Origin of the sequence: Streptomyces sp. NPDC058000 (assembly GCF_042886435.1) — a bacterium.
In the GTDB taxonomy this organism is placed as follows: Bacteria; Actinomycetota; Actinomycetes; order Streptomycetales; family Streptomycetaceae; genus Streptomyces.
In genome coordinates this window covers 1-47,458 of record NZ_JBHVQS010000064.1, presented here as the reverse complement: position 1 = coordinate 47,458, position 47,458 = coordinate 1, and the positions used below count along the sequence as shown (strand labels likewise).

At 69.8% G+C, this 47,458-nt stretch carries 42 protein-coding genes and 1 pseudogene; 28 read left to right on the top strand and 15 right to left on the bottom strand.

What is annotated here, in order from left to right; genetic code table 11:
- From ACFVT2_RS36900 to ACFVT2_RS36840, 13 genes are all read left to right on the top strand, one after another.
- On the top strand, window positions 1-665 hold a 665-nt coding region (locus tag ACFVT2_RS36900), incomplete at its 5' end, for a phosphopantetheine-binding protein (protein WP_390025318.1).
- A complete protein-coding gene (locus ACFVT2_RS36895; protein WP_390025316.1) occupies window positions 662-3,682 on the top strand; it encodes a beta-ketoacyl synthase N-terminal-like domain-containing protein in 3,021 nt (1,006 codons plus the stop codon). The genes ACFVT2_RS36900 and ACFVT2_RS36895, both read left to right, overlap by 4 nt.
- Entirely contained in the window at window positions 3,679-4,839 is a 1,161-nt protein-coding gene (locus ACFVT2_RS36890; RefSeq protein ID WP_390025314.1) for a MupA/Atu3671 family FMN-dependent luciferase-like monooxygenase, read from the top strand. Before ACFVT2_RS36895 ends, ACFVT2_RS36890 begins: the two co-directional genes overlap by 4 nt.
- Window positions 4,836-7,904 carry a condensation domain-containing protein gene (locus ACFVT2_RS36885; protein ID WP_390025312.1) on the top strand — a complete coding sequence of 1,023 codons (3,069 nt, stop codon included), beginning with the start codon at window positions 4,836-4,838 and terminating at the stop codon, window positions 7,902-7,904. The genes ACFVT2_RS36890 and ACFVT2_RS36885 overlap by 4 nt, the downstream gene beginning before the upstream one ends.
- Window positions 7,901-9,178: an MFS transporter gene (locus ACFVT2_RS36880; protein WP_390025310.1), complete on the top strand. Its 1,278-nt coding sequence runs from the start codon at window positions 7,901-7,903 to the stop codon at window positions 9,176-9,178. Before ACFVT2_RS36885 ends, ACFVT2_RS36880 begins: the two co-directional genes overlap by 4 nt.
- A complete protein-coding gene (locus ACFVT2_RS36875; RefSeq protein WP_390025308.1) occupies window positions 9,171-10,022 on the top strand; it encodes an SDR family oxidoreductase in 852 nt (283 codons plus the stop codon). Before ACFVT2_RS36880 ends, ACFVT2_RS36875 begins: the two co-directional genes overlap by 8 nt.
- Window positions 10,022-11,275 (top strand): condensation domain-containing protein, encoded by a 1,254-nt coding sequence (locus tag ACFVT2_RS36870; RefSeq protein WP_390025306.1) that lies wholly within the window; start codon window positions 10,022-10,024, stop codon window positions 11,273-11,275. The genes ACFVT2_RS36875 and ACFVT2_RS36870 overlap by 1 nt, the downstream gene beginning before the upstream one ends.
- 37 nt (window positions 11,276-11,312) lie before the next feature.
- Window positions 11,313-12,002, top strand: coding sequence for a thioesterase II family protein (locus ACFVT2_RS36865; RefSeq protein ID WP_390025304.1), 690 nt, complete (start codon window positions 11,313-11,315; stop codon window positions 12,000-12,002).
- Window positions 11,999-13,426, top strand: a complete 1,428-nt coding sequence (gene glyA / locus ACFVT2_RS36860) for a serine hydroxymethyltransferase (protein ID WP_390025302.1) — start codon at window positions 11,999-12,001, stop codon at window positions 13,424-13,426. The genes ACFVT2_RS36865 and glyA overlap by 4 nt, the downstream gene beginning before the upstream one ends.
- Window positions 13,423-15,816: an amino acid adenylation domain-containing protein gene (locus tag ACFVT2_RS36855; protein ID WP_390025300.1), complete on the top strand. Its 2,394-nt coding sequence runs from the start codon at window positions 13,423-13,425 to the stop codon at window positions 15,814-15,816. The genes glyA and ACFVT2_RS36855 overlap by 4 nt, the downstream gene beginning before the upstream one ends.
- Window positions 15,817-15,865: 49 nt before the next feature.
- On the top strand, window positions 15,866-16,903 hold the full coding sequence (locus ACFVT2_RS36850; RefSeq protein ID WP_390025298.1) for a ketoacyl-ACP synthase III family protein: 1,038 nt from the start codon (window positions 15,866-15,868) through the stop codon (window positions 16,901-16,903).
- 44 nt (window positions 16,904-16,947) lie between these two features.
- Complete coding sequence (locus ACFVT2_RS36845) at window positions 16,948-18,474, top strand: amino acid adenylation domain-containing protein (protein ID WP_390025296.1); 1,527 nt, start codon at window positions 16,948-16,950, stop codon at window positions 18,472-18,474.
- 100 nt (window positions 18,475-18,574) lie between these two features.
- Window positions 18,575-20,326 carry a 2-isopropylmalate synthase gene (locus tag ACFVT2_RS36840; protein ID WP_390025294.1) on the top strand — a complete coding sequence of 584 codons (1,752 nt, stop codon included), beginning with the start codon at window positions 18,575-18,577 and terminating at the stop codon, window positions 20,324-20,326.
- Window positions 20,327-20,667: 341 nt separating this feature from the next.
- Here the strand turns inward: ACFVT2_RS36840 and ACFVT2_RS36835 are convergent, their stop codons facing one another.
- Together ACFVT2_RS36835 and ACFVT2_RS36830 are read right to left on the bottom strand one after the other, a co-directional pair.
- Window positions 20,668-21,072 (bottom strand): hypothetical protein, encoded by a 405-nt coding sequence (locus ACFVT2_RS36835; RefSeq protein WP_390025292.1) that lies wholly within the window; start codon window positions 21,070-21,072, stop codon window positions 20,668-20,670.
- A gap of 225 nt (window positions 21,073-21,297) precedes the next feature.
- Complete coding sequence (locus tag ACFVT2_RS36830) at window positions 21,298-21,597, bottom strand: hypothetical protein (protein WP_390025290.1); 300 nt, start codon at window positions 21,595-21,597, stop codon at window positions 21,298-21,300.
- Here ACFVT2_RS36830 and ACFVT2_RS36825 point away from each other — a divergent pair.
- A complete protein-coding gene (locus ACFVT2_RS36825; protein WP_390025288.1) occupies window positions 21,596-21,985 on the top strand; it encodes a hypothetical protein in 390 nt (129 codons plus the stop codon). The two genes, ACFVT2_RS36830 and ACFVT2_RS36825, sit on opposite strands and share 2 nt — an antisense overlap.
- Before the next feature lie 214 nt (window positions 21,986-22,199).
- Here ACFVT2_RS36825 and ACFVT2_RS36820 read toward each other — a convergent pair whose 3' ends face one another.
- Window positions 22,200-22,637, bottom strand: a complete 438-nt coding sequence (locus tag ACFVT2_RS36820) for a hypothetical protein (protein WP_390025287.1) — start codon at window positions 22,635-22,637, stop codon at window positions 22,200-22,202.
- Window positions 22,638-22,787: 150 nt separating this feature from the next.
- Here ACFVT2_RS36820 and ACFVT2_RS36815 point away from each other — a divergent pair, with 150 nt between their 5' ends.
- Entirely contained in the window at window positions 22,788-22,994 is a 207-nt protein-coding gene (locus tag ACFVT2_RS36815) for a hypothetical protein (RefSeq protein ID WP_390025285.1), read from the top strand.
- Window positions 22,995-23,061: 67 nt separating this feature from the next.
- Here the strand turns inward: ACFVT2_RS36815 and ACFVT2_RS36810 are convergent, their stop codons facing one another.
- Window positions 23,062-23,322 (bottom strand): hypothetical protein, encoded by a 261-nt coding sequence (locus ACFVT2_RS36810; protein WP_390025283.1) that lies wholly within the window; start codon window positions 23,320-23,322, stop codon window positions 23,062-23,064.
- Between the two features lie 532 nt (window positions 23,323-23,854).
- Here ACFVT2_RS36810 and ACFVT2_RS36805 point away from each other — a divergent pair.
- The 3 genes from ACFVT2_RS36805 to ACFVT2_RS36795 all read left to right on the top strand — a co-directional run bounded on the left by ACFVT2_RS36805 (window position 23,855) and on the right by ACFVT2_RS36795 (window position 26,112).
- The gene (locus tag ACFVT2_RS36805; RefSeq protein WP_390025282.1) at window positions 23,855-24,664 is read left to right on the top strand and encodes a hypothetical protein; all 810 of its coding nucleotides are present in this window, start codon (window positions 23,855-23,857) and stop codon (window positions 24,662-24,664) included.
- 448 nt (window positions 24,665-25,112) lie between these two features.
- The gene (locus tag ACFVT2_RS36800; RefSeq protein WP_390025280.1) at window positions 25,113-25,808 is read left to right on the top strand and encodes a hypothetical protein; all 696 of its coding nucleotides are present in this window, start codon (window positions 25,113-25,115) and stop codon (window positions 25,806-25,808) included.
- A gap of 181 nt (window positions 25,809-25,989) precedes the next feature.
- A complete protein-coding gene (locus ACFVT2_RS36795; RefSeq protein WP_390025279.1) occupies window positions 25,990-26,112 on the top strand; it encodes a hypothetical protein in 123 nt (40 codons plus the stop codon).
- Between the two features lie 16 nt (window positions 26,113-26,128).
- On the opposite strand, the gene mauJ is transcribed toward ACFVT2_RS36795, so the two are convergent.
- Window positions 26,129-26,623: a methylamine utilization protein MauJ gene (mauJ, locus tag ACFVT2_RS36790; RefSeq protein WP_390025277.1), complete on the bottom strand. Its 495-nt coding sequence runs from the start codon at window positions 26,621-26,623 to the stop codon at window positions 26,129-26,131.
- A gap of 49 nt (window positions 26,624-26,672) precedes the next feature.
- The gene (locus ACFVT2_RS36785; protein WP_390025275.1) at window positions 26,673-27,005 is read right to left on the bottom strand and encodes a hypothetical protein; all 333 of its coding nucleotides are present in this window, start codon (window positions 27,003-27,005) and stop codon (window positions 26,673-26,675) included.
- Window positions 27,006-27,442: 437 nt separating this feature from the next.
- Here ACFVT2_RS36785 and ACFVT2_RS36780 point away from each other — a divergent pair, with 437 nt between their 5' ends.
- The 4 genes from ACFVT2_RS36780 to ACFVT2_RS36765 all read left to right on the top strand — a co-directional run bounded on the left by ACFVT2_RS36780 (window position 27,443) and on the right by ACFVT2_RS36765 (window position 30,584).
- Complete coding sequence (locus ACFVT2_RS36780) at window positions 27,443-28,702, top strand: helix-turn-helix domain-containing protein (RefSeq protein WP_390025273.1); 1,260 nt, start codon at window positions 27,443-27,445, stop codon at window positions 28,700-28,702.
- A gap of 102 nt (window positions 28,703-28,804) precedes the next feature.
- Window positions 28,805-29,665 carry a nucleotidyltransferase domain-containing protein gene (locus tag ACFVT2_RS36775; protein WP_390025271.1) on the top strand — a complete coding sequence of 287 codons (861 nt, stop codon included), beginning with the start codon at window positions 28,805-28,807 and terminating at the stop codon, window positions 29,663-29,665.
- Between the two features lie 87 nt (window positions 29,666-29,752).
- Window positions 29,753-29,950 carry a hypothetical protein gene (locus ACFVT2_RS36770; RefSeq protein WP_390025269.1) on the top strand — a complete coding sequence of 66 codons (198 nt, stop codon included), beginning with the start codon at window positions 29,753-29,755 and terminating at the stop codon, window positions 29,948-29,950.
- A gap of 100 nt (window positions 29,951-30,050) precedes the next feature.
- Window positions 30,051-30,584, top strand: a complete 534-nt coding sequence (locus tag ACFVT2_RS36765; protein ID WP_390025267.1) for a DUF6262 family protein — start codon at window positions 30,051-30,053, stop codon at window positions 30,582-30,584.
- A 247-nt stretch (window positions 30,585-30,831) separates the two neighbouring features.
- On the opposite strand, the gene ACFVT2_RS36760 is transcribed toward ACFVT2_RS36765, so the two are convergent.
- Window positions 30,832-32,322 carry a carboxylesterase/lipase family protein gene (locus ACFVT2_RS36760; protein ID WP_390025265.1) on the bottom strand — a complete coding sequence of 497 codons (1,491 nt, stop codon included), beginning with the start codon at window positions 32,320-32,322 and terminating at the stop codon, window positions 30,832-30,834.
- 97 nt (window positions 32,323-32,419) lie between these two features.
- Here ACFVT2_RS36760 and ACFVT2_RS36755 point away from each other — a divergent pair, with 97 nt between their 5' ends.
- From ACFVT2_RS36755 to ACFVT2_RS36745, 3 genes and pseudogenes are all read left to right on the top strand, one after another.
- Window positions 32,420-33,019: a TetR/AcrR family transcriptional regulator gene (locus ACFVT2_RS36755; RefSeq protein WP_390025263.1), complete on the top strand. Its 600-nt coding sequence runs from the start codon at window positions 32,420-32,422 to the stop codon at window positions 33,017-33,019.
- Window positions 33,020-33,061: 42 nt separating this feature from the next.
- A pseudogene (locus ACFVT2_RS36750) lies at window positions 33,062-33,271 on the top strand (ATP-binding protein); the annotation flags it as partial.
- An 864-nt stretch (window positions 33,272-34,135) separates the two neighbouring features.
- Window positions 34,136-35,530, top strand: a complete 1,395-nt coding sequence (locus tag ACFVT2_RS36745) for a 2,3-diphosphoglycerate synthetase (protein ID WP_390025261.1) — start codon at window positions 34,136-34,138, stop codon at window positions 35,528-35,530.
- Here ACFVT2_RS36745 and ACFVT2_RS36740 read toward each other — a convergent pair.
- Window positions 35,466-36,827, bottom strand: a complete 1,362-nt coding sequence (locus ACFVT2_RS36740; RefSeq protein WP_390025260.1) for a CoA transferase — start codon at window positions 36,825-36,827, stop codon at window positions 35,466-35,468. The genes ACFVT2_RS36745 and ACFVT2_RS36740 overlap by 65 nt on opposite strands.
- 371 nt (window positions 36,828-37,198) lie before the next feature.
- Here ACFVT2_RS36740 and ACFVT2_RS36735 point away from each other — a divergent pair, with 371 nt between their 5' ends.
- On the top strand, window positions 37,199-37,840 hold the full coding sequence (locus ACFVT2_RS36735; protein WP_390025259.1) for a DUF402 domain-containing protein: 642 nt from the start codon (window positions 37,199-37,201) through the stop codon (window positions 37,838-37,840).
- Between the two features lie 455 nt (window positions 37,841-38,295).
- Here the strand turns inward: ACFVT2_RS36735 and ACFVT2_RS36730 are convergent, their stop codons facing one another.
- The gene (locus ACFVT2_RS36730) at window positions 38,296-39,126 is read right to left on the bottom strand and encodes a helix-turn-helix transcriptional regulator (RefSeq protein WP_390025258.1); all 831 of its coding nucleotides are present in this window, start codon (window positions 39,124-39,126) and stop codon (window positions 38,296-38,298) included.
- A 101-nt stretch (window positions 39,127-39,227) separates the two neighbouring features.
- Between ACFVT2_RS36730 and ACFVT2_RS36725 the strand changes: the two genes are divergently transcribed.
- Window positions 39,228-39,935: an SDR family NAD(P)-dependent oxidoreductase gene (locus tag ACFVT2_RS36725; RefSeq protein ID WP_390025256.1), complete on the top strand. Its 708-nt coding sequence runs from the start codon at window positions 39,228-39,230 to the stop codon at window positions 39,933-39,935.
- Window positions 39,936-40,022: 87 nt separating this feature from the next.
- On the opposite strand, the gene ACFVT2_RS36720 is transcribed toward ACFVT2_RS36725, so the two are convergent.
- The 6 genes from ACFVT2_RS36720 to ACFVT2_RS36695 all read right to left on the bottom strand — a co-directional run bounded on the left by ACFVT2_RS36720 (window position 40,023) and on the right by ACFVT2_RS36695 (window position 45,806).
- On the bottom strand, window positions 40,023-40,433 hold the full coding sequence (locus ACFVT2_RS36720) for a lasso peptide biosynthesis B2 protein (protein ID WP_390025254.1): 411 nt from the start codon (window positions 40,431-40,433) through the stop codon (window positions 40,023-40,025).
- Window positions 40,430-40,690 carry a lasso peptide biosynthesis PqqD family chaperone gene (locus ACFVT2_RS36715; protein WP_390025252.1) on the bottom strand — a complete coding sequence of 87 codons (261 nt, stop codon included), beginning with the start codon at window positions 40,688-40,690 and terminating at the stop codon, window positions 40,430-40,432. The genes ACFVT2_RS36720 and ACFVT2_RS36715 overlap by 4 nt, the downstream gene beginning before the upstream one ends.
- A gap of 4 nt (window positions 40,691-40,694) precedes the next feature.
- A complete protein-coding gene (locus ACFVT2_RS36710) occupies window positions 40,695-42,392 on the bottom strand; it encodes an asparagine synthase-related protein (protein ID WP_390025250.1) in 1,698 nt (565 codons plus the stop codon).
- 350 nt (window positions 42,393-42,742) lie between these two features.
- Window positions 42,743-42,880 carry a lasso RiPP family leader peptide-containing protein gene (locus tag ACFVT2_RS36705; protein ID WP_390025248.1) on the bottom strand — a complete coding sequence of 46 codons (138 nt, stop codon included), beginning with the start codon at window positions 42,878-42,880 and terminating at the stop codon, window positions 42,743-42,745.
- A 161-nt stretch (window positions 42,881-43,041) separates the two neighbouring features.
- Window positions 43,042-43,332 carry a helix-turn-helix transcriptional regulator gene (locus tag ACFVT2_RS36700; protein WP_390025246.1) on the bottom strand — a complete coding sequence of 97 codons (291 nt, stop codon included), beginning with the start codon at window positions 43,330-43,332 and terminating at the stop codon, window positions 43,042-43,044.
- Between the two features lie 407 nt (window positions 43,333-43,739).
- The gene (locus ACFVT2_RS36695; protein ID WP_390025244.1) at window positions 43,740-45,806 is read right to left on the bottom strand and encodes a phosphocholine-specific phospholipase C; all 2,067 of its coding nucleotides are present in this window, start codon (window positions 45,804-45,806) and stop codon (window positions 43,740-43,742) included.
- A gap of 426 nt (window positions 45,807-46,232) precedes the next feature.
- Between ACFVT2_RS36695 and ACFVT2_RS36690 the strand changes: the two genes are divergently transcribed.
- Window positions 46,233-47,408, top strand: coding sequence for an alkaline phosphatase family protein (locus ACFVT2_RS36690; protein WP_390025242.1), 1,176 nt, complete (start codon window positions 46,233-46,235; stop codon window positions 47,406-47,408).
- Window positions 47,409-47,458: the final 50 nt, after the last annotated feature.

Below are 47,458 nucleotides of genomic sequence, written 5' to 3'. Positions count from 1 at the left end.
TCCTCGAACACCTCGGCCGCCTGGATGACCAGGTCAAAATCCGCGGCCACCGCATCGAACTCGGCGAAATCCGCACCACCCTCCTCGAAGACTCGCGCGTCAGCGCGGCGGCTGCGCTCGTCCGGACGCCAGATGGGCCCGCCACCGCGCGGGTGGATGCGTACGTAGTCGTCGCGGACCCCGAGGAACTCCCGAACATCCGGCAGGTGTTGGCTCAGCGGCTGCCCGCGTATCTGGTCCCGGCGACCCTCACCGCCGTGCCCGAGCTCCCCCTCACCCCGAACGGCAAGCTCGATGCCGTCCGGCTTCCGGATCCCGTCATACCGTTCCCTGCCGATGCCGATGCCGATGCCGATGCCGATGCCGATGCCGATGCATCCCCCGACCCGGAACCCGGGGGCGAAGACACCTGCCCGGTCGCCCTCGCCGCCATCTGGCAGCAGGTCATCGGTGTCCCCGTCGGTCCCGACGACAACTTCTTCGACCTCGGCGGAAACTCCCTGCTGGCCGTCCAGCTCAACGCGGCGCTCCGCAAGAGCGGCTTCCCCGAAGTGCGACTGCGGGACATCTTCCGTCACTCCACCCCGCGCCGCCTGGCGGAGGCCATCGAGTCCCGTGGCGGCGCGGTTCAGAACGCAAGCAAGCCTGGAGGAAAATCGGCATGACCGACGTGGACAACGCGGTGGCGGTCGTGGGCCTTGCCCTGCGGGTGCCGGGCGCCGCGGACCCGGAGACCTTCTGGTCGGGCCTCGCCGACGGCCAGGTCAGCCTGCCCGCGGCGCGGTCTGTGGGGGAGGCCGGCGGCCCTCTCCTCGCAGGCCAGATCGACCGGTTCGCCGAGTTCGACGCGGAGCTGTTCGGCATGTCCCCGGCCCAGGCCGCGGTGACGGACCCGCAGCACCGGGTCCTCACCGAGCTGGTGTGGCAGGCTCTCGAGGATGCCGGGATTGACCCGGGGGCCAGCACTGGCCGGGTGGGTGTGTTCGCCGGGTGCGGCCCGGACGCGTATCTGCACGCGAATGTGCTCGGGGACGAGCAGCTGGTGCGGGTGCAGGGGCAGGAGCAGATCCAGCTCGGCAACTCCCGTGACTTCCTCGCCACCGCTGTCTCCTACCGGCTCGGCCTGACCGGGCCGAGCATGACCGTGCAGACCGCCTGCTCGACGTCGCTGGTCGCGGTGCACCAGGCCGTGCGGAGCCTGCTCACCTACGAGTGCGACATCGCGGTGGCGGGCGGCGTCACGATCCACCCGGTGGAGCAGCCGACATACGAGTTCACCGAGGGCGGCATCGTCTCCCCGGATGGCCGCTGCCGCGCCTTCACCGAGGGAAGCCTGGGCACCGTGCCGGCGAGCGGTGCCGGAGTCGTGGTGCTGCGCCGCGCGGCCGACCTCGATGAGCACGGTGCGAGCGGTGTCCACGCGCACATCGTCGGCAGCGCGGTCAACAACGACGGCGCCGACCGCATGAGCCTGGTGTCCCCAAGTCCCCGTGGCCAGGCGGACGTTATCCGCGAGGCGCTCGAATCGGCGGGACTCTCGGCCGCCGACGTGGGCTACATCGAGACCCACGGCACCGGCACCGTCCTCGGCGACCAGATCGAACTCGCCGCCCTCGCCGAGGCGTACGGCGCCGAGTACGGCCAAGCCCCGTGCGCGCTCGGCGCGGTGAAGCCGAACATCGGCCACTGCGACACGGCGGCCGGTGTGGTCGGCCTCATCAAGACGGTGCTCGCGGTGCGGGAGCGCACCGTGCCGCCGACCCCGGCGCAGTCGGGCGACGGCCCCGATGTGGCGCTCGGCTCGCCCCGCTTCTTCATCCCGCGCAAGGCCGAGCCCTGGGGTGACGAGCTTCCCCAGCACGCGGCGGTGAGCTCCTTCGGCCTTGGCGGTACGAACGCCCACGTCATCGTGGCACCCGCGCGCACGCCGCAGCCGGAGGAGCCGCCTGTTGTACGGAACCTCGGCACCGCCGTCCTCTCCGCCGCGACCGACAATGCGCTTCGGGACAGGGCCCGTTCACTCGCCCACTGGCTCCAGGGCCCGGGCACGGACACCCCGCTCACCGACATCCTCGGGACCCTGAAGCACAACCGGCGCCCCCTCGGCCGGCGCTGGGCGGCCGCCCTGCCCGCCGACGAGACCGCGGCCCGCGAGCGACTGAGCGACGAGCTGACCACGCTAGCTGGAGGGGGCGGCCGGACCCAGGGCGTCGTCGCCCAGCCGACCGTGGCCGCCCTGCTGCCGGGCCAAGGCGTGTCCCTGGCCGGAGTCGGAACCTCGTACGCGGCCGTGGACGACGCATTCCGCGCGGATATCGGCACACTGACCGCGAAGGTGGCCGCCGCCGGTGGCCCCGATCTGAGCACCTTCGGGGAGTGGGCCGCCGACGACCCGCGCTTGGCGGACACCGCCGTCGTCCAGCCCGTGCTGTTCGTTCTGGGCACGGCGGCGCTGCGGCTCCTGGAGCGCCGTGGCATCAGGCCCGTGCTCCTTCTCGGGCACAGCATCGGCGAGTTGACGGCCGCGACCCACGCCGGAGTCTTCACCGTCGGCGAGGCCGCCGCCGCCGTCGTCGAGCGCGGCAGGCTGATGGCGGGCGCCCCACAGGGCGCGATGACGGCCGTGCGCGCGGACGAGAGCACCGCTCTCGGACTCGCCGAAGGCCTCCCGGTGGACGTGTGTGGACTCAACGCGCCCGACAACACCGTCCTCGGCGGCGCTCCCGACGCCGTGAGCGAGCTGGAGCACCGGTGCCGTGACCGGGGTATCGCCGTGACCCGCCTCGCCACCAGCCGGGCATTCCACTCCCGGACGATGACGGAGGCGGCGGATGAATTCGCCCGGTTCCTGGGACAGTTCACGCTGCGTACGCCGTCGCAGGACCTGACCATCCTCTCCAACCTCACCGGCGCGCCCCTGACCGCCGAGCAGGCCACCGACCCCGGCTACTGGGCGCGGCAACTGCGCTCCACCGTGCGCCTCGACGACGCGCTGCAAAGCCTCCTGAACGCGGTACCCGAGGTCGTACTCGGCCTCCACCGCGGCAAGACGATGACCAACCTCGCCCGGCAGGAGGCGCGACGGCAGGGCCATTCCCCACTGATCACCGACCTCTTCGGAACCAAGGAAGGCGACGAGCCGCTGGCGGTGCAGGACGCCTTCGCACAGCTGTGGACGGCCGGTTGCGCACCGGATCTCGACATCCCGCACCCCGGCCGCACGGTCCGGCTGCCCGCCTATCCCTTCGCCGACACCAAGCACTGGGTGGACGCGGTACCCACGCCTGAGCGCCGGGCGTCCGCAGGCAACGTACAAGAGACGGTCGAGCTCCCGCCGCAAGCCGAAGACGGGCCCGAATCAGCCCCGGCAGACGGTGAGAGCGACGGCACCGCCGCCGTCATCGCCTCCCTCTGGCAGAGCGCCTTCGGCGGCGCCCCCCTCCGTCCCGAGGACAACTTCTTCTCGCTCGGCGGGACGTCACTGCAGGCAGCCCAGCTCATCACGGTCGTCAACAACGAACTGCTCCTGAACATGCGGCTCCAGGATCTGTACGAGAACTCGTCACTCGGCGATTTCGCGGCGCGCGCCGATGCGCTGGTCGCCGAGCGTGACGACGACGAACTGCTCCGGCTGCTCGAGGAGATCGAGAACGGCGGCGGCGCCCTGGAGGGAGAGGCATGACCGAGTTGTCCCAGCGCCTGCAGGCGCTCACGCCCGAGCAGCGCAAGCGCCTGAACGAGAACCTGCGCCGCCGTGACGCGCGCGCGGCGGCCCCCGCGGCCGTGGCCGGCCCGGCCCTGCTTCCAGACCGGCAGAGCCTGTACTTCTTCGCAAGTGCCGACGCCCACGAGGCCCGCGACTACTACCCGCTGGTGCTTCAGGCCGCCGCCCTCGCGGACCGGGCCGGACTCCACGCCATCTGGCTCCCGGAACGGCACTTCGTGGACTTCGGCGGATTCTCACCGAACCCGGCCGTCCTCGGCGCCGCCGTGGCCGCCACCACCACCCGCCTGGGCATCCGCGCGGGCAGCGTGGCCGCACCGCTCCAGCACCCGGCCCGGATCAGCGAGGACTGGGCCCTGGTGGACAACCTGTCCGGCGGCCGGGTCGGCATCTCCTTCGCCAGCGGCTGGCACCCGGACGACTTCATCCTCGCCCGGGAGGACTTCGCCGGCCGGCGTGAGGTGACCGCCCGCACGATGGAGCAGGTCCGCGCCCACTGGCGCGGCGAGGCCGTGCGCTACCCCACCACGGCGGGCGGCGAGGCTGAGGTGCGGACCCAACCCCGGCCGGTCCAAGCCGAGTTGCCGGTCTGGCTCACCGCCGCGGGCAACCCGGCGACCTTCGAATCCGCAGGCCGCGCGGGCTACGGCATCATGACTGCCCTCCTTGGCCAGACGCTCAAGGGGCTGCGCGAGAACATCGCCCGCTACCGCGCCGCCTGGCGCGAGGCAGGCCACGCGGGCGACGGTGACGTGGTCGTCATGGTCCACGCGCACGTCAGCGAACGCCCGGACCTCGAAGAGTTCCTGCGGCCCGCGATGCACTCCTACCTCCGGTCCTTCCGCAGCCAGACCACGGCCGCAGACCAGGACGAGGAGGTCCTCCTGGAGAGCGCCTACCTCGACTTCCTGCACGGGCCCTCGCTCCTTGGCACACCGGCCAAGGCCCGGGCCGTCCTCGCCGAACTGCGCGAGGCGGGCGTCGACGAGGTCGGCCACCTCATCGACTTCGGCCTGCCCGCCGCCGATGTCGTGGCAGCTCTGCCCCAGTTGCTCGCCCTCTCCGACTCCAAGGACCAGGACGGCGCCGAAGCCCCGCAAGGAGCGCGCATATGACCCCCGACCGCTCGGCCGCCGCCCGCTTGGCCCGCCTCGACCCCGCCCAGCGCGCCGCCCTCGCCGCCCGCCTCGTCGCCGCCCGGTCGGGCCCGCCGCTGCGCACCCGGCCAGGACCCCGCGACCGCTTCCCGCTCGGCATGGACCAGGAACGCCTCTGGATCCTCGACCAGTTGGACCCCGGCACCACCACCTACACCCTCGGCTTCGGCCTCCGCTTCCACGGCGCCTTCGACCTGGATGTCTTCACCCGGGCCGCACACGCCGTGGCCCGCCGCCACGAGCTGCTGCGCTCCGGCGTTGAGACCGAGGACGGAAAGCCCTACCTCAAGGTCCACGAGGACCGGGGCGCCGACGTCACCTTCACCGACGTCTCCGAAGGACCCGCCGACCACGAGCACGTCGAGGAGCGCCGGGCCGCGTTCGTCGCCGAGCAGGTGCGCCGCCCCTTCGACCTGCGCGACGACCCCGTGCTCAGGCTCGCGGTCGGTCGCGTCGCGGACGGCGACCACCAAGTGGTCCAGACGATGCCCCACTCGTTCACCGACCAGTGGTCCTATGTCCGCCTCAACCACGAGCTGATCGGGCACTACCGCGCCTACCTCGAAGGCGCCGACCCTGAAGTCCCGGACCTCCCGGTCCAGTTCGGCGACTATGCTCAGTGGCAGCGCGACTACTTCGCCAGCCCGAAGGGTGAGGAGCACCGCGCCTTCTGGCGTACGTATCTCGACGGTGCCCCCATGCGTCTTCCGCTGCCCTACGACGCCACGCCCGACACCTCTGACCACGCGGGCGAGCAGTACAACTTCATCCTGAACGAGGACGTGGCCGCCGCCTTCACCGCCCGTGCGGGCGAGGCGCGCACCACCATGGCCACCGCGATGACCGCCGCGTACGTCGCGCTCCTGCACGAGGAGACCGGCGCCCGCGACATCATCGTCGGTGTGCCGAGCGTCACCAGGGGCGAGGACGCAGTCCAGGACCTCATCGGCTTCCTGCTCACCAATGTGCCGATCCGCGTGCGCCTACCGGAGAACCCCACGCCCGCCCAGATACTCGCCGCCACGGTCGAGGGCTCCATGGCGGTTGCCGACCACCGCGAGGTGCCGTTCGGCGAGATCGTCGAGGCGGTCGCGCCGAACCGCGCGGTGACTCAGTACCCACTGCTGCAGACGATGCTGGTCCAGCTCAACCTCGGCGACTCGGTCCTGTTCAAGGTGCCCGGCGCCGACGTCTACGCCAACGCCGTGCCCGAGGGCATCTCCTCGATGGACATGACCGTAGCGTGGTGGCAGGTCAACGGCCTCATGTACGGGCGCATTGAGTACCGCACCGCCCTCTTCCTGCCGTCCACCATCGAGCGTATGGCGCGCCGCCTGCTCCAGCTCGTGGAGCTCTTCGCGACCTCGCCCGACACGCCGCTGCGCACCCGGTCCGTGCCTCCAGTCTCGCCCGTGGCGTCGGTCCTGTCCGCACCCGCCGAGCACGGCAGCGCGCCCGTCGAGGGCCTCGACCGCGTCGAGCGGGCCTGGCGCGAGGCCCTCGGTGTGTCCGAAGCCGGCCCCGGGGATGTGTTCTTCGAGGTGGGCGGGACCTCCCTGCTCGCCGTGCGCCTGACGCACCTGCTCAAGGCCGAGGGGTTCACGCTCACGCTCCGGGACGTCTTCAGCAACCCCACGCTCGGCGCGCTCGCCCAGGTGCTGCTCACCCGGGACCGCCAAGTGGCGGGCGAGGACGGAGCGTTGCCGCTCGGCCCGCTCGGTCCCGAGCAGCAGCTCTTGTACCAGGCTGGGCTCGACCGGGTCGAGTCCTTCGCGCACACCTTCGTCCTGAAGGCCGAGGAGCCTTTGGACGCCGCCCGGTTGGAAGCCGCCGTCAAGGCGGTGGTCGCCGCCCACCCCGGACTGTCCACGGAGTTCCGCACGAGCCCCGAGGGGCTCCGTGCCCGCGTCGGCAGCCGCTGGTCGTGGAGCACCGAGGCCTCGGGGAGTGAGTCCCGTCAGGTCGCGGCCGCCCAGCGCGCGGCGTTCGACGCGGAGAGCGGGGCGCTCTTCGCCGTCAGTCTGATCCCGGGCGCAAGCACCCTGGACCAGGGCGTCGAAAGCGCTCCGGACCAGGTCGTCATCAGCGCCAACCACCTGGTGATCGACGGCATGTCCTGGGGCATCGTCGTCGCCGACCTGGCCCGCGCCTACCGCGACCGGGCCCTCATCGCCGAACCGGCCGGAGCGCTGGAGTACGCCGCCGCGCTGCATGCCGTCGACCCCGCCGCGCAGGCCGATTTCTGGATCGGGCACCTCGCCGCCGTCCGTCCCCTGGACTGGGGCATGCCCGAAGTGGCCGAAGGAGTACGGCAGTTCGAGGTCAGCGTGCCGCTCGCCGGACAGCACGGATCGCTCCAGGCTGAGGCGTTCACCGCCGTCGCCCGGGCCCTGCGTCCGCACACCGAAGAGGTCGTGGTCTCCACAATCGGACTCGGCCGTGAGCCGCTGGCCGCGCTGCGGACCTGGGACCCCACCCGCGCCGTCGGCTACTACTCCTGCCCCTACCCCCTGCACCTGCCGCTCACCGGCGGCACAGCCCAGGACGACCTCGTGGCTGTCGACACCGCTCTGTGCCACATCCCCGACGGCGGCAAGGCCTACGGCCTGCTGCGCGCCTCCGCCGACACCGAACTCCGGGCCCGCTTCAAGGGGCTGCCCACGCCGCGCGTCGTCGTCAACTACCTTGGCGCCCTCGCCGATCCGGCCGACGGGAGCGAAGGCCTGTTCACCGGCGGAGGCGAGTTCGCCGCCGACGCGTACGAGCGGGCGGGACGTGACGTGGACCTGGACGTGGCCTTCGGGATCCGGGGAGGCGAGGCGGTCTTCCGCTGGCTCTTCGACCCGGCCCGCGTCGCCGAGACCACCGTCCGCGAGGCCGCGGCCCGCGCCGCCGCCGACCTCACGGCGCTCCTTCAGGCGCACGGCGAGCCCGACGACGTACCCGGCATCACCGGGGTGTCGGAGGAGCGGATGAATCAACTCTTCGCCGAACTCAGCGACGTACGCCTGGAGCAGCCGTGAACGACACGCCCACCGAGTCCCGGCGGCGCGGGCCGCTCTCCGTCCTGCTGATCGCGCAGTATCTGTCCGCCTTCGGCAACGCGGTCACCATCGTGACCGTCCCGCTCTACGTCCTCGGCGCCACCGGCAGCTCGATCGCCACCGGCCTCGCCGGATTCGCCAACGCCCTGCCGCTGATCTTCGCGGGCGCGATCGGCGGGGTCTTCATCGACCGGATCGGCGGACGGCGCATGAGCGTCCTGTCCGATCTGTTCGCCGGAGTCCTCATCGGCCTCGTCCCGCTGCTCGACCGGACCATCGGCCTTCCGCTGCCCCTCCTGATGGCGCTGCTCTTCGGCCGGACCGTCGTCGCGACACCCGCGCAGGCGGCCCGCCTGAGCCTGATCAAACCGCTCGCCGAGACGGCCGGCGTCCGCCTGGCGAGTGCCAACTCCTGGTTCCAGGCGGCCCCGCGCCTCGGCCTGGTGGTCGGCGCGCCGCTCGCCGGGCTCCTCGTCGCGGTGTCGGGTTCCGTCGTCGGCATGTACGTCGACTCGGCGACGTTCCTGATCGCCTCGGCCCTCGTGGGCTTCGCCGTGCCGCGCGCCCGTCCGGCCGCCTCGTCGGGCGAGAAGCTCGGATTCGTACGCCAGCTGACCGAGGGCATGGCAGTCGTCAGGACGATCCCGGTGATCGGCGCGATGACCGCTTTCGTCTTCGTCACCAACTTCCTCGACGACGCCTTCACCCCGCTGATGCTGCCGGTGTACGCCAAGGAGATCCTCGGTAACGGCGAATACCTGGGCTGGCTCCTTGCCGCCTCCGGGGTCGGGGCCATCGCGGGCACCTTCCTCTACCCGCCGCTCAGCCGCCGCTTCCTGGCCAGCCGCCGCTACACGCTGCTCGGCTGCTTCGCGGTCATCGCCGCGCTCCGGCTGCTGATGGTGGCGCACCCGGGTCTGGTCCTCATGGTCGCCCTCACCTTCGCCAGCGGACTCGCGGCAGGCCCCCTCAACCCGGTCCTGAGCACCGTGATGCTGGAGCGCGTGCCCGAGGAGCTGCGCGGCCGGGTATTCGGACTCTCCGGTGCCGTCGCGATGGCGGCAGCCCCCCTCGGGATCCTCTCCGCCGGATGGGCCGTCGACGGCGCGGGCCTGACCTGGGCGCTCGCCTGCTTCGGCACGGCGTACTTCGTACTGATCCTCGTTTCCCTGCGCAGCCGCGCCCTGCGCGACATGGACGCGGCCCCCGCAGCAGAGGCCGGGGAGAAGGAGAAGGAGCCCGCCCATGACTAGGACCGACGTGAACAGGGCGGGACGGCTCGAAGGCAAGGTCGCCGTCATCACCGGCGCGGGGCGTGGCGTCGGCCGCAGCTGTGCCACCGCCTTCGCCGCCGAGGGCGCCGACCTGGTCCTGGTGGACGTTCCCGCCGACATCCCCGAGGTGCCTTATCCGCTGGCCGGCGAGAGCCAGCTGCACCACACGGCCGAGGAGTGCCGCAAGCACGGCGTCGAGGTCCTCACCGTCCCCGCCGACGTGCGGGATCTGGACGCGCTGACGGTCGTGCGGGAGCGGGCCGTCGACCGCTTCGGACAGGTCGACGCGCTCGTCAACAACGCGGGCGTGGTGGCCCCTTCGGGCCGCCCCGTGCACGAGACCAGCGAGGAGGAGTGGCAGCTGCTCCTCGACATCGACCTCAGCGGGGCCTGGCGGATGACGAAGCTGTTCGCGCCGCTCCTGACCGAGCGCCGTGCGGGATCCATCGTGAACATCGCGTCCACCGCCGGGCTCGTCGGCTACCGGAACTTCGCGGGATACGTCGCCGCCAAGCACGGCCTCATCGGCCTCACCAGGGCCTCCGCGCTGGACTACGCGCCCTTCAAGGTCCGCGTGAACGCCGTGTGCCCCGGCAACATCCGCGACGAACCCGCCGCCGAGGGACGCATGCTCTCCGAGGTCGCCCGCGCCCTGGACATCCCGCTCGCCGGGCACGAGGCGCTCTTCACCGAACAGCAGCCCATGAACACCCTGGTGGACCCCGCCGACGTGGCCGAGGCCGCGCTCTGGCTCTCCTGCGACGCCACGCGCCACGTCACGGGCTCCACCGTGACCGTCGACGCGGGATACACGGTGCGCTGATGGCCAACTCCCAGATTGTGCACGTTGCTTCGGCCTCCGAGAGGCAATTCTGGTTCGGCGAGCAGGTCGCCCGCGGGTCGGCCGCGAACATCGCCCTGGGGCAGATCCGCATCGAGGGCACCCTCGATCTCCCGGCTCTCACACGGGCACTGGATGCCGTCGTGCGCGGACACGAGGCGCTGCACACGGCGTTCGTCCTCGAAGGACAGCAGCTCGTACGCAAGGTCGTTGAGCCGGTGCCCGCGCGGACGCCCGTGCCGCTCGCGGAGGGCACTGGCTTCGACGCCGTCGCGGCGCGGCTGGACGAGACCGGCTTCGATCTCGCCGCCGGTGTCCTGCACTGGGCCGCCGTGGCGCCGGACGCGGACGGCGCGATGCTCTACATCGCGGTGCACCACATCGCCTTCGACGGCCTCTCCCACGAAATCCTCACCGCCGACCTTGCCCACGCCTATGGGCAGTCCCTGACGGGTGCCGCCCCAGAGCTGTCGCCAAGGCCCCGTGCGGCCGTCACCCCCCTGGGCGCCGCCCAGCGCGAGGAGCTCGCCGCGCACTGGCGTACCGCCCTCGCAGGCGTCGCCGATCTGCCAGGCGAAGGCGCCGAGTTGAGCCAGCGCGACCTGGCACGGGCCCCTCTCGTCGAGCACCGCACCACATGTGCGGCGGGGCGGGCGGGGGAGTTGCGGGAGCGGGCGCGTGAGGGCGCCAAGACGCCGTACGCGTTGTTGCTGACCGCCTACGGGCGTGCCCTCGCCGACCTCACCGGAGCCGCCGCCGACTTCTGCGTCGGCACCCCGATCGCCACCCGGGGCCCGAACCAGGAGCACGAGGTGGGCTGCCTGCTCAACACCGTGCCCATCCGCATGCGCGTCCTCGGCGAACCCGAAGCGGCCGACCAGGTCTGGAAGTCCGTCGTCGACGCGGTGCTCCACCTGGACCTGCCCTGCGACCAGATCGTGGCGGAGTGCCGGACCGGGCGGGGCCGCCGGATGCCGCTGTTCCAGGCGCTGTTCGCTTACCAGAGCTGGACGCGGACCGTCCACCAGGCCGGGAGTGCCCGGCTGTGGACGGTGCCGGTCCGGCCGGTGGGCGCGCAAGCGGAGGTGCAGATGCAGGTGCACGAGGTCGACGGGGGCGCCTTCGACATCCTCGTCCAGGCCCCCGTGGACGGCTCGTGGGACGGCCGACTCCCCGATCTCATCGCCGCGTTCGACAGCCACCTCGAGCGGCTCGCCACCGTGCCCACGCACTGAGCGCGCTCACGTACTGAAGGAACCAGGAACCACGCGAATGACCAAGCTGATCTGTCTGCCGTACGCGGGTGCGGGCGCCGGCGTCTACCGGCCCTGGCGAGGTATGTCCACACCCCGGCTGCAGGCCGTGCCGATCCAGCTTCCGGGCCGGGAGGAGGAGTACGGCGCACCGTTCTACGCGACGATCGCCGAGGCCGCCGAGGACATCGCCGGACGCCTCCGCGCGGCCGTCGGCACCGAGCCGTACTCCCTCTTCGGGCACAGCTTCGGCTCGATCCTCGCCTACGAGACGACCCAGCAACTGATCGAGCACGGCGGCCCGCTGCCCGAGCAGATCGTCGTCAGCGGCTCGGTCAGCCCACGGCACCGCGAGCGCCGCCTCATCTCGGCGGACGACGACGAGCAGGCCGTCGCCGACCTGCGCGACTTGGTGGGCCAGGACATCGAGTCACTCAACCACCCTGATCTGCGCGCCCTGTTGCTGCCCGTGCTGCGCGCCGACGTCAAGCTCCTGAGCGACTACGAGCCCGCCGCCGGCCAGGCCCCGCTGCCCATCCCGCTCACCGCGATCCGCGGCGACGCCGACGTGATGGTCCCGGTGCCGGAGTGGCGGGACTGGTCGGCGTTCACCTCGGCCGCCTTCCGGGAGCTGCAGATGCCCGGCGGCCACATGTACCTCGCCGACGACTGGGCGCTGGTGTGGAAGACCATCGAGGAGTTGCTGTGACGCCGACGGTTTCCGGGCGGGACGAAGAGGCCATGGTTTCCAGGCGCGCCCAGGAGCCCGGCCAGGCACGGCTGTTGAGGCACGGCGCGGACCTCCTGAGCCGCACTGACCCCGCCCTCGCCGCCCTCCTGGACGCGGAGGTCGGCCACCAGGCGGGTACCCTCGCCATGGTCGCCTCGGCCAGCGCCGCCGACCCCTCGGTCCTCGCCGCGGGCGGCGCCGCCCTGTCGAACGTGACGGCGGAGGGATACCCGGGCGCCCGCTACCACCCCGGCGCGGTGCACTTCGACGGGGTCGAGCGGCTCGCGGTGGAGCGCGCCAAGGCGGCGTTCCTTGCGCAGTACGCCAACGTCCAGCCGCACTCGTGCTCCTCGGCCAACTTCAGCGTGCTCTCCAGTCTGATCCCGGTGGGCGGCGTGCTGCTCGGCCTCGACCTGGACGCGGGTGGACACCTCACGCACGGCTCGCCCGCCTCGGTGACGGGACGCCACTTCCAGTCCGTGCACTACGGCTTGGACGCGCACGGGCTCATCGACTACGCGTCCGTGGCGGAACTCGCCCGCGCACACCGCCCCGCCGTCATCGTCGCGGGGGCCAGCGCCTACCCGAGGACCATCGACTTCGTACGCTTTCGGGAGATCGCGGACTCGGTCGGGGCGTATCTGCTCGCCGACATCTCCCACATCGCGGGCCTGGTCGTCACCGGCGAACACCCGAGCCCCATCGACGTCGCCCACATCACCACCACCAGCACCTACAAGCAGCTCGGCGGCCCGCGCGGCGGCCTGATCCTCATCGGCCGCGAGCACCGCACGCTCGCCCCCGACGGCCGCACCACCCTGGCCCGGCTCATGCAGCAGGCGGTCTTCCCGCGCTCCCAGGGCACCCCGAACCCGGCCGCGATCGCCGCCAAGGCGCGCGCCCTCGACCTGGTCACCAAGCCGGAGTTCAAGGAGACCACCCGGCGGATCGTCGAGAACGCCCAGGTCCTCGCCGCCGCCTTCACCGCCGCGAGCCACCGCGTCCTGACCGGCGGCACCGACAACCACATGGTGCTCCTCGACGTCCTGCACCGGGGCCTGACCGGCGTGGTCGCCGAACGAGCCCTGGAGGAGTGCGGCATCCTCGCCAACCGCAACCGCATCCCCGGCGACACCAAGCCGCCCCTGGTCGCGGGCGGACTGCGCCTGGGCACCAACCTCCTCGCCCAGCGCGGCATGGGCCCGGCTGAGATGGCCGACTGCGCCCGCCTCCTCGACACCGTCCTCGGCGCCACGACGCCGCTCGACGACACCACGTACGCACTCGACCCCCAGGTCCGCGAAGACGTACGCGGCGAAGTGGCCCGGCTGTGCGCCCGCTTCCCGCTGCCCTTCGGTACCGCTGTGCCCTTCGCCGCCGACGAGACAGGAGCAAGGCCTTGAACCGGACCACGAACGAGGACGCGAGCCAGGACGGCGTGCCCGGTCCCCTGCTCCTGCCGACCGACCGCCCGCGCCGCCGAACCGACCCTGGCCTCACGGCGGTTGAGCGACTGCGGCTCTCGGACTCCGGCGCGCTCGATGCTTTCGCGGCCGCCTCGGGGGTTACGGACGACGTCGTGCTCCTCGCCTGCTTCGCGGCGCTCGGCCACCGCTACACGGGACAGACGTCCTTCGCGGTGTCCGTCGCGCCCGGGCGATCGGTGAGCGTCACCGTCGAGGCGGTGGACTCCCTGTCCACTCTGACCAAGGCGAGTGGCGCTGCCGCTGAGGGAGCCTCACCAGTCGCCTTCGGTACCGGAGCCAGCGACAGCGGGCCTCATGAACTGCTGCTCCGTGTCCACCGCGACTCCGGCCGTCTCGACGCCGAACTCCACTACGACAAAGGCCTCTTCGACGCGGAGACGGCCCGGCACCTCCTCGGCCACTACGCCACCCTCCTGGACGCCGCACTCGCCGACCCCTCCCGCGAAGTGAGCACGCTCCCGCTGCTCACCGACGCGGAGCAGACGAAGATCCTCGTTGACTGGAACGCCACCGGCGCCGACCTCTCGTACGACACCTGTCTGCACCACCGCTTTGAAGAGCGCGCCGCCCGGACCCCCGAGGCGACCGCGCTCCTCCACGGCACCGAACACTGGACCTTCGCCCGCGTCGACGCGATGGCCAACCAACTCGCCCACCACCTCCGCGACGTGGGTGTCGGCCCGGACACTCGCGTCGGGCTCTGCCTCGACCGTTCCGCCGACCTGCTGGTCTCCCTGCTCGCCGTCCTCAAGGCCGGTGGCGCCTATGTCCCGCTCGACCCCGACTACCCCGCCCAGCGGCTCGCGACCATGGTGGACGGCGCCGGATGCGTGGCGATGGTCAGCCGCGGCGACCTGAGCGCCAACCTCGGCGCCGCGAGGGAGACGCCGCTGGTGCTCCTCGACCGGGACGAGCCGCTCATCGCCGACCGCCCCACCCAGTGCCCCGACGTCGCCGTGACCCCCGACGACCTCTGCTACGTCATCTTCACCTCCGGCTCCACCGGACGCCCCAAGCCCATCGCGCTGCGCCACCGCGGGGTCCTCAACAACCTCGCCGATCTCAACACCCGCTTCGGTGTGGGCGCGGGCGACAAGGTTCTCGCGCTGTCGTCACCCAGCTTCGACATGTCCGTGTACGAGATGGTGGGGATGACCCTCGCGGGCGGCACCGTCGTTCTTCCCGACCGGGAGCGGATCAAGGACCCGGCGCACTGGGTCGGACTCCTCACCGAGCACGGCGTCACGGTGTGGAACTCCGCTCCCGCGCTGCTCGACCTCCTGGTCTCCCAGGCGGAGCAGGCCGGTTCGGCCTTGCCGGCGCTGCGGCTCGCGATGCTCGGCGGCGACTGGATCCCGGTGACCCTGCCGGACCGTGTCCGCCGCATCGCCCCCGACCTCCGCTTCATCGCCCTCGGCGGGGCCACCGAGTCCTCGATCCACTCGACGATCTACGAGGTCACCCGCACCGACCCGGCCTGGGTGAGCATCCCCTACGGGCGCCCGATGGCCAATCAGCGCACCTACATCCTCGACCCCGCAGGCCAGCCCGTTCCCGTCGGTGTACCCGGCGATCTGCACCTCGCCGGAATCGGCCTGGCCCAGGGCTACTTGAACCAGCCCGAGCGCACAGCCGAGCGCTTCCTCACCTGGTCCCACGGCCCGGTGACCGGCGAACGCCTCTACCGCACCGGCGACTTGGCCCGCTACCGCGCCGACGGGCAGATCGAGCTGCTCGGCCGCATGGACTTCCAGGTGAAGGTCAACGGACTGCGCATCGAGCTCGGCGAGGTCGAGTCGCTGCTGCGGGACCACCCCGAGGTCAAGGATGCGGTGGTCGCCGCGCACCCCGACGCCGTGGGGGACCGGCAGCTGATCGGCTACGTCGTGCTGCGCGACCCCGCCGCACAGGACGCCTCGGCGCTCCGCGACCACCTGGCCGAGGCCCTGCCCGCGTACATGGTCCCCGCCGCGATGATGGTCCTCGACGCCCTGCCGCTGAGTGCCAACGGAAAGCTGGACCGCAAGGCCCTGCCCGCACCGGGCCCCGGCGCGGAGGATGCCGACGGCGACGCCCCGCGCGGCCACTGGGAGCAGCGGATCGCCGACGTGTGGCAGGAGGCGCTCGGCATCGAACGCGTGCGCCGCGACGCCGACTTCTTCACCCTCGGCGGCGACTCGATGAAGGCGGTCCGCAGCATCGCGAAGATCGGTGCCCCGCTGAAGTGGGCCGACCTCTACCGCCATCCCGTACTCAAGGACCTCGCCGCCCACATGGAGCGGCTCACCGCAGAGGTCGTGAAGTAGGCCCGGGCCTCGCGGCCATGCCAGGTATGTGAAAGGGGGCCGCAAGGCCATGCGCTGGAACGAGATGTACATCGCCGGAACCGGCTCCTGCTTCCCGCAGAGCGACTACTGCGCCCAGGCCGTCGCCGAAGGCCGGTACGACGCCCAGGAACACGAGAAGAACGGCTACCGGTCCATCAGCATCGCGGGCGAGATGTCCGCCGCAGATCTGGCTGTGTCCGCTGCCCGCCCGGCCCTGGCCCGATCCGGGCACGCCGGCGACGACATTGGCCTTGTCCTGCACGCGAGCCTGCACCACCAGGGGCAGGACCACTGGACCGCGGCCTCCTACATCCAGGAGCGCACCGCCGGCGGCCGGGCCCCCGCCCTGGAGATCAAGCAGGGCTCGAACGGCGGCCTGGCCGGGCTCGTCCTCGCCCTCTCCTACCTGTCCGCCCACCAAGGGCAGGACGCCGCGCTCGTCACCACCGCCGACAAGTTCTGCCCGCCGGTCTACGACCGCTACAACAGCGACAAGTGGATGGTGCTCGGCGACGGCGGATCGGCCGCCGTCCTCTCCCGGCGCGGCGGCTTCGCCCGCGTGCTCGCCACTGCGATGGACTCCGATCCGGGCTTGGAGGAGATGTACCGGGGCGACGGCTTCAGCGACGCTCCCTTCGCGGGGGGCCTGCCGCTCGACCTGCGCGAGCGCAAGCGCGAGTACATGGACCGCGTCGGCCTGCCGGAGGTCGCCCTGCGCTGCACGGCGGGACTGCAGAACGTGGTCAAGGAAGCCCTTGGCGACGCGGGCACGGACATCGACGGCATTGCCCGGTTCGTCTTCCCCAACGTCGGCAAGTCCCTGGTCCAGTGGGACTACCTGGACACCTTCGGCATCGACGAGGACCGCACCACCTGGGCGTGGGGGAGCGGCATCGGGCACGCGGGCGCGGGCGACCAGTTCGGCGGCCTGAACCACCTCGCCGAGACCGGCGCGCTCGCCCCCGGAGACCGGGTCGTCCTCGCGGGCAGCGGCATCGGCTTCAGCTGGGCCTGCGCCGTCCTGGAGATTGTCGAGGCACCCGAGTGGGAGCCGAGCGACGCGTAACTCCCGCTGCCCCAGCCCTACTTGCACCCTTAAGGAAGCACGAGATGACCACTCTCTACGAGCTGTTCGCGGACAGTGCGGCCCACCACCCCGACCGCACGGCCCTCGAGGTCCAGGGCGACCGGCTCACCTACGCCGGGCTGGAAGGCGCCGCCGCCCGCCTCGCCGCCCGCATGACCGAGGAGCTCGGGAGCGTCCCGGCCCGGGTCGGCATCCTGGCCGCCCGCAGCCTGCCCACGTACGTCGCCTATGTGGCCGCCCTGCGCCTCGGCGCGACCGCCGTCCCGATGAACCCGACCTTCCCGGCCGCCCGGAACCTGGAGATCGCCACCTCGGCCGACGTCGACCTGATCGTCCTGGATCGCGCGGGCACCAAGCAGCTCGACCAACTGGCGACGGAACACCGGGCGTTGCTGATGCCGCTCACCGCCGAAGCCCTGCTGGGAGCGGACGGGCCGGGCGCTGAGCCGATCGCCGCCCCGGCGGACTCCGTCGCGTACATCCTGCACACCTCCGGCTCCACCGGGCATCCGCGCGGCGTGCCCATCCGGCACCGTAATGTCGTCCCCCTCATCAACTGGATGATCAAGGGTTACGGCTTCGGCCCCGAGGACCGTACCTCGCAGAATGTCGAACTCACCTTTGACGTGGCGGTCTACGAGCTCTTCGTGACCTGGGGCTGCGGCGCCGCCCTCGTGGTGCCGCGCGTCGACGACGTCGTACGGGCCTCCGCCTTCGTCAACGACAAGCAGATCACGCACTGGTTCTGCGTGCCCTCGGTCGGCGACATGGCGGCCCGCGTCGGCGCGCTCGCCCCCGGCTCGATGCCCTCGCTGCGCCTGCTCGTGTTCGGCGGCGAGCGCCTCATCGCCGCGCAGGCCGAACAGTGGGCGGGGGCCGCGCCCCACGCCGAACTCCACAACCTCTACGGCCCCACTGAAGTGTCGATCATCTGCACCGGCCAGCGCCTCGGCGAGCGGGGCGAGCTGCGCGGCCCCGGCTCTAACGGCACGATGCCCATCGGCCAGGTCCTGCCGCACCTGGAGTACGTACTCCTCTCCGAGGACGGCCACCCCGCCGACCCCGGTGAACTGTGCGTGCGCGGCAACCAGCGCTTCGACGGCTATCTCGACCCCGCGGGCGACGCGGGCCGCTTCCTGACCTGGGAACCGGGTACAACAGCCCGCGTCCACACGGGAGATGAGCCCGTCACCGCACGCCACTGGTACCGCACCGGCGACCGCGTCCGCACCGAGGACGGCTCCCTCGTCTTCCTCGGCCGCGTCGACGACCAGGTCAAGGTGCGCGGCCACCGCATCGAGGTCGGCGAGATCGAGGCCGCTCTCACCCGCCACCCGCACATCCGCGAGGCCGTGGCCGTGGCCCGCGAGAGCGACCTGGGCGGCACGCTCGTCGCCTTCTACACCGGAACCGAGATCCCGGCGGCGGAGCTGACCGCCTTCCTGCGGGAGCAGTTCCCCGTCTACATGATCCCCGGCCGCTTCGTCCACCAAGAGGCCTTCCCGCTCAACGCGAACGGAAAGGTCGACCGCAAGGCGCTCGCGGGCTGAGCGGGTCCCTCACGGGGCGAGCGGAACTCTCGCTGGGTGAGCGGAACCCTCGCTGGGTGAGCGCGAGAACAGCCGGAAGACCTTTGAGGAAGGAATGTCCATGTCGTCGCAGGAACAGCCCTGGTGGAACCCGCAGCGCGCCTCCGCGATGCCCGTCGCCCGCTACCGTCGCGCCGAACCGCGCCTCGCCGTGGACCCCGCCGACCGCCAGTGGCCGGCCCGCACCATCGACTGCGCGCCGCTGTGGTCCTCCGTGGACCTGCGCGACGGCAACCAGGCGCTCGCCCACCCCATGGGCATGCGGCGCAAGAACGCCATGTTCGACCTCCTCGTCCGCATGGGTTTCAAGGACATCGAGGTCGGCTACCCCTCGGCCAGTCAGGCCGACTTCGACTTCGTACGCCACCTGGTCACCGCAGACCGCATCCCCGACGACGTCACGATCTCCGTCTTCACCCCGGCACGGCCCGAACTCATCGACCGCACCTTCGAGGCGATCCGGGGCGCGGAGCGAGCCATGGTGCACCTGTGCAACGCGACGGCGCCCGTCTGGCGCGACGTGGTCTTCCAGATGTCCCCGGCGGAGATACGGAGCCTGTCCACCACGGCGGCCGAACACGTCCTGCGACGAGCCGACGAGGCGGCGGGCTCCCATCTCCGCTTCGAGTACTCCCCGGAGGCTTTCAACCTCACCGAAGCAGACTTTGTCCTCGATGTCTGCAACGAGGTCACGGCGATCTGGGCCGCGAGCCCCGACCGCCCAGTGACGGTCAATCTACCGACGACGGTGGAGGCCGACTCACCCAACGTCTTCGCGGACCAGGTCGAGTGGATGCACCGCCGCCTGGACAACCGCGAGAACCTGATCCTCTCCGTCCACCCGCACAACGACCGCGGCACGGGCGTCGCCTCTGCCGAACTCGCCCTCCTTGCAGGGGCGGACCGCATCGAGGGCACGCTCTTCGGCAACGGCGAGCGCACGGGAAACGTGTGCCTGGTGACCCTGGCGCTCAACCTCTTCAGCAGAGGGATCGACTCGCAACTGGACCTCGGCGACATCGACGCCATCCGCGAGACGGTCGAGGACTGTAACCAACTCCCCGTACACCACCGCCACCCATACGGAGGCGGCCTCGTCTACACGGCCTTCTCCGGCACCCACCAAGACGCCATCAAGAAGGGCCTCGCGGCACTCGACGAGCGCGCCCGGGGGTGCGGCACGGCGACGGCGGACATCCCCTGGAACGTCCCCTACCTCCCCATCGACCCCAAGGACGTGGGCCGCTCCTACGAGTCGGTCATCCGCGTCAACAGCCAGTCGGGCAAGGGCGGAGTCTCGTACATCATCGAGGCCCACTACGGCCTGAGCCTCCCGCGCCCGCTCCAGGTCGAACTGGCCAAACTGGTGCAGGGCGTCGCCGACCAGGGAGACGGCGAAGAGCACCTTGAGGAGACCGAGCTCAGCGCGGAGCAACTCTGGGAGATCTTCCGCGCCGCATATCTGTCCCGCCAAACCCCCTTTGCGCTCAAGGAGTTCACGCTGTCGGACGAAGGCGCGGACGCTGTCCGTGTCGAAGCGCTCCTGCTCCATGAGGACGGAACGGAACTCCGCTGCAAGGGAGGTGGCCCGGACGCAGGGGCCGCCTTCGCGGCCGCACTCACCTCCGCAGGCCACGAGGTGCGGCTCCGGACGAGCCTCGACCACCCGGTGGCGGGCAACGCGGGCACAGGGGTGGCCTCGTACGCCGAAGTGACCACGTCCGGAGGGGAGGTCTGGGGGGTGGGTCTGAGGGAGTCCGCGACGGCGGCGACCTTGGAGGCCGTGCTGTCGGCGGTCAACCGCTCGCTGTAGATCTCCGGCCGGGCGAGCACACCGTCCCGCCGTTCTCGCGTACGAGATGGAGTACGGTGCTGGGGTTGACACCCAGCGCGCCCGCGACGGCCTCCGCCGACTGGCCGGTCTCGTACAGGGCGAGGGCGCGTGCCGCCAGTTCCCCGCGTTGCAGAGCACAGGAGTTGGAGGGCCGGACGGTGGCGCTCTCGTCCGGGAACCTCGGCGGCCTCTGCGCGTACCAGCTGCCACAGGGGGCAACAGGGAGGCGTCGAAGGTCTCCGTATGCCCGCTGTCGTCGGGCGTGACGAAGGCGGTCAGTCCCCGGGCGTGGATCTGGCGCAGCACGGTCTGCTCCACGATCATGGCGGCGGTTCCGGTGACGAAGTCCGCGCGGTCCATGAGGGTCCAGCCGTGCCAGGCGAAGCGGCGACACGGTCGTAAGACGTGGCGGAGACCCGGATCCCGGTGATGCCGACCTTGACCACCGCGCGGGCGGGGTGGTGCAGGACATGCACCATGGTCGGAGCGTCCGAGGCGAGCCCGAAGTAGGCGCAGTACTTGCAGGCCCCAACCCTACCGCGCACGCTGTGCAGTTGTGGATGAATCACGCTCTGGCACTTGAGGCAGCGACTCTTCCACGGCTTGGCGATCCCGATGTAGTCCACGGGCGGCTCGGCATCGGCGGCCCGCATGTCGGCAGCGGCCTCGGCGGCGGTGACCTTGCCGTTGCCCGCGCAGAACGCGCAGTGCACACCGCGCCGCACGGTGTCGAGACTCGGAGCGGACTCCTTGCCGCAGGCCCAGACGGTTGGTGGCCCCGGCACGTAATGCCGGGCGCGATCACTCCAACGGCTGATGGCCGCCCAGGTCACGCACCCCGGGACCCGAACGCTACTCGACATGTGCCGCACGACGGCCTGCACACCCCTCAATGGAGCTTTGGGAGGAAGGCTTCGCTGCCGGTCAAGTGGGGTGCGCTGGTCGGCGTTTCAACGGGCCAGCCGCGCGCACGAAACGGCTTGGCGCACGAACAACGCCAGCACGTGCGTGGCATCGGTGAGCTGACGGCCCCCGGCCTTCAGCAGTCCGGCTTCCACCAGACGCTCCAGCATCGCCCGCAGCAGTCGGTCGGCGGCCAACAATGCTTCGGCCGGGGCCTGTCCCTGACCGAGCAAGTTCGGCGAGGGCCAGCTGCGCGAGTGGTACCGGCCGCTCGATCTTCTGTCCGGCGGCATCGAGAGCGTCATTGCAGCCGACAGCGCTCTGCAGGACACGGTCGATCGCATCATGCGCGACACCGGCCTGGCCGGTCTTTCGGCCCTGGAGCACCGACCACCACCAGCTCGGGCACAGCCTGACCTGCAACGGCAACAGACGTCGTCACCCCAGGTGCAGGAAGCTCCGGACGTCGTCATAGCCGTCCTGGGCCCGACCGTCCACATCCGACGGGTCCGCTTCGGATCGCGCCGCCAGCGACTGCGCCAGTGCGAGGGCTCCATGGCTGAGACGACCGAAACGTCGAGCGGTATGTCCCAGGTACAGGCCCGCCAGCCCGAGCAGCGGACTACCCGGCACAGCCCGCGTCCCGACCTGCACGCACCAGTGCTCTACGAACTCCGCATCATCGCCGTTCAACGCGGTCCCGACCAGGACTCCCGCCGCCGCACCCTCTGCTGAGCGGTCACGCAGAGCCTGTTCCAACGTCTCGACCACCACCTCGTGAGGCAGCGCGGGAGGGTTCTCGAAGCTCAGATGAGAATGCACCCCGCGAGACTACGCGGACCGCATCCAACAGCTACCTGCCGCCGATCAGTCCGGCAAGACAGGGCGGCGGCGTCATCCAAGGCAGACGGTCCCGGGAGACAGACCCACCGGCCAGAGCTGCGTGACCTCAAATGGGGAGTGCGATCAGTCCCCATTGGCGTCGTTGGGCTTCTCCGACCACTTCAGCCCAGCCGGACAACAGCTCGGTGAACTCCTCGAAGTCCGCGATCCACCGACCCGGGCATGCTGCGTGGCGTGCGTACGGTTCGCGCAGTTGCGGCAGGGCGGGGGCAGCCTCCCGCCAGCAACGGTGCAGACCAGCCACTGTCTGGGGTCCGCGGGCGATGAGCGGCCCCGGCCGCCAGAGGCCGTCGGTGGAAGGGAAGACGCCGGCGTCTACGTGCTCAGCATCGGTCTCGACCTCAGGCTCCCACCAGATCAGAGCTTTCAGGAAGTCGTCCAGAGCCGTCCGCAGTGCCGTCCCGGCCTCGCCCTGGACGTCCTGCCATGCCTGTGCGGTCCAAAAGTGCGGCTTGTACGAGCCGAGGGTGCTGTGAGTTCTCATTCTTGTTGCGGTGGAGAGAGCGCTTTGAACTGCAAGGATGCAGGTAGCTGAGAGATATCTTGGTGTGCTTCTTCCGCGCCTAGGAGTGCTGTGACCTGCAGTGCCGCATGCTGGATGAGAATCCCGCAGATCTATTGAGAATTCTGGTGGGTGGCCAGGTCTGTCTGCGTGCTGGTGGGCCTGCTGCAGAATCTCCACGAGGCCGCGCGTGTCCACGAGACCGAGGTGGGTCTCACGCCCGTGGCGGTCCAGGCGTACTGGGACGGCCTCCGCCTTCACGAGGGGGCTGGACGTGCCGCTTTTTTGAAGGCGCAGGCCGACCGTGGCCAGCCGCTCAAGCAGCTGGCTCTGGCCTGAGGAGCCCGCGTGGGTATCGGACTGGGGTGCTTGCCCTGTGCAGGATCCTCCGCCAGCACCGGTGGCGTCAGGTGCTCACCCTGAAGTGGCGGAACATGTCCGGAAGGAACTGCCGTAGCAGGGCTTGGGCGTCATCAAAAAGCCTGAGCTCGTCGTGGCCGAAGCGGAATACCTCGTACGCCCTGAGCTTGAGCTCTCTGTCAGCGGCGACCATGCCCGCGTACTTGGATGTATCCGGCGTACGACCGCGGTCGCGGGTGTAGTGCTGTGACCCGTCGATTTCCAGGACGACGCGCTGTCCGTGAGGCAGCAGCAGGAGAAAATCCATGCGGGAGCGCAGCAGCGCCTCCGGGCCGCGCTCTTGAACGGTCCTGTGACAAATCCGTTAGTGATCACTAGATGAGTGATGTGCTGGCTTGGGGGTCTAGTGATCGTTTCAGGATCTATTGCTGTGGTGTGGTTCGTCTCTGGGCTGGGGTTTCCGTGGAGGTTCGGAAGCTGGAGAGGCTCTGAGGTGCAAATTCAGTGATCGTCTTGGAGTGTAGTGATCGGCACGGGATTTCTCTTTTGCTGCGTGGTTCAGGTGGATTGGTCTGTGCTGGGCAGGGGGTTGGCGGGTCGTGTCTGGGTGGTGGCGGCAGGGCCAGCAGGCGGCCTTCCGGGGCGCTGGCCAGGGCTGGCCGAGCTGTGTCGGCTTGCGACGAGGAAGCCGTTCTCTGACGTATCGATGACGCGGGTCGATCCTGGGCGAGAGGCGGGATTGCGAAGGGGCTCAGCCCAATTGGGGCCGACTCACGTCCGCGGTCTCGTTCGTGCCGTTTCCCAGTGGGATGTCAGTACCCGCTCCTAGTCTTTCCGTCATGACATCAGCGACGCCCAAACGGCCGGTCAGTGAACTGCCGGGCGATCCCGCCCGTCTTCACCTCCACTACGGCCACGGACATCCCGCAGTGTCGTACGACTACGAGGACACCCTCGAACCCTGGCACGTCGTGGTCACTTACGGGACGGCGGGCGACGAGGAGTGGGAGGACGAAGAAGACGGGGGCAGTCACGCTCCGGCCGCGGGCTCCGAGATCGGGCACCTCATCCTGTGGAGGCTGCGTGACTACACCGGTGACAACCGGTGGGAGGCGGCGGACGCCGAGTCCGGTGATCTAGAGGTCATAGCCTCTGCGGTCCTTGGCCGGTCCGGACGTGACGGCTACAGCGCCGCATTCGAGAAGGCGGTCACCCACCCCGTTGGTGACCTGCTGCTTCTCGACCGCGTCAGCCTCGACAAGGAGTGGAGGGGTTTCGGACTGGGCCCGGCCCTGGCGGCTGAAGCGATCCGTCGCCTGTCCGGGGGCTGCTGCGCGGTCGCGGTCTATCCAGCCATGGGCGAGTACCCCGAAGACCGTGAACAGGTCACTGAGGCCTACCGCCGGCATGCGAAGAAGAAGATTGCTGCCCTGTGGCAGAGCATCGGTTTCCAGTCGTTCCGTCGGGGCGTCTGGCTCCTGGACACTGCCCTGCGCCATCCCGAGGAGCTCCTCCGAGCTCGTCGTGCCGAACTGCACGCGCTCAGCGCAGCCTTCCAGCGACCTGGCCCGGCAGAGAGCAACTCGACAGGGGACATGACTGCCACAGAGAGCGGCATCCAGACGCCGACAAGTCCCGGCCCGGGCTGACGCTTCCACAACGGTTCCCGCAGGCGCCGCAACGCGATGGCTACAGATTCAGCCCATGAGAGCCTCCAACGGGCGATCACCTGGATCCCCTCGTCTTCGCCAAATGCGCATCCGTGATGCGAACAGGTCGGCATCTACGATCTCTTCTCCGGTCCCGCACCGGCGACCAGAGCGCAAACCCCAACGCTGTTGACCCCGGGTGGCATACTGGAGCCTGCGCCTGTGGGCGCACACCACCCCTTAGGGCCACCGCCTCGGGTGAACCCGGCCGCCGCCGGGACCGCAGTGATCTTCCTTGGCTCCGCTCTGGCTCTTTGTGCTTCCAGCGGCCTGCCGGAGACATCGTTGCGGTGGGATGTGTCCGATGCGTAGGCCCGAGGGGAACACAATGTCTGCCGGCCGTACGCACCGCACCCGCCTGGCTCGCGCTTTCGCCCAGGCGCAGTCCATGCCCTACCAAAAAGCCCTGGCTCATGTGATCGTCTGCAGTGAGGCCGGACTGCTTCCGCCCCGGCTCGACCAAGAGGGCATGGAACAGGCTCTGGTCATTCTGCGCCGGCACCTTGGCGTGCCGACCGCCACCGAGCCCGAGGCCGCGCCGACCGAGCCGAAGACCACCCCGGTATCGCCCCTTCCAACGGCCAAGCGGCCCTCGCTGACCACAGACCCGCGGTGTATTGCCTTGTCCGAGGCTTTGGTACCCGTACTGCGGGCTACGAGCCCGGCTGGGGCCGGAGGCTACGGAGGTGCTCTGCAGGCCAATCTCCACCCCGCAGATGCCTTGGCCCTGGGCGGAGTACCGCTGATCCGTGCCGCCCTACGCCGCGCGGCACGGCAGTTGGGATGGCGGGTCCAGACACTGGGCCAGGAGGGAGAAGGCGTCACCCTGGTACTCGTTCACGACACCAGGGAGGAGCCCGCTGAATTTGCGGCAGCCCTGGAGGAACATCGTCGTCGCGCAGGCACGGAGGCAGCGGAACGCATCTCGGCGTTTATGGACAGGAACAACAGTAAAGACCTGGGCGAGTTGGGGCCCAGCCCGGTGGAACGGCAGACCCAGGCGTTCCTGGAAGCAGCCCGGACCGCCATGTCTGCCGCCCCGGAGGCGTGGAGGCAGCAGGCCGAGCCGCTCCAAGGTCTTTAACTCCGCTTTTCCCGGCTGCTGACACCAGACCGGCAGGGGGCCAGACCCTGTCGGGCCTGCCCCTTCCTCCGCCACGAAGGAGGGGCAGGCGCCTCTTTCGTGGCGGAGTGCTGCTCTGCGCGGCGTCGTGCATGTGGGTCACCAGTACGGGGGCTGCCAGCCATCGCGCCGGAGCAGCCGGGTGAGTACCGACGCTGTCCGCAGCAGCCAGACTCTGCGCGAACTCGCCCTGCTGCAAGGCTGGTTCGCACAGACCTGCATGCGGATTCGCTGGGACGGTGACGGTCCCACGGACCTCGGCTGAGTCCAGCTACGGTCGGTCAGCCCTGTTCGACAGCGATACGTGCCAGGAGTTTCAGCAGGGGCAGGTCGGCTGCCACGGCATCGACTGCGTTGCCGAAGTCGTTGAGGATGAGATCTTTCTTGCCGTGTGCCAGGCCGTTTCGGATGGCGTAGAGGTGCTTGGCGGTATCGATGCCGGCTGTTGTGAGAGCCTCCACACGACCAAGTGCCCGTTCTTTGAGCACGGAGAACACCTCGACGGGCTCCTCGGCGTGTTCCGGGAGAAATGCTGGAATGGTCAGCAGCTTCCCGAAGTCGTACTCCTCGAGGGAATCGAGGTGGTCGATGATGAAGTCCATGCCGTTGCTGCTCCGCGGCGCTTCCAGCACGCGGTACAGCCCCATGTACTCGGCGAGCAGGTCAACGTGCCTGATGGCCATGGCGTAAAGGGCAAGCGGTTCGGTGCGAGCCGTGAACCGGCGGCTGAACAGGGCCAGCGGATCCTTGTACGTGCCGTACCGCAGCTGCAGCATGTCGGTGTACCGGATCTCATGGGCCTGCTGGGCGACGGCGTCCAGGGTGTCACGGTAAGTGCGATTGGCGGGAAGCCACGGACGGTCGTGCCCGATTGGTTCGTAGGGGTGCAGTGGCCGGCTCCTGAAGTGGGGTGACGACCGTGGGGGAGTCGTGGTCGAACGCGATGCAGTCCGCGACGAGGAGCACGTCCTCAAGCGACGGCGCCGTGAGGGAAGCGTCGTAGAACCCCTCCGCGTTGAGGGGAAGAGGTACGAGCAGACCCAGCTCGGAGAGCTCTTGCATGCCCCACTTACCATCGGCCTCGAACTCCTCGATGCCGATGCCCGACATGCGGACGCCGTAGGCAAGACTCGGCCAGTTGATTCCTCCTTGCACCATGCAGGAAGGATAGGCAGCCCGCGTGGGCAGGTTTCCCCTCAGTACGGTTGTGCGGCACCAGGCGGATCGTCCTCCAGCGCGCCACAACGGGTCGCCAGGGTGACCGCGTTCGGCGCATATCGCCTTGGCGGTATGGGTGCTGTGGTGACCTGCGGACGAGCAGTCCACGGGATGGTTGAGGCTTCCGCGCCCACGCGCCACTTCGGTGACCTCATCTGTCTGAGTGCGGGCCGGATGTCATAGCCCTCGTGCAAGATGGGGAACTGCCTCCATGCCATGGTGCGGAGGCAGTTGGGGTCTGCTGCATTCAGGGGGCGTTCGTGTTCCAGCGTCATCTTCACCGTCACGATGACATCGATCTGGTGATGTCCGCGCTGGGGGACGATCCCCAGTGCCTGCCGGTTCTCATCACATGGGGTGCGGGCCTGCGTCGTGACGTGGCTTCGTCTCTGCGGGAGGTCATCGCGACCGGGGCGTGGCAGAGCGACGTCCGTGTCCGCAGCGCCGCGGCTCACTGGCGTGAGGAACCCCGCTTCCAGGTCTTCCTTGACCACGGGCTCGAAAAGCGCCGTAACCGAGGCCCCAAATATGAGCACCTGGACGCCGCTCTGCTGACGTTCCCCGAGACCCGTGCCGCTCTCTACCGGGTGAGTGCGGCTGAATGCCCACAGCACTGCCGTACGCAGACCGGCACCTTTGCCGAGGACCGGCACGTCGATGACTACCGCGAGGCGCTGTTCGGCTGGTACGCCGCCATCCAGCACGCACACGCCTGCGTCGTGAGGGCGGCGCGCTGGTTTGCGAACGCACAACCGCCCGACCCCCGCCTGCCGGGGACCTTCACCGACTGGATGAGCGGAACCCGACGACACCACAGCAGCGACACCGCGCCGGAGACGGATCCGGCCGCCCAACACGCTGTGCAGGAAATCATCCTGATGATGCACGCCTGGAGTCCGCACACCTTCGAAGCCATCGACGTGGCCTTCCAGAGGGCGGCGGGAGAAGACGCATCCCACGCCTGGGGCGGCAGCTTCGAGCCCGCCGGCCGGCCCGAAGCCCAGGCGGCCGCGGAAGCACTCGCGAGCGTCCTTTCCTCACAGGAACGCCAGCAGGTCCGGGACGTCATCGACAGGATCGAGACCGACGACGAGGACCGCGACATGGACCTCGCGAAGGACACCACGCTGGCCTGCACCAGCGACCGCCACCGCACCCTCGGCGCCGAATCCGGCGAACGCGAGGACTGCGCCAGGGCCCGAGGCCGTGTGTACGAAGAGGCCTCTCAGCCCTGGAACGAGGATGTCGACCACGCGGCCGACGCTGCCCGGCTCGCCCGGTTCCTGCTCGGACCCCGTACCGACCGGATCCACACCGCCCTTGCCGCGGCCCGGGCAGCCGTGGCCCAGGACACCGCCGAGACCGCGCCGCAGGTCTGGCACGACAATGCCGAAACCCTCCGGGAAGCACGCGAAGCCGCAGGACTCGACCTCCACGGCGCCGCCGGCCACTTGGGCATCAAGCCCGCCACACTCCAGCGCTTCGAACAGGCAACGGGCAAGCTCCCCGGACGACCGGTCTCCCTCGGCTACCTCCAACTCCTCACTCTGACCTGCACGCAGGCGGGCCGCACCGCCCCCGCCTGCGTCCCGCAGGCCATCTCCCAGCCGGTGGCTTCACTGCCGACCACCCTGTAAGACGCCACCACACCTACACCCCTCGCCGTGCGCCCCGCAGTAGACCGGCTGAAACACAGCCCCAGGTGCACCGGCACCCGAACCAACCAGCGGAGGCCTTCCGTGAAACGCGAGCGCGCCACCACGCTCCTGAATGACATGCTCGACCGCCTGGAGGAGGGAGGCTGGCCGCTGGACCTCGTCGACGAGATCCTCGTCTTCGGCTCCTACGCACGCGGCGCACTGAACCCCTCGGACGTCGACATGGTCGTGGAGCACCGCAGGGACGACCGTCTCACCTCTGAATTCCTCAACGCCCTGTCCTACGGCCGCGACCCCTCCGCCTCGATGAAGCGTGCTCTCAAGGGCAACAGCCGCGGCCTGCAGATCCACTTCGGCGAACGCAAGACCCTCGAAGCGGAAGGATTCGAACTGACCCCGCTGTGGGCCCGGGGCGAATCCGTCGACGCCGCCCGCACCCGGCTTGCCGCCATCACCCCCGACCCCGCGGCAGGCCGGTCCCCACGCGACCACATGATCGAAGCTTTCGACGGGATCGACCGCTGGGTTCCGCGCCCGGTCCGCATCACCCTCACCGACCTGGTCGACCGCAAAGCCGCCACCATCCGCCAACTCCAGCTCCCCGACGCCGAACCCGCCCACCCCGCAGCCCTCGAGGCACTCACCCGCTGGACCGACACCAGCCCGCTGCGCCGCGCCGCAGCAGCCGTTCTCGCCCATCTCGAAACCACCGGCCGGCTCCTCGACTCCGTCTACCTCCACGGCGATCCGGTCATCGGCAGCCGCTACAGCGACACCACATGGCAGACCGGCATCGGGTTCGGCTGGAACCACTACCGCAGCATCTCCCACCACCTGCAGGAGGGCACCGACTGGTTCGAGGTCGTCCGCCCCACACGGACCCAGCCCCTGCACACCCTCCACATCACCGTCCAGGACCGCTCCGCCCTGCCCCACCTGTGACGAGAACGCCCACAGCCTGGGGAGCGGCATCCCCGCCTGCAGGGCGGGGATCGGAGTATGCCAGGGTGATCGAGGATGCGGTGCCTGGTGAGTACGCTGCGGGTGGACGTGCTGGCGTTCGACATGCCCTGCCAGCAGTGCGCTATGCCTATGCGGTGGGTGTTCGGTCTGCTGCCCTCGCATCGGCCGGACGGCGACGAATTCACCACGACGGACTTTCCCGAAGCCGTTGACGTGGCACGCAGTATTCTCACCAACAGCCGCCGCCACCGCACTCGGCACTAGCCCGGAGCACCTCAGGCTCGCCTTCGAGGCCCGGCACCAGGCAGTCGGGGCGCCATCACGACAGCATCGACCAGATCGCTGCGAAGGAGTCGGGGAGCCCGTGCCCAAGCGCATCGATGTCAACTCTTCGGCCGCGGGCCGAGCCAAGTCGCCGCACAGGACCACGGCCAAACGGACCCCCGGTCAAGTGCTGCGTGAGGCCAGAGCCCGTGACAGCGAAGTCAAACGAGCTCGGGTACTCAAGACCCTCAACGAGATGGCCGCGACGGGAGAGAAGATCACCTTCCTCACACTCGCTCGCACAGCGCGGGTCTCGAACTGGCTGGTATACGCCGAGGGACTGCGCGAACACATCGAGGAAGCGATCAAGAAGCAGAGCGGTGCTGCACAACGGGAGGCAGAGGCGGGCTCGGACGTCTCGGCCGAGTCGCTGGCGGCCGACCTGGAACTGGCCACGGCAGAGCTCAGAATCTTGCGCGCGGAGCGGGACCAGCTCAAGGCGGCCATGTCGCGGCTGCGGGAGACCGAGGCCGAGCGTGATCAGTTGCGTGAGTTACTGAAGGAGACCGAGGAGAAACTGAAGCCCACGCTCAAAGAGAGCCGCTCGCCTTCAAGTCACCGCGCGGGGAAGTGATACCAAAACCGGAGATTCGCTGGCCCGCACGGCGGTAGCGTCGGTTCCATGATCGTATGGCTCAACGGAACCCACGGCGCAGGCAATCCGTGACCTGGGCCCTCTCCCGGCTCTTGATGTAGTCCGTCACCCTCGGGTGGGATCTGATGCCAAGCGGGCCGGGTGTTGCCTGGCTGTACGCCAATTCGCGCTGTCCCCGATGGCAGGTGAGTGGCGGCGCCGCAGTCGTAGGAGCCGACCCGGACAATTACGAGAGATCGAAGGGGGCGGGGGAGTGGCCTTCCCAGATCTGGCGGGATGTCTGTTCGGGGTAGGGCAGAGTCTTCGACTCGGTGTGCAGGACGCGGGTGAGGTGCCCGCCGGGCCGGTGGGCGGACCAGCCCGCGTCGCCGGTGGTGACGAAGCGGACCCATGCCTCCTGGAGTTCGCGGGAGAGCGCGACGGCCTCGGGAGTGGGCTCCTCGCCGATGAGCTGGGTGCCGACGGGGCTGTCCAGCGTGCCGAACGCCAGGGGAACGTCGAGGCTGTGGCAGGCGCCCAGGATGCCGCCGAGGGCCGGGGCAGCCCAGCACAGTTCGAACAGGTACGAGGTGCCGCCGGCTGCGGCGTTCGCCTCGGCCAGCTTCTGTGACGGCATGCGGAAGAGGGCGTCGGAGTACACCGTCTCCACCAGCTCCTCCGGGCCTGCCTGCGGGAACGCGGCACGGTAGGCCCGCGCGCCGTCCGGCTGCGGGGCGAGCAGTTCCAGGGCCGCGTGGGCGTCCTCCTCGGTGAAGGTGCCGTACCGTCCGCTCATGACGCTGAAGTACCGGAATTCGTCCCGGGTGTGGCCGACGAGCAGTTCGGTCCCGCTCGCGCGCGCTCCGGTCAGCGCGAGCCAGGGCGTTTCCGGGAGGACCTCGCCGTCGACGACGGGGCACAGCGCGGTGCCGGTCTCCGTGAGGCGTCCCCAGCTCTCCCGGTGCGCGTGGAGGCCGGCGTTGAAGGAGGTGAGCTCGGCGGCGAGGTGCCATGGGTCGATGTCGCGCAGGGCCTCGGCGGTGGGGGCCGCCGCGCCGAGCCGGTCCGCGAACGCGGCGGTGACCTGCCGTGCCAGCGCGGGGGTGCTGTGCAGCCCCGGCACCGAATGGGCGATGGCCCGCCGGAACAGGCCGCGCGCGGACTTCATCGTCAGCAGGGCGGCGACCGAGCCCGCCCCGGCGGACACCCCGGCCATGGTGACCCGGCCGGGGTCGCCACCGAAGGCGGCGATGTTGCGCTGCACCCACTCCAGCGCCGCGATCTGGTCGAGGAATCCGCGGTTGGGCGGCGCGTCGTCGAGGAACGCGAAACCCTCCGCGCCCACGCGGCAGTTGACGGTCACCACGACGACTCCCGCCTCGGCCAGCGCTGCCGGGTCGAACATCGGGTCGCTCGACGCTGCCGAGAGGTAGCCGCCCACGGGGATCCACACCAGCACCGGCAGTCCCGCCGCGCCGGGATCCGGAGTGCCGACGTTGAGCGTCAGCCAGTCGGTGCCCTGCGGGGACACGTCGATCGGCAGCGACAGCGGCACCACGGGGCCGAACTCGACCGCCTGCCTCGTCCCCTCCCAGCGGTGCGGCGGCGCGGGCGCGGCGAAGCGGAGCGCTCCGACCGGGGGCTGGGCATAGGGGATGCCGCGGAACACTGCGTGCCCCTGCCGCCGACGCCCCTGCACCACGCCTTCTGTGGTCCGTACCTTTGGCTGTTCGGACATGACGATTCCTTCCTTCGAGTGGACCTCAGGATTACGGGTCAGGTGTATTATGTCAACCGTATTGGAACAGGTCCGGGGTACAAGGGAGGGGCCGGCGATGCCGAAACAGGTGGATCACCGCGGACGCCGCGAAGCGATCGCCCGCGCACTGTGGCGGGTGGTGGAGCAGCGCGGCGTCACACAGCTGACGATGCGCGTGGTGGCGCAGGAGGCGGGCATGTCACTCGGGCAGCTGCAGCACTACTTCGCCTCCCGGACCGCCATGCTCTCCTTCGCCATGGACTTCGCGTCCGAGCAGACCTCGGTGCGCGTCGACCAGGGGCTCGAAAAGCTCGGTGACCGTCCGCACCCCCGTGACGTGCTGCGACTGACGCTCGCGGAAATGCTCCCCCTGCATGCCGACGCCCGCGCGACCAGCCGGATGAGCGCCGCCTACGTCCTGGAGGCGCTGCACGACGAGGCCGTGCACGAGCAGGCGCGCCGCGGCCTCGTCCAAGGGCGGGCCCTCGTCGAGCAGTTGGTCCGCCAGGCGATCGCCGACGGGCACATCGACTCCGGCCGTGACCCGGCGACCGAGACCAACCTGCTCCTCGCCCTCACCGGCTTCACCTCCCTGATCGAACTCGACGTGATCGAGCCCCAGGACGCGCTCGCCGCGATCGACGTGCATCTGGACCGGCTGTTCAGGAGTACGTGACCTGCCCCCGGACACGGGGGCAGGTGGGGGCAAGATCAGCTCTACGTCCTCCACGCCGACCAGGACACCCTCCGTGAGCGCATCGCGGGCGACACTGTTCTTGGCCCCAACTCCCCATTCCGTCTCAAATACCTTGAGCCCTATGCCGAGGCGGCCCGCACATGGCTACACGGTGAGGCCGAGGTCATCGACACCACCCACCTCACGCCCGCACAGGCAGCCCTGCAGATCGCAGAGGCCGTCAAGAGTTGAGGCCCGCCCGCCACGCGAAACAGGCCCGGCGAGGATTGGACACGGTCCTGCGGAACGCGTTCGGAGACACGAGCATGGAATGCCGAAACCCCGCAGGTCACGGCGAAGCCGTTGGACACCGAAACACGGAACCTACAGTCCCGGACACATACGCGACGCAAGGGCCAAGGTCAGAGGCGACCCGGACCTCATCGTGCAAGGAAAAGTCGCTGATTTGCTGGAGTTCCTGCGCCGGGCCGGCCTGGACCCGGAGGAAGTTCAGCTCGACGACCCTGCGATCGAATGGCGCGGCGGCGGCCCCGATGTGTGGAGCATCGCGACGGAATGATGTCGTAGAGCCCAGCGCAGCCGGCGGCGCCCGCAGGCTGGTCCCAGCCCGCGGCCGACGGTGACTGCCCAGGGAACCCTCCCAAAGCGCAGCTGGGTTCCACCGTGCCGTGTGACACTGCGCTGGTGATCGAGATCGAGACCCGCGCCTGATCCTGCGCCGCTTCCGCATCCAGGACGTCGCCGTCATGGCGGAATACCGCAATGACCTAGACATAGCCCGCTACCAGGCATGGCCCTCGCCCCTCTGATTCTGTCCACGAGAACGAGCAGCACTTCTGCATCAGTTTGGGCAGCAGTCCACGTCCTCGGAGGAATCGAAATGCTCACGAGTTAGGACAGCGGCGACGCTCGGCGTCCCTGCGTTTCACTGATCAGGTAGGGGGATCGTCCAGCACGCTTTCTGTCCATGCGCTGCGCAGTTCCGAGTCTGCTGACCACTGTCCGGCTGCCCCGGTCGAGGTATGTGACACGCCGCGTTCGGGTAGATGTCCTCGGCCGTCCGAGGCAGCCACGCCACTTTGAGCGTCTCTGGTCGTGGAGCACGACGTCGACGGGGACTCGTACTCGGCGATTCCTGACCGCGGCTGGTTCCTGGGAGGTCACATGATCGGTGGACTATCTTCACTGTTGATGGGAAAGCGGGTGCTCGCCCTGGTCGATGGGGAGCACTATCCCGAAGTGGTCCGAGAAACGCTGCGCACGCTGCCTTGCCGGGTGGTGGGTTCCCTGCTCGTCGGCGGAACCGAAAAGCTGCGGGAGAAACCGGACTTCGGCGTGCCGCTCCTGACCGGGAGCATCACGGATGCCGTGTCCGCATGCGGGGCCGAGCTGGTGCTCGACCTGTCGGACGAACCGGTGGTCGGCGGGCCGGAGCGGATGGCGTATGCGGTACGCACCATGGCTTGCGGGGTCGCGTACATGGGAGCGGACTTCTGCTTCGAGCCTCCACGGCTGGCTCCGTTCGCGCTCCCGTCCATCGGCATCGCGGGCACGGGCAAGCGGATCGGCAAGACCGCCGTGAGCGGGCACACCGCGCGATTGTTGGCTGAGCGGTGGAACGTCGTGGTCGTCGCCATGGGCCGCGGCGGCCCCGCCGACCCGGAGGTGGTGACCGCCTCACCGGGCCTCGCTGACCTGCTGGCACTGTCCCGCTCCGGGCGTCACGCCGCGTCCGACCACATCGAGGACGCGGTGCTCGCCAAAGTGGCCACGGTGGGGGCACGACGTTGCGGCGGTGGCTTCGCGGCCGCTCCGTTCGACTCGAATGTCGAGGCGGCGGCCGAGATGGCGGCGAAGCTCTCGCCGGATCTCGTTCTGTTCGAGGGCAGCGGGACCGTCCTGCCACCGGTGGACGTGGACCGGCGGATCCTGGTCGTCGGGGGCAGCCAGGAGCCCGATCGAGTGCTCGGCTATCTGGGCGCGTACCGCGTCCTGGTGTCCGACCTGGTGGTTCTCACGCTGGCCGATCCGCAACTCGACGTGCGGGACATGCGCAGGGCCATCCGACAGATCCGGGACGTGCCGCTGATCGTCGCCGCACTGCGCCCGCGCCCGGTCTCGGACGTGTCGGAGCGTCGCGTCGCGTTTTTCACCACTGCCGCACCACACGTGCTCCCCGGGATGGTCGACCACCTGCAGACGAGGTACGGCGCCCGCGTCGTCCACGCCACGGGTGCCCTTACAAACCGGAACCGACTGCAGGCCGAACTCGAGGAGGTGGACGCGGACGTGTATCTGGTGGAACTCAAGGCCGCCGCCATCGACGTTGTCGCCGAACATGCCGAGCGGCGCGGCATTCCGGTTGTGTTCTGTGACACCGAGGTGAGTCAGCTGCCCGGTGAACCTTGCTTCGATCAGGCCGTCCTCACACTGGCGGATGAGGCCCGTAGCGCCGGCAGGAGTCGAGCTTCGGCCACCAATGTGCGGTGACAGGGTGCTCGGATCGGGTCCTCGGTCGGCCCTTGGTGCGAGCTTGGGCGCGATCCGGGTGCTGTCTCCTCTCGTGAACATCGAACACCGCGACGCTCGGGTGCCTCCCAAAATGCTGGACACCTGCTGTCGACTTTCGGACAGCAGCTCGGTGGTGACCGACGAGAAGCCGTCTGCCGCTCGGCCGGAGCCCTGGGCAAAAACGCTGGCTACGGGCGTAGGTGGCAGCCGGCATCGGGCCGTTGCCGGGCGCCGGCGGGTGCCTCCCGTCGAAGCCGCCGCGCCGCAGCCACGGCCCCTCTGAACCCCAGCCGTGGAAGTCGAGGACGACGAGGCCGGGCCGGTGTTCGACCAGCTTCTCGGACCCGAAGCCCTTGGTGTCCAGGTTCATGTAGTTGCTCACGTACAGGTCGGCGCCGACCAGGGTGGACCAGAAGGCAGCGGTCTGGACCGGGTCGATCAGATCGCAGAAGGCGGCGCGTTTGCCGATACCGGTCTCGACGATCATGCCGACCGGGTCCGGACGGCTCGGCGCGGACAGGTGCAGCACGTCGGCGCCCAGTTCGGCGGTGATCCGCGTGGCGATCGGCCCGGCGATCACGTGCGTGTTGTCCAGCACCCGCACCCCGGCCAGCGGCAGGCCGTCGTCCGCGGTCGGGAACGGCTCCGGCACACTCTGTCCGAGCTTCTCGATCCGGATCAGCGGCCCATCCGCCAGCAGACGGCCCTGCGGGTGCTTGCACCACTCCTCGCGGGTCCGTACCGCGATGGCGGTGCCGCCCCGCTCGCAGATCGCCTCTTCAAGGGGCAGCGCGTCCCATTGGGCGACGGCGGCAGAGATCCGCTCCCGGTCGGGCGGGCAGTCGAGGACCTGGCAGGCGATGTCCCGCAGGTGCGGGTAGGAGAGCAGGACGTAGACGAAGCGGCCGTCGGCGGCGCGGTAGAAGTCGCTGTTGCCAAGGAGGTTGGGGTCCTCCAGCAGCTGCCCGACCGGGACGCCCCGCATCCGGGTGAAGAACACCGCCATCAGCTGACGCACCGCCGCGTCCACGGACACCGTGACGTCCTGCCCAGCGCCGCCGCGTTCCTGGTGGAGGGCCGCGACCTCGGTGCCGAGCGCGGCCAGCGCGGCCGCCGCGGCATCGCCGATCCGGTGCACCGAGGGCGTCACCGGATCGGCACCAGTGATCCTCACCGCGCCGCCGGCGTCCTTCGCCGTGATCCCCAACTCCCGGTACAGGCCCTCCAGGGAGCCCTGCGCGGTGCTGCTGGTGCTGTGCTTCTGCTCGACGGTCACGTCTCGGCTCTCCCAGAGGACGACGGTCCGCGTCCGGCGCGGTAGCCGTCCCCCTTGGGGCGGCCTCCACCACAACAGCCGATCCGATTGCCCACCGTCCAATATCAGTTCACCGCATCACTGATATCCACGGCCATATGAGACCAGGCGACGCCGCGGAAATATCCCCCGTCGTATCGATCCGGTGCCCGACAAATCTTGGACCGTGCCGCTGCCCTCCGGGTTATCCGGTCACCGGAATGAGGCAGCGCAGCACCGAGTGAGGCAAGCTGAAGATGGCCTGGGCAAACTCCCGCGGCGGCATACCAGGGCCGGCCCGCGCTGGTATGCCGCCCTGCTGGGTATATCCCGGTAGGCAAGGAGGATGCCTGGTGCACACCTTCGAGGTTGGACAGACGGTCGTGCGGCGGGACGTGCACCGCACAGGCCGCGTGTGGAGCGAACACGCACTGCGCGTCCTCGCCGACACCGACCAGGCCCTGGTGACCGCCTGCGCGCCGGGCGCGGAGACCCGCTGGCCCGACCTGTACGCCAAGGCCCGCACCGCCGGCGACCGGGCAGCGCGCACCGAGGCGTTCGAGGCGATGGCGACGGGGGAGTGGGACCTGGCGGATGGCCTATGGGATGAGACCGAGCTGCGGATGTGGAAGCCGCCGGGCGCGTGGTTCAGCATCAACGCCTTCTACACCAGCGCCGGGCTGCGCAACTGGTACGTGAACTTCGAGCACCCCACGACCCGTACTGCCGACGGGTTCGACACCTTCGATCTCGCTGTGGATCTAGTCATCGCCCCAGACTTGAGGCGGTGGGAGTGGAAGGACGAAGACGAGTACGCCCACGCGAGGCGACTCGGCATCATCAGCGACACCGAGCACCAGGCCGTCGACGCCGCCCGCACTCAAATCCTCGCGATGCTGGAGAAACGTTCGGGCCCTTTCGCCAACGCTGCCTCCTGGGCGTCCTGGCAATGGGAGCCGAACTGGCCTACCCCACGCCTGCCCGACGGCCGGTGACCAAAGTCCGTGGCGGTGGCATCCCGCCGCACTGGTGGTCAGGGACGTACGCAGGAAGCTGAGTTGTCCTGACACCAGCCGCCTGGCGGGTGGCCCATCTCGTAGAAACCTCGCACGAGACCGCCGAGAACGGCGATGGATACCGCGAGGCACAGGGCGAGGGCCGTCCACAGGGCGACCTTCTCAGCCTTACCCCGGTCGATGCCACCTGGCCGAGACTGACGCCCAGGGCGTGGCGAAGCCTGCGGCCTGTCGGGGTCGGCCAGTGGCGCGCCGGTGTGGCGGCCGACGTAGCGGGGGCTCACAGCGGGATCCGCATCTGACGGGAGCCGCCTACCCGCACGTGGCCGGTTCCGCGTTGGCGGCGAAGGGCTCGACTACCGAGTCGCCTACGCACACCGGTGGCGAAGTACTGGGAGCGCTAACCGGTGCGCCAGGGGTCCGTGGGAGGGCTGCTATTCGACGAGGGTTTGGGTGCCGATGACGGTGAGCAGTTCGAGGCGTTCGGCATCCTGGCTGCCGGGCTCGGCCGTGTAGATCATGATGCGCAGGTCGCTGCCCGCGACGCTGAGCACGTCGCAATCCAGCATCACGGCACCCACCTGGGGGTGGTCGATGATCTTGCGGGACACTTCGTGCCGGCCCACGGCTCCGGAGTTCCACAGTTCAGCGAATCGGTCGCTGTTCGCGCGTAGTTCTGCGATCAGGTGCCGCAGCGGCTGGTCCGCCGGGTACCGGCGTGCTGCCGCGCGCAGGTCGGCGACGACTGCGCTCTCCAACGCGAGTCGGGACCGTGGCGTGTGGCGGATGCGGTCGCCTGAGCCGAGGAAGGCGCGCCAGGCGCCGTTGCGCTCCCGCCCGTGCCGCTCGCCCATCAGCGCCGTGTACAGGGGGTTGGCCAGCAGCAGCGTCCACGAAGCGTCCGAGACCGCGACGGGCGTCCCGGTCAGCCTGTCCAGCATCCGGTGCACGCTCGGCGTGATGTACGCGGGCACCGTGCCCTGCCCCGGCGGTACGAGCCCGGCGACATGGAACAAATGCTCCCGCTCGGCTGCGGACAGGCGCAGAGCCCGCCCGAGAGCCTCGACGACTTGCTCCGACGGGTTGTTCGCCCGACCCTGCTCCAGGCGAGTCACGTAATCGACCGAGATCCCCGCCAGCAGGGCCAGCTCCTCACGGCGCAGCCCGGCCGCGCGCCGATGACCACCCACAGGCAGTCCTGCGGCCGCCGGGGAGACCCGGTCGCGCCAGCGCCGTACCGTGCGTCCGAACTCCGTGCTCGCCATGCCACCACTGTGCACCAGCCGCACACGGTCTTCCTGGTACTGACAGTCCCAGGAAGAGAGGACTCCTGGCTGCTCCCGACGGATCGCCACAGCCTGGAGACATGACGACGACACTGATCACCGGAGCCAACAAGGGCCTCGGTTTCGAGACCGCCCGCCGCCTCATCGCCGAAGGCCACACCGTCTACATCGGCAGCCGCGACCTGGAGCGCGGCCGCCGGGCCGCCGAACGACTGGGCACGCGGACCGTGCAGCTCGACGTCACCGACGACGCGTCCGTCCAGGTCGCAGCTCGGACCATCGAGGCCGACGGCGGCCTGGACGTACTGATCAACAATGCGGGCATCGAGACCCGGGACGCCGGCAACAACGTGATCGGCGCCGCTGACGTGACAGCCGATCACATGCACCAGGTGTTCGAGGCGAACGTCTTCGGCACGGTGCGGGTCACCCACGTGTTTCTCCCACTGCTGCGGCGCTCGTCCGCCGCGGTCATCGTCAACGTCAGCAGCGGCCTGGCGTCCCTGACCCGCGTCGCTGACGCGAGCACTCCGGCGCACGCCTACCCGGGCGTCGCCTACCCGGCCTCGAAGACCGCAATCAACATGGTCACCGTGCAGTACGCGAAGGCGTTCCCGGCCATGCGGATCAACGCAGTGGAGCCCGGCTTCACCAAGACCGACCTGAACGGCAACACCGGTGTGCAGACCGTCGAGCAGGGCGCCGAAATCATCGTCCGCATGGCACAGGTGAGCCCCGACGGCCCCACTGGCGGTTACTTCGACGCGGCAGGCCCCCTCCCTTGGTAGACGCAGTGCACCATGAGGCACAAGGTACTGCGCAAGCGTGGGCGGGGACATTCAGATGCAGGGAGCCTCATCAGCCCACGGGGGGTGTCAGCGTGGTGGGACGGCGAGCAGGGTGTGGTAGGTGGCGGTGTCCGGGGGTTCGCCTACGCGTCGTCCGTCGGCTTCGACCCAGGCGTGAGCGGCGAAGGGCGGGGTGCGCACGCCGGTGCACCAGGTTGGCCAGGTGCCGCCGAGTCGGCAGAACAGGGCTGTGGCAAGGGAGCGTTGGAGGCAGTAGTGCCCGGAGCACAGGACGCTGACGGCCGTGACGTCCTGCCGAGCCCGCAGGGCCGTGGCATGGTCAGCGGGCTGTGCTCCGCGGCGCGCGGCCCGCAGGAGGGTCTGCAGACGCTTGGGTGGTAGGTGGGCCAGTAGCCGAGCGGCGGCGACGGCGGTGTGGGCGGCAGCGCGGCGGCCGAGCGGGGGACGGTTGTGGTTGGTGTCGAGGATCTGGCTCACGGGGCGTCGACCACCAGTCCGCAGTGGGTGAGGTGGTCGAGCAGGGCGGTGACGTCGGCTGCGGCGCGTTCGCGGGGGACGGGGCGGGTGGCGGCGAGTCGGTCGGCGATCTGCTGGGGGCCGGCGCCGTCGAGGAGTGCCTGGAGGACAGTGGCGCCGGTGGCGTTGAGTTGCCAGTAGCGGCCGTTGCGTTCGTCGAGCAGGACCATGCCGTCGTCGGTGGGACAGCAGGCGACGTCAGTGCGCAGCCGTGTCAACGGGCTACTCCTCGTGTGGGTGGTGGCGGGGGACGAGGTGGGCGGGGGCGGGGTGGGAGGCCAGGTCGCGCAGCCATGCCTCGACGCCCAAGGTGTTCTCCAGTTCCGGGGCGCTGCCGATGTTCAGGCCGGGGCTGATCAGGGCACGGCGTAGGAGTTCCTGGTCGGCGAGGTCGGCGGCGGCGAGGTGTGCTGTGTCGGCGATGTCGGAAAGGTGGCGGCGGTGAGTACGCAAGCCGGCGTACCAGTCGGGGCCGCAGTGGTCCTTGGTGGTGCGGTGCAGGATGCGTTCGGGCACCAGGCCTTCCAACGCGGCGGCCAGCAGGGGTTTGTAGGCCCAGGGGTGGCCCGCTTCGTGAGGGCGGACGGTCAGACAGGCGGTCAGGACGGCGTCGTCGCAGAAGGGGCTGTCCGTCGGCAGTCCGTATGTGGTGGATGCCTCGTGGAGGAGGGCGGCGCCGCGTCCGGCCTCACGCATCTGGTGGATCCAGGCGTGCCGCCCGGGGTCGGGGTCCAGCGGCTCGGTGTGTTCGGCTGCGCGGCGCAGGACCGCGGCGACCAGGTCCACGGCTTGGTCGCTTGCCCAGGGCGGCAGGGCCGGCCGGGCTCCCCACAGGGCGGGGCCCCGGATTGCTTTGGCGCCATCGCGCAGTCGTGCCGCGGCGCCGGTGAGCCAGGTCGGGTAGGAGCCGGCGCCCAGCAGCATTCGCGCGGCGGCCGGCAGGCCCCAACGGCCGCGCGCTTTCAACCCGTTCATGACCCGCGCGGCAGTACGGGGACTACGGCGCCACAGGCCATGGAGGCAGGCGTCAGGGGGCACGACGGCGTGGTCGCCGCCGTGCCCCGACAGGCGCAGCTTTGCCCCCCGGGCGCGTAGCGCGGCGGCCGTGTGGGAGTGCCGTGCTCGGTTGCGCAGGAGCCCCGAGGGCTCTTCCAGGGGCTGGCGGCGTTCGTCGAGACCGGTGAAGCACGCGGGCAGGTCGGCGGAGGTGAAGACCAGGGGTTCGACACGGGGCAGGTGGTCGGCGGCAAGGCGGGCGTACCGGTGGTCTTGGTTGCCGGGGCTGTTCCAGTGCTGGGTCGAGGTGACCAGATGGGCGCCGGCTTCGGCAGCCAGGAAACACAGCGAGGTGGAATCCATGCCGCCGGACAGATCTGCGGCCAGCACTTGGCCCGGACGCACGCGCAGGGCCGTGGCGGCTTGCAGGGCCTCGCGCAACAGGCGTGCGGCATCCGCGATGGGCAGGTGCGCGGGCGGTGGCCGCCACCACGTAGGCGTGTCCGCACGTCCATCGGGAGCGACGCGGAGAGCGTGGCCGGGCTCGACGGCTTCCACCCCGGTCCACATCGGGGCATCGGCCAACGGGTGCGGCAGGTAGGGCGCGGCAAGGCGGGCGGCGACCCGGGCCGGATCAAGGTCGGCGCCGGTGAGGTGGGCCAGCGTGCGGGCCCGGTCCGCGCATACCATCGCTCCCTCGACCGTCGCCCGGTACAGGCGCCGGGACCCGAAGGCGCTCCCGCGCACGTACATGTAGCCGTCCACGGACGCGGCCACATGGAAACTGCCGTACACCCCGTGCAGCGCGGATTCGACGTCCGCCACCGTACGGACCCTCTTCAGACGGGCCGACAGGTCCACCGGCGTCGTTGACGAGGTTCCCAGCACCGCCAGCGTCCGGCTGGCCTCCGAAGCCAGCACCATCTGCCAGGGTGGCCAGGAGCCCACCAGCCACGGTCGGCCCGACGGATGGCCCACCACATCGACGGCCCCCGCTCGCAACCGGGCCGCAAGCCCCTGCCCCGTCTCCCGATCCGGGAGTGCCACGAACCAGCACGCCGCCATGTCAGGCACTCAGCAGCCCACCCCCAACACCTCGCGCCGGCCCGCTACCTGGCTCTCCTGACCCACACCGCGAACGGGCTCCGGCCCGGCCGGCCGGACCCCGCGCTCCACCCGCTGGCGGTTGTCCCGCGAGGGCTGCCGACCAGGAACGTGCAGGTGCCGGCGCGCGGCGCATTGCGGCCACGCACCGGCACCCGTACACCGGGTCATTACCACTGGTACCAGCTAGCGCCTTCCTCGACCTTGTCTCCGGCGTTGCCCTGGGTGAGGTCGGCGAAGTCTCCGACTTCGACCAGCAGCGGGGTCTCGTACACGTCGGCGGGCTCGATGTTCACTGTCTCGATCATCGTGGGGGCCTCCAGATCGCACAGGCGGACAGTGCACCTTTCAACAGCCATCGGTGCACGCATCGAATACCCGTCTCATCCTCGTGGGCCGCCGGGAAGGACCTCAAGGGGTCGATCGAGCCATGCTCAGAAGGAACAGCGAAAGTCAGCCGCGCGGGCGGTTACGCGGTGCTGGTCGGGGCGCAGTGGCTCCGAGGCCTATTCGGGCGGCCTTTGGCCCGGTGGCGCAGGTGGTGTTGGTAGCGGCCGGGGGTTTGGCCGATGGCTGAGGTGAAGACCTGGATGAAGGCGCTGGCGTTGGACCGCCCACAGGCGTGGGCGGTGGCGGCGACGGAGTGTCCGCCGGAAAGCAGGACCAAGGCGTGGTGGAGACGCAGCTGGGTGCGCCATTGGTGAAAGCTCATGCCCAGCTCGTTGCGGAACAGGCGGCTTAGGGTCAATACCAGTGACATAGGGGCCAGTTCGACCGTCTCGCCTGCGGAAACACCACCCTCCGGCGGCCTCGGCAGCCGCAAAGTCACTGGCATTGTCCCTAGACGACTTGATGCGGAGGACCACCGCGGCCGGGCGCCGGGAATGCGCCGCGCCGGCCGGATGGCCTGGTAGCGCTGTCTGCCCCGCCACCCGGCCGTGTGGTGCGACACCTTCAGCGATGCGACGCCATGCCCGGCGTGCCCTGACCAGACCGAAGCCCTCTTCAGGAATCAGACGCAGAGAGATCGAGTTGATGCGCCCCGGGATTTGCTTCCACGCCGATCCCGACGCGGGCGCCATCCACCTGTCATGCCGACCGCTCCCCCGCCGCCCGCCCCGTTCCCCTGGGGCAGGCGGCACACGCGGTGGATGTGAGGGCGGCTCGTCAGATGGTGACGATCGCCGGGTCGCTCGTGCTGGGCTTACCGGTCTCGACATGACCGGTCAGGCGGCGCAGGAACGTGGTGTCCTGGTCGCAGGCCACCGACAGGTCGTACCAGCCGTGGCTGCGTCCGGGGTCCGCGGTGTGCACCACCTTCGCCCCGGGCTGCACCCGGTACGTGGCGGGCTGCTGGTTGCCGTAGGCGTCGGTGACGGTGAGGCGGACCGCAGTGTGGCCGTCGTTGCTCAGGAGCAGCCGGAGCTGTCCACTCGCCCCGTCGTTGCGAGCGCTCACCTCGGGGCCCGCGGCGCCTGCCTTGCCCTTGAACTGGCGCGTGAACCCGTTGGGACCGTGCACGGTGAGGTCGTAGCCGCCCTGCTGCGACCAGCCGCGCCAGCTCTCGGACAGCTGCCGTCCCGCCTCGGTGGTGTACGTCCACGGTCCGTCCGGGTGAGTCGCGGACGTCACGTAGAACGTCACTCCCGCCTTTCCATGGCTGGCGAGGTCGACCCGCACGCTGCCGTCCGCCCCGCTCACGTGGCTGTCGGCGGTCAGGTCGTACGGGATCGGACGGGCCAGGCGCAGCCCGCGCTCCTGCTTGGGCAGCTTGGGATCGGCCGGAGGTGTGGGGACGTAGTCCGGGTGCCGGTTGTGGTCCGGCGGGACGTAGCCGCTGGTGTTCGGGAGCGAGGGCACCGCGGTGTCCGTACGCGAGAAGTCGAACGCCGTGGTGAGGTCACCGCAGACCGCACGGCGCCAGGGGGAGATGTTGGGCTCGTGCACACCGAAGCGCCGCTCGATGAACTGGACGATCGAGGTGTGGTCGAAGACCTGCGAGCAGACGAAGCCGCCCTTGCTCCACGGCGACACCGCGAACAGCGGCACCCGCTGCCCCAGACCGTACGGACCCGCCATGTCCTTGTCGGAACCCTGCGGGCTGAAATGCTCCGTCGTGGTGTCTGCGGTCGACAACCCCTGCGCCCGGGAGGCGGGCGGGAACGGCGGAACGACGTGGTCGAAGAACCCGTCGTTCTCGTCGTACGTGATGAGCAGCACCGTCTTGCTCCACACCGCGGGGTCCGCGGTCAGCGCGTCCAGCACCTGCGAGATGTACCAGGCGCCGTAGTTCACCGGGAAGTTGGGGTGCTCGGAGAACGCCTCGGGCGCCGCGATCCAGGAGACCTGCGGCAGCTTCCCGGCCTTCACGTCGGCCTTGAGGATGTCGAAGTAGCCCTGGCCGCTCTTGGCGTTGGTGCCGGTACGCGCCTTGTCGTACAGGGGGTCGCCGGGCTTGGCGTTGCGGTAGTTGTCGAAGTACAGCAGCGAGTTGTCACCGTAGTTGCCGATGTAGGCGTCATCGGTCCAGCCCCAGGAACCGGCCGCGTCGAGACCGGTGCCGGCGTCCTGGTAGATCTTCCAGGAGACCCCGGCCTGCTCCAGGCGCTCCGGGTAGGTCGTCCAGGAGTAGCCCGCCTCGGCGTTGCTGATGACCGGGCCGCCGCCCTTGCCGTCGTTGCCGACGTACCCGGTCCACATGTAGTAGCGGTTCGGGTCCGTGGGGCCGATCAGCGAGCAGTGGTAGGCGTCGCAGATGGTGAAGGCATCCGCCAGCGCGTAGTGGAACGGGATGTCGCCCCGGGTGAGGTAGGCCATCGTCGTGTCGGTCTTGGCCGGCACCCACTGGTCGTATTTGCCCTGGTTGAACGCCTGGTGGCCGCTGTTCCAGTCGTGGGCGAGGTCCTTGAGGAACGTCAGACCGAGGTTGTCCGCCTGCGGGTGGAACGGCAGCACGTCCTTGGTGCCGTTCGACTGGTACCAGACCGGCTTGCCGCTCGGCAGGGTGACCGGCCGCGGGTCACCGAACCCGCGCACGCCGCGCAGCGTGCCGAAGTAGTGATCGAAGGAACGGTTCTCCTGCATCAGGACGACGATGTGCTCCACGTCCCGCAGGGTGCCCGTCGCCCGGTTGGCCGGGATCTCCGCGGCTCGGGCGATGCTGGTCGACAGCATGGACACGGCGGCTGCGCCGCCGGTGAGTTGCATGAATTTACGACGGTTGATGCCACTCATGACAGGTATGTCTCCTGGCGATGGCGAAGCGGAACACGGGCTCGGCGAGTCTCTCCAGTCGACCCGGAACGCGCCGCGGTCGCGGGGTGAATGCGGTGGGAACCCTTGGTTAACACCAGTCGGCCGCAGCAGGCCGCTGCCGCCTCGCCCCGCAGGTCAGGACGCGGGTGGGCGAACGGCCGGTTGAGGGTGTGCAGTTGGCCGTCGAGGGAGCCTGATCGACGACTCCCAGCGTGTGCAAGAGGCGGATCGGCCGGGTGGCACGGCGCTACGGCCTGGTCACGGGGTGCATACGCTCGACGCTGCGCCATCGGCTTCGATGATTGTTCGTGCAGGCTTTGGCCTGTGTTCACCCGACGCCTCAATCCGTTCGGCGTGTGCTGTCAGCCTGCCTGCCGACAACCCTCGTCGACTGGAGCGTGGAGCATGCGCAGAATGACCCTTGGCTGGAAGAAGACCTCGGCGGGTGCCGTGGCGGCAGCGGTGGTGGGAAGCGGCGCCTTCATGGGGGTCGCCGCCGCGTCGCCCGCGCAGCCGCAGCAAGGTGCGGGTGTGCCGGAGCACATCTTCCACATCATGATGGAAAACCACGGCACGTCCCAGATCATCGGAAACACCGCCGACGCGCCGTACATCAACCAGCTCGCCGCCAAGCACAACACGGCGGCCAACTTCCACGGGGTCACCCACCCCAGCATGCCCAACTACCTGTCCGCCATCTCCGGGTCCTTCCAGGGCATCTGGGACGACTGCAAGGCTGGCGCCACGGTGACCTGTCCCCCGGAGGAGTTCGTCCCGAACTCCGGTGACGGGACCGACACCGCCTTGCTGACGCCCGCTCAGGTGGCCGGCGCGAGCAAGACGCCGCACATGTTCTCCGGCCGCAATCTGGTCGACCAGCTGGAGGCGAAGGGGCTGTCCTGGAAGGCATACATGCAGTCCATGCCGCAGGCGGGCTACGAGGGCGAGTTCGCGCCGGGGAACGTGGGCGGCACCACGGTGAAGCTGTACGCGCAGAAGCACAACCCCTTCATGTACTTCTCGGATGTGAACTCGGCCGGCAACCCGCGGCTGAAGAAGGTCGTACCCTTCGAGAAGAACTTCGACGCCGACCTGGCCTCGGGTAACGTCCCCAACTACACCTGGATCAGCCCCGACCAGTGCCATGACATGCACGGGATAGCCCCGGACGCGGCTGCGAAGATCGGCCTTCCCGCCTGCGGCTACCCCAGCTCCGGTCTTGACCACGGGGCGATCAAGCTCGGCGACGAGTACCTCCGCGAAACCGTCACCAAGATCATGAACTCGCCAACGTGGAAGTCCACCAACTCCAGCATCATCATCGACTGGGACGAGAACGACTACTCCGGCAACTCCGGTGGCCCCGGCAGCCCGGTGGGTGCCAACAATGCCGTGCTCGGCGGCGGTGACGCGCCGCTGATCGTGATCAACTCCCACGGCGGTCCGCACAAGGAGTCCACCGCCCTCTCCGACCACTACACCGTGCTCGCCACGATCGAGCACATGTGGCACCTCGGCTGCCTGGCCAACACCTGCTCACCCCGCACGTCCGGCTCACTGCGCGACCTGTTCGCCGGGTAAGCGACCGACTCGCAGCACCTATGCGGCGGCGTCCGCGGCGACAACCTCGC

What these genes read in the sequence shown, in the direction of transcription:
- ACFVT2_RS36895 (WP_390025316.1), top strand. Translation starts at nt 662, where the DNA reads ATGACCGACGTGGACAACGCGGTGGCGGTCGTGGGCCTTGCCCTGCGG.
- ACFVT2_RS36890 (WP_390025314.1), top strand. Translation starts at nt 3,679, where the DNA reads ATGACCGAGTTGTCCCAGCGCCTGCAGGCGCTCACGCCCGAGCAGCGC.
- ACFVT2_RS36885 (WP_390025312.1), top strand. Translation starts at nt 4,836, where the DNA reads ATGACCCCCGACCGCTCGGCCGCCGCCCGCTTGGCCCGCCTCGACCCC.
- ACFVT2_RS36875 (WP_390025308.1), top strand. Translation starts at nt 9,171, where the DNA reads ATGACTAGGACCGACGTGAACAGGGCGGGACGGCTCGAAGGCAAGGTC.
- ACFVT2_RS36870 (WP_390025306.1), top strand. Translation starts at nt 10,022, where the DNA reads ATGGCCAACTCCCAGATTGTGCACGTTGCTTCGGCCTCCGAGAGGCAA.
- ACFVT2_RS36865 (WP_390025304.1), top strand. Translation starts at nt 11,313, where the DNA reads ATGACCAAGCTGATCTGTCTGCCGTACGCGGGTGCGGGCGCCGGCGTC.
- ACFVT2_RS36850 (WP_390025298.1), top strand. Translation starts at nt 15,866, where the DNA reads ATGCGCTGGAACGAGATGTACATCGCCGGAACCGGCTCCTGCTTCCCG.
- ACFVT2_RS36845 (WP_390025296.1), top strand. Translation starts at nt 16,948, where the DNA reads ATGACCACTCTCTACGAGCTGTTCGCGGACAGTGCGGCCCACCACCCC.
- ACFVT2_RS36840 (WP_390025294.1), top strand. Translation starts at nt 18,575, where the DNA reads ATGTCGTCGCAGGAACAGCCCTGGTGGAACCCGCAGCGCGCCTCCGCG.
- ACFVT2_RS36825 (WP_390025288.1), top strand. Translation starts at nt 21,596, where the DNA reads ATGCGCGACACCGGCCTGGCCGGTCTTTCGGCCCTGGAGCACCGACCA.
- ACFVT2_RS36830 (WP_390025290.1), bottom strand. Translation starts at nt 21,597, where the DNA reads ATGATGCGATCGACCGTGTCCTGCAGAGCGCTGTCGGCTGCAATGACG.
- ACFVT2_RS36820 (WP_390025287.1), bottom strand. Translation starts at nt 22,637, where the DNA reads ATGAGAACTCACAGCACCCTCGGCTCGTACAAGCCGCACTTTTGGACC.
- ACFVT2_RS36810 (WP_390025283.1), bottom strand. Translation starts at nt 23,322, where the DNA reads ATGGATTTTCTCCTGCTGCTGCCTCACGGACAGCGCGTCGTCCTGGAA.
- ACFVT2_RS36805 (WP_390025282.1), top strand. Translation starts at nt 23,855, where the DNA reads ATGACATCAGCGACGCCCAAACGGCCGGTCAGTGAACTGCCGGGCGAT.
- ACFVT2_RS36800 (WP_390025280.1), top strand. Translation starts at nt 25,113, where the DNA reads ATGCCCTACCAAAAAGCCCTGGCTCATGTGATCGTCTGCAGTGAGGCC.
- mauJ (WP_390025277.1), bottom strand. Translation starts at nt 26,623, where the DNA reads ATGCTGCAGCTGCGGTACGGCACGTACAAGGATCCGCTGGCCCTGTTC.
- ACFVT2_RS36785 (WP_390025275.1), bottom strand. Translation starts at nt 27,005, where the DNA reads ATGGTGCAAGGAGGAATCAACTGGCCGAGTCTTGCCTACGGCGTCCGC.
- ACFVT2_RS36760 (WP_390025265.1), bottom strand. Translation starts at nt 32,322, where the DNA reads ATGTCCGAACAGCCAAAGGTACGGACCACAGAAGGCGTGGTGCAGGGG.
- ACFVT2_RS36755 (WP_390025263.1), top strand. Translation starts at nt 32,420, where the DNA reads ATGCCGAAACAGGTGGATCACCGCGGACGCCGCGAAGCGATCGCCCGC.
- ACFVT2_RS36730 (WP_390025258.1), bottom strand. Translation starts at nt 39,126, where the DNA reads ATGGCGAGCACGGAGTTCGGACGCACGGTACGGCGCTGGCGCGACCGG.
- ACFVT2_RS36725 (WP_390025256.1), top strand. Translation starts at nt 39,228, where the DNA reads ATGACGACGACACTGATCACCGGAGCCAACAAGGGCCTCGGTTTCGAG.
- ACFVT2_RS36710 (WP_390025250.1), bottom strand. Translation starts at nt 42,392, where the DNA reads ATGGTGCTGGCTTCGGAGGCCAGCCGGACGCTGGCGGTGCTGGGAACC.
- ACFVT2_RS36705 (WP_390025248.1), bottom strand. Translation starts at nt 42,880, where the DNA reads ATGATCGAGACAGTGAACATCGAGCCCGCCGACGTGTACGAGACCCCG.
- ACFVT2_RS36700 (WP_390025246.1), bottom strand. Translation starts at nt 43,332, where the DNA reads ATGTCACTGGTATTGACCCTAAGCCGCCTGTTCCGCAACGAGCTGGGC.
- ACFVT2_RS36695 (WP_390025244.1), bottom strand. Translation starts at nt 45,806, where the DNA reads ATGAGTGGCATCAACCGTCGTAAATTCATGCAACTCACCGGCGGCGCA.
- ACFVT2_RS36690 (WP_390025242.1), top strand. Translation starts at nt 46,233, where the DNA reads ATGCGCAGAATGACCCTTGGCTGGAAGAAGACCTCGGCGGGTGCCGTG.